Source organism: Flavobacterium lotistagni, from assembly GCF_011392125.1.
Taxonomy (GTDB): Bacteria; Bacteroidota; Bacteroidia; order Flavobacteriales; family Flavobacteriaceae; genus Flavobacterium; species Flavobacterium lotistagni.
In genome coordinates, this window is record NZ_JAAJBU010000007.1 from 1 (window position 1) to 57,671 (window position 57,671).

Annotated in this window: 42 protein-coding genes (1 of these 42 running past the window's edge); 27 read left to right on the forward strand and 15 right to left on the reverse strand. The window is 41.6% G+C overall.

Features of this window, described 5'->3' with window-relative positions; translation table 11 throughout:
• Positions 1-9,148 (reverse strand): beta strand repeat-containing protein (locus G4D82_RS08980; RefSeq protein WP_166336807.1); only part of this gene is annotated, 9,148 nt, incomplete at its 3' end.
• Positions 9,149-9,320: 172 nt separating this feature from the next.
• On the reverse strand, positions 9,321-12,689 hold the full coding sequence (locus G4D82_RS08985; RefSeq protein WP_166336809.1) for a lipoprotein LpqH: 3,369 nt from the start codon (positions 12,687-12,689) through the stop codon (positions 9,321-9,323).
• Between the two features lie 218 nt (positions 12,690-12,907).
• Between G4D82_RS08985 and G4D82_RS08990 the strand changes: the two genes are divergently transcribed.
• The 11 genes from G4D82_RS08990 (at position 12,908) to G4D82_RS09040 (ending at position 24,159) form a co-directional block, all read left to right on the forward strand.
• Positions 12,908-13,555 (forward strand): hypothetical protein, encoded by a 648-nt coding sequence (locus G4D82_RS08990; protein ID WP_166336811.1) that lies wholly within the window; start codon positions 12,908-12,910, stop codon positions 13,553-13,555.
• Between the two features lie 4 nt (positions 13,556-13,559).
• Complete coding sequence (locus G4D82_RS08995) at positions 13,560-14,288, forward strand: SdiA-regulated domain-containing protein (RefSeq protein WP_166336813.1); 729 nt, start codon at positions 13,560-13,562, stop codon at positions 14,286-14,288.
• Between the two features lie 2 nt (positions 14,289-14,290).
• On the forward strand, positions 14,291-15,466 hold the full coding sequence (locus G4D82_RS09000) for a porin (RefSeq protein WP_166336815.1): 1,176 nt from the start codon (positions 14,291-14,293) through the stop codon (positions 15,464-15,466).
• Between the two features lie 114 nt (positions 15,467-15,580).
• A complete protein-coding gene (locus tag G4D82_RS14405) occupies positions 15,581-15,982 on the forward strand; it encodes a hypothetical protein (RefSeq protein ID WP_207788151.1) in 402 nt (133 codons plus the stop codon).
• Positions 15,983-16,051: 69 nt separating this feature from the next.
• Entirely contained in the window at positions 16,052-16,441 is a 390-nt protein-coding gene (locus G4D82_RS09010) for a ribonuclease E inhibitor RraB (RefSeq protein ID WP_166336817.1), read from the forward strand.
• Positions 16,442-16,840: 399 nt separating this feature from the next.
• On the forward strand, positions 16,841-17,701 hold the full coding sequence (locus tag G4D82_RS09015) for a helix-turn-helix domain-containing protein (protein ID WP_166336819.1): 861 nt from the start codon (positions 16,841-16,843) through the stop codon (positions 17,699-17,701).
• Between the two features lie 54 nt (positions 17,702-17,755).
• A complete protein-coding gene (locus G4D82_RS09020) occupies positions 17,756-19,135 on the forward strand; it encodes an alpha/beta fold hydrolase (RefSeq protein ID WP_166336821.1) in 1,380 nt (459 codons plus the stop codon).
• Between the two features lie 12 nt (positions 19,136-19,147).
• The gene (locus G4D82_RS09025; protein ID WP_166336823.1) at positions 19,148-19,405 is read left to right on the forward strand and encodes a hypothetical protein; all 258 of its coding nucleotides are present in this window, start codon (positions 19,148-19,150) and stop codon (positions 19,403-19,405) included.
• A gap of 24 nt (positions 19,406-19,429) precedes the next feature.
• Complete coding sequence (locus tag G4D82_RS09030; protein WP_166336825.1) at positions 19,430-20,764, forward strand: WD40/YVTN/BNR-like repeat-containing protein; 1,335 nt, start codon at positions 19,430-19,432, stop codon at positions 20,762-20,764.
• Between the two features lie 427 nt (positions 20,765-21,191).
• Positions 21,192-21,644 carry a GNAT family N-acetyltransferase gene (locus tag G4D82_RS09035; RefSeq protein WP_166336827.1) on the forward strand — a complete coding sequence of 151 codons (453 nt, stop codon included), beginning with the start codon at positions 21,192-21,194 and terminating at the stop codon, positions 21,642-21,644.
• Between the two features lie 109 nt (positions 21,645-21,753).
• Complete coding sequence (locus tag G4D82_RS09040) at positions 21,754-24,159, forward strand: outer membrane beta-barrel family protein (RefSeq protein ID WP_166336829.1); 2,406 nt, start codon at positions 21,754-21,756, stop codon at positions 24,157-24,159.
• 113 nt (positions 24,160-24,272) lie between these two features.
• Here the strand turns inward: G4D82_RS09040 and G4D82_RS09045 are convergent, their stop codons facing one another.
• Positions 24,273-24,587, reverse strand: a complete 315-nt coding sequence (locus G4D82_RS09045) for a rhodanese-like domain-containing protein (RefSeq protein ID WP_166336831.1) — start codon at positions 24,585-24,587, stop codon at positions 24,273-24,275.
• A 161-nt stretch (positions 24,588-24,748) separates the two neighbouring features.
• Here G4D82_RS09045 and G4D82_RS09050 point away from each other — a divergent pair, with 161 nt between their 5' ends.
• The 5 genes from G4D82_RS09050 (at position 24,749) to G4D82_RS09070 (ending at position 27,646) form a co-directional block, all read left to right on the forward strand.
• Positions 24,749-25,210: a MarR family winged helix-turn-helix transcriptional regulator gene (locus G4D82_RS09050; protein WP_166336833.1), complete on the forward strand. Its 462-nt coding sequence runs from the start codon at positions 24,749-24,751 to the stop codon at positions 25,208-25,210.
• 21 nt (positions 25,211-25,231) lie between these two features.
• Positions 25,232-25,819 carry a YceI family protein gene (locus G4D82_RS09055; protein WP_166336835.1) on the forward strand — a complete coding sequence of 196 codons (588 nt, stop codon included), beginning with the start codon at positions 25,232-25,234 and terminating at the stop codon, positions 25,817-25,819.
• A gap of 129 nt (positions 25,820-25,948) precedes the next feature.
• Complete coding sequence (locus tag G4D82_RS09060) at positions 25,949-26,506, forward strand: YceI family protein (protein WP_166336837.1); 558 nt, start codon at positions 25,949-25,951, stop codon at positions 26,504-26,506.
• A gap of 78 nt (positions 26,507-26,584) precedes the next feature.
• Positions 26,585-27,163, forward strand: coding sequence for an anthranilate synthase component II (locus G4D82_RS09065; RefSeq protein WP_166336839.1), 579 nt, complete (start codon positions 26,585-26,587; stop codon positions 27,161-27,163).
• A gap of 141 nt (positions 27,164-27,304) precedes the next feature.
• Entirely contained in the window at positions 27,305-27,646 is a 342-nt protein-coding gene (locus G4D82_RS09070) for a hypothetical protein (protein WP_166336841.1), read from the forward strand.
• An 82-nt stretch (positions 27,647-27,728) separates the two neighbouring features.
• Here the strand turns inward: G4D82_RS09070 and G4D82_RS09075 are convergent, their stop codons facing one another.
• The 3 genes from G4D82_RS09075 to G4D82_RS09085 form a co-directional block, all read right to left on the reverse strand.
• Positions 27,729-28,904 carry a C1 family peptidase gene (locus G4D82_RS09075; RefSeq protein ID WP_166336843.1) on the reverse strand — a complete coding sequence of 392 codons (1,176 nt, stop codon included), beginning with the start codon at positions 28,902-28,904 and terminating at the stop codon, positions 27,729-27,731.
• A 66-nt stretch (positions 28,905-28,970) separates the two neighbouring features.
• Entirely contained in the window at positions 28,971-29,729 is a 759-nt protein-coding gene (yaaA, locus tag G4D82_RS09080; protein ID WP_166336845.1) for a peroxide stress protein YaaA, read from the reverse strand.
• A 203-nt stretch (positions 29,730-29,932) separates the two neighbouring features.
• The gene (locus tag G4D82_RS09085) at positions 29,933-31,468 is read right to left on the reverse strand and encodes a YifB family Mg chelatase-like AAA ATPase (protein WP_166336847.1); all 1,536 of its coding nucleotides are present in this window, start codon (positions 31,466-31,468) and stop codon (positions 29,933-29,935) included.
• Between the two features lie 93 nt (positions 31,469-31,561).
• On the opposite strand from G4D82_RS09085, the gene G4D82_RS09090 reads away from it, so the two are divergent.
• A complete protein-coding gene (locus G4D82_RS09090; RefSeq protein ID WP_166336849.1) occupies positions 31,562-31,939 on the forward strand; it encodes a PH domain-containing protein in 378 nt (125 codons plus the stop codon).
• Positions 31,940-31,967: 28 nt separating this feature from the next.
• Here G4D82_RS09090 and G4D82_RS09095 read toward each other — a convergent pair whose 3' ends face one another.
• From G4D82_RS09095 to G4D82_RS09125, 7 genes are all read right to left on the reverse strand, one after another.
• On the reverse strand, positions 31,968-34,259 hold the full coding sequence (locus tag G4D82_RS09095) for a TonB-dependent receptor plug domain-containing protein (protein WP_166336851.1): 2,292 nt from the start codon (positions 34,257-34,259) through the stop codon (positions 31,968-31,970).
• Positions 34,256-35,173: a FecR family protein gene (locus G4D82_RS09100; protein ID WP_166336853.1), complete on the reverse strand. Its 918-nt coding sequence runs from the start codon at positions 35,171-35,173 to the stop codon at positions 34,256-34,258. Before G4D82_RS09100 ends, G4D82_RS09095 begins: the two co-directional genes overlap by 4 nt.
• Before the next feature lie 8 nt (positions 35,174-35,181).
• A complete protein-coding gene (locus tag G4D82_RS09105) occupies positions 35,182-35,709 on the reverse strand; it encodes a sigma-70 family RNA polymerase sigma factor (protein WP_166336855.1) in 528 nt (175 codons plus the stop codon).
• A 93-nt stretch (positions 35,710-35,802) separates the two neighbouring features.
• Entirely contained in the window at positions 35,803-37,254 is a 1,452-nt protein-coding gene (locus tag G4D82_RS09110; RefSeq protein ID WP_166336857.1) for a hypothetical protein, read from the reverse strand.
• A 124-nt stretch (positions 37,255-37,378) separates the two neighbouring features.
• On the reverse strand, positions 37,379-39,388 hold the full coding sequence (locus G4D82_RS09115; RefSeq protein WP_166336859.1) for a protein-disulfide reductase DsbD family protein: 2,010 nt from the start codon (positions 39,386-39,388) through the stop codon (positions 37,379-37,381).
• A complete protein-coding gene (gene tilS, locus G4D82_RS09120; RefSeq protein WP_394352290.1) occupies positions 39,385-40,767 on the reverse strand; it encodes a tRNA lysidine(34) synthetase TilS in 1,383 nt (460 codons plus the stop codon). The genes G4D82_RS09115 and tilS overlap by 4 nt, the downstream gene beginning before the upstream one ends.
• Complete coding sequence (locus tag G4D82_RS09125) at positions 40,725-42,014, reverse strand: anthranilate synthase component I family protein (RefSeq protein ID WP_166336861.1); 1,290 nt, start codon at positions 42,012-42,014, stop codon at positions 40,725-40,727. Before G4D82_RS09125 ends, tilS begins: the two co-directional genes overlap by 43 nt.
• Positions 42,015-42,205: 191 nt before the next feature.
• On the opposite strand from G4D82_RS09125, the gene G4D82_RS09130 reads away from it, so the two are divergent.
• Entirely contained in the window at positions 42,206-43,102 is an 897-nt protein-coding gene (locus tag G4D82_RS09130) for a DUF4349 domain-containing protein (protein ID WP_166336863.1), read from the forward strand.
• 96 nt (positions 43,103-43,198) lie between these two features.
• Here the strand turns inward: G4D82_RS09130 and lpdA are convergent, their stop codons facing one another.
• Positions 43,199-44,602, reverse strand: a complete 1,404-nt coding sequence (gene lpdA, locus G4D82_RS09135; RefSeq protein ID WP_166336865.1) for a dihydrolipoyl dehydrogenase — start codon at positions 44,600-44,602, stop codon at positions 43,199-43,201.
• A gap of 614 nt (positions 44,603-45,216) precedes the next feature.
• On the opposite strand from lpdA, the gene mnmE reads away from it, so the two are divergent.
• The gene (mnmE, locus tag G4D82_RS09140; RefSeq protein ID WP_166336867.1) at positions 45,217-46,650 is read left to right on the forward strand and encodes a tRNA uridine-5-carboxymethylaminomethyl(34) synthesis GTPase MnmE; all 1,434 of its coding nucleotides are present in this window, start codon (positions 45,217-45,219) and stop codon (positions 46,648-46,650) included.
• Between the two features lie 207 nt (positions 46,651-46,857).
• Here the strand turns inward: mnmE and G4D82_RS09145 are convergent, their stop codons facing one another.
• On the reverse strand, positions 46,858-48,819 hold the full coding sequence (locus G4D82_RS09145) for an endonuclease (protein ID WP_166336869.1): 1,962 nt from the start codon (positions 48,817-48,819) through the stop codon (positions 46,858-46,860).
• 165 nt (positions 48,820-48,984) lie between these two features.
• On the opposite strand from G4D82_RS09145, the gene G4D82_RS09150 reads away from it, so the two are divergent.
• From G4D82_RS09150 to G4D82_RS09185, 8 genes are all read left to right on the forward strand, one after another.
• On the forward strand, positions 48,985-49,425 hold the full coding sequence (locus tag G4D82_RS09150; RefSeq protein WP_166336871.1) for a KTSC domain-containing protein: 441 nt from the start codon (positions 48,985-48,987) through the stop codon (positions 49,423-49,425).
• Positions 49,426-49,942: 517 nt separating this feature from the next.
• Entirely contained in the window at positions 49,943-51,997 is a 2,055-nt protein-coding gene (locus G4D82_RS09155; protein WP_166336873.1) for an LruC domain-containing protein, read from the forward strand.
• A gap of 434 nt (positions 51,998-52,431) precedes the next feature.
• The gene (locus tag G4D82_RS09160; protein ID WP_166336875.1) at positions 52,432-53,217 is read left to right on the forward strand and encodes a sulfite exporter TauE/SafE family protein; all 786 of its coding nucleotides are present in this window, start codon (positions 52,432-52,434) and stop codon (positions 53,215-53,217) included.
• A gap of 77 nt (positions 53,218-53,294) precedes the next feature.
• Positions 53,295-54,710, forward strand: coding sequence for an MBL fold metallo-hydrolase (locus G4D82_RS09165; RefSeq protein ID WP_166336877.1), 1,416 nt, complete (start codon positions 53,295-53,297; stop codon positions 54,708-54,710).
• Between the two features lie 219 nt (positions 54,711-54,929).
• Complete coding sequence (locus G4D82_RS09170) at positions 54,930-55,142, forward strand: YgaP family membrane protein (RefSeq protein WP_166336879.1); 213 nt, start codon at positions 54,930-54,932, stop codon at positions 55,140-55,142.
• Between the two features lie 82 nt (positions 55,143-55,224).
• Entirely contained in the window at positions 55,225-55,407 is a 183-nt protein-coding gene (locus tag G4D82_RS09175) for a hypothetical protein (RefSeq protein ID WP_166336881.1), read from the forward strand.
• 89 nt (positions 55,408-55,496) lie between these two features.
• On the forward strand, positions 55,497-56,906 hold the full coding sequence (locus G4D82_RS09180; RefSeq protein ID WP_166336883.1) for an MBL fold metallo-hydrolase: 1,410 nt from the start codon (positions 55,497-55,499) through the stop codon (positions 56,904-56,906).
• A 93-nt stretch (positions 56,907-56,999) separates the two neighbouring features.
• On the forward strand, positions 57,000-57,671 hold the 5' portion of the coding sequence (locus G4D82_RS09185) for a TlpA disulfide reductase family protein (protein ID WP_166336885.1). The gene runs 471 nt beyond the window's last position; only the first 672 of its 1,143 coding nucleotides appear in the window; it begins with the start codon at positions 57,000-57,002; its stop codon lies off the right edge, out of view.

Genomic DNA, 57,671 nt, shown 5'->3' on the forward strand with positions numbered 1-57,671 from the left:
CATCACAGTCATCGTTTGTAGTTGAATAACCTGCCGGTGTAGTCAAACCTGAACAAACTGAAGCAGTAGCTGTACTTCCGTAAGTATCACCATCTGCATCTACATAGAACGTAGCGAATTGGTAAATAGCTGCGTTGGTATCGTCGCAATCAGTATTATCGGCCACAAAGCCTAATGGTTGAACACAAGCCGATTGTGTGATATTTAAGTTACCAAAATTATCTCCGTCACCGTCTGCATACCAAGTTGTTGGCATACTTACATTCACTATAGCTTCGCCGGAATTACCTGTTCCCACAAGCGCATTGGCATCGGTTACAGAGACTAAAGTATAGGTAGTAGTTGCAACCGGAGTTACAGCGATGTTGCTACCACTTACATAGTTAGTCACAGTGAAATTCGTAGTTCCGTCAGTATAAACTACGGTAAAAGGTGAAGTTCCACCAGTAACTGTAACAGTCAAATTAGCAGTCTCACCATTACAAATGGTTGTGGTGCCAGCCAAAACTGAAGCAGTTGGTGCTGTAGCTAAAGTAAAGCTAGTGGTATTTAAAGTTAAAGTTCCTGCGCCCGAAGCTGTCGTCCAGTTCGCCGGATTAGTCACTAGAGCCTTATAAGCATCGAAAGTAGTTTGATTATTTCTTGAACCAGTATACTGACCTCTAGAAGATAAACTTCCAAAAGCGATATTACCATTAGCTACGTTGAGCTGCGAAGGAAGATAAGAATTGTTAGAAGTAGCAATACCTGCTGTAATCCATGAAGCGGTAGCCGAAGTTCCTTGCGCATATAAACCAAAAAGAACGGTACCGTTGAAAGTGGTTGGGTTACTGTTGGTCGCCCAATCTGGGTTGTTGCCTGAAGTAGCCGCACCTTGATAAGCAAATATGTTATCACCTGATCCAGACAAGCCACTCAAGTTTCCAGATACAATCGTTCCGTTGTTGGTGATGGCTGCTGTTGTGTTGTCTTGGATGGTAATCACAGAACCGGCAGGAATCACGCCGCCATTGTTTCTCCAGATCACGTAGTTCTCTCCGCCTCTACCGTTGTTGATTGCGTTAGCCGAACCAGCACTCAAGAAAGCATTATCGGTAAACTTGATATAAGTGTTCGGATTGATATCCACCCAAGTAGCAAAAGCAAACGAATCGGGGGCGTTCAATTGGAATCCGATGATTGAAATATCACCCACAGTCAAAACCGTTGGAGCCAAAGTAATGTTCGCCGTTAAACCTGTAGGTTGTGTTAGCGTATAATTCGCAGCATCAGCACCAGCCAATGTTGAAGTAGAAGTTACTTCAATACCAGTTCCTACCGCCGAAGTAGCGAAAGTTCCGGTTCCGTTGAAAGTCACTACATCAGGAGCAATGATTCCGGTTAAAGTTCCGGTAATAGTAGCTGCAGTCGTGCCATCAAACGTTTTGTTGGCCGCAGCAGCACCGGTAAGCGTCAAAGCTTTCGGAGTGATGTTCGCCATCAAACCAATGGGTTGTGTTAAAGTATAATTCGCAACGTTCGCACCAGAAATTGTTGATGCAGAAGTCACAGCAATTCCAGTTCCGGCATTAGCTGTAGCGAAAGTTCCAAGACCGTTGAAAGTCACCACATCAGCACCTACGATACCATTCAAAGTACCAGAAATAGTGGCAGCAGTAGTACGATCGTATACTTTATCATCAGCAGTAGCCGTCACGGTAAGCGCTTTTGGAAGCACCGTCAAAGTTTGGTTCACAAGCGGAGCTGCATCGTATACTGAATCACCCGCTTGAGAAGCCGTAATCGTAGTAGTTCCCACTCCGACAATGGTTACCACATTTCCGGAAACAGTTGCTACAGCCGAATTTGAACTCACGTAGCTCACTGTCAATGAAGAACTGGCAGTAGCGGTCAAGTTGAAATCAGTATCACCATAAACCACATCGGTCAACGGATCAAATGTAATGGTTTGTGGAAGCAGTGGCGCAGCTGTAATATTAGCTGTCAAACCTGTTGGTTGTACTAAAGTGTAGTTCGCAGCGTCAGCACCAGTCAAAGTGGATGTTGAAGTCACTTCGATATTGGTTCCTACGGCAGCAGAAGCGAAAACTCCGGTTCCGTTGAAACTTACAACATCCGGAGCAATTACACCAGTTAAAATACCAGTAATGATTGCGTCGGTGTTACCGTCAAATACTTTATTGGCAGCAGCAGCACTAGAAATTGTAAGCACTTTTGGAGTGATATCAGCGGTTAAACCTGTAGGCTGAATCAAGGTATAACTTGATGCATTGGTTCCGTTCAAGGTTAAGACTGCCGTTACTTCAATAGCAGTACCTACATTAGCAGAAGCGAATGTTCCGCCACCAGAAATGGTAATCACATCGCCATTGACCAAACCAACAGCAGTAGCTCCTGAAATAGTAGCGGCAGTAGTTCTGTCGTAAACTTTATTGTTCGCTACAGCACCAGAAGTTGTGATAGCAAGCGGGCTTACTGTGCTTGAAACCGTAGCCACATTTACAGTAACTGCTGGAGCAGACACTAAAGTAATGTCACCTGAATAAGTTCCGGCCACGGTAGTAGCAGCCAAACGTACGTAAACTGTAGTAGCTGCAACAGTTCCTGAAGCAGGAATCAAAGTTTGTGAAACGCCATAAGCGATACCATCAGTCGATACTTCAAAACCAGTTGGCGCAGTAATCACCAAGTTGTTTTCTAGATCGTGAGCCGATACAGAGAAAGTAGTTGGAGTTGCAGAAGCGGTTCCGTAAGTAGTATCCACAGCAGCAAGTGGTGTACCTGTTACTTCAATAGCCGCTGGCGACATCAAGGTAAACACGGTAGTATCTAGCGTCAAAGTACCAGCACCTGAAGCCGAACTCCAGTTGCTTGGATTGGTGACTTGTGCTTTGTATGCGTTGAAAGTCAGTTGGTTATTTCTTGGTCCGATATATTGACCTCTAGAGGCATTACCTGCAATAGCGATGTTGCTCTCAGTATTGGCCAACAATTCAGCAGGCAAATAAGAGCTGGTTGTAGCTCCGGCTCCGGTGGTTTGCCAAGTAGTCAAGGTGTTATTGCCTTGGGCATACAAACCAAACAATACAGTTCCGTTGAACGTAGTGGTAGCAGTAACTCCGGCGAAATCAGGATTGGTTCCAGAAGTAGCTGGCCCTTGGTAGGCAAAGATATTGTCTCCTGATGAAGACAAACCGCTCAAGTTTCCAGAAACAATAGTTCCTAAGCTGGTGATTCCGGCTGAAGTATTGTCTGAAATGGTAATTACCGTTCCCGCAGGAATAGTACCTCCAGTATTGTTTTTCCAGATGATGAAGTTCTCGCTTCCTCTGGCATTGTTTGCCGCATTGGCTGAAGCGTTAGACAAGAAAGCGTTATCAGTGAATTTGATCAAAGTCCCTTCAGTGATGTCCAACCAAGTCACGAATGAGAAACTATCAGGAGTATTCAATTGGAAACCAATGATTGACAAATCGCCCACACCAAAAACGGTAGCCGCTTCAGTAATATTAGCTGTTAAACCGGTCGGTTGTGTTAAGATATAGTTGCTGGCCGCAGCTCCACTCAAAGTCGAAGTCGAAGTCACAGCGATGTTGTTTCCGATTTCCGCACTGGCGAAATTTCCAGTACCTATCAAGGTCACGACATCAGGAGAAATAATTCCTGAAAGCAAACCGTTGATGACCGCCGCAGTGGTTCCGTCATAAGGCTTGTTCAAAGCAGAAACTGAAGTAATAGTCAAAGTCGCCGGAGTAATATCGGCAGTAACATCAGCAGGTTGCGTCAAGGTATAATTTGCTGCATCTGCTCCAGAAATGGAATAACCTGAAATGGTCAATGGCTTGGCAGTTCCCACATTTTTGTCTGCAAAAACCACCGTTGGTGTTCCGTCAAGGCTCACTGCGTCTGCACCTTCAACACCTACCAAAGTAGCGGTTCCTGATAAAGTAGCCATTGTTGTACCGTCGTATACTTTGGCAGCGCCAGTCAAACCAGAAATGGTCAATACTTTCGGAGTAATATTAGCAGTCAAACCTGTTGGCTGTGTAGCAATGAAATAGTTTCCAGCCTGGGTTCCGCTTAAGGTTAAAGCAGCCGTCACCTCGATATTAGTTCCTACATTTTTAGAAGCGAATACGCCAGTTCCGATAACTGATACATCATCAGTTCCTACAATTCCAATCAAAGTAGCACCATTGATGGTAGCTGCAGTAGTTCCGTCGTATACTTTGTTGTTGGCCGAAGCTCCGATAACAGTCAACTCTTTTGGAGTAATATTGGCTGTCAAACCAGTTGGTTGAGTCAAATAATAGTTAGATGCATTGGCTCCTCCCAAAGTTGAAATCGAGAATACGTTGATTCCGTTGGCGACATCCAAAGTTTCAAAACCTCCGATACCGTTGAAAGTTACTACGTCTGCACCAACAATTCCGTTCAAGGTTCCGGTGATGGTAGCGTCGTAAGTTCCGTCGTACACTTTATTGTTGGCAGTAGCCGTAACAGTAAGTTCTTTTGGTGTTACGTTTAAGTTTTGATCTACCGGTGTAGCCGCATCGTAAACTTCATTTCCAGATTGAATTGCTGTAATGGTAGTTGATCCTACACCAACCACAGTGACTACATTTCCTGAAACCGTGGCCACGGCCGGATTAGAACTTAAGTAAGCAACGGTCAAGCCCGAATCCGAAGTAGCGTTTAAGGTGAAAGTTCCGCTTCCGTAAACTACATCAGACAAAGCGTCGAAAGTAATGGTCTGTGGCAAAAGTTCAGCCGCAGAAATATTAGCTGTTAAACCTGTAGGTTGCAATAAAGTATAGTTGGCAATATCACCAACAATAGTTGAAGTTGAAGTAACAGGAATATTTACACCCACCGCAGCCGAAGCGAAAGTTCCGGTTCCGATTAGGGTAACATCATCAGGAGCAATCACACCTACTAAAGTTCCGGTGATGATGGCATCGGTATTTCCGTCAAACACTTTGTTAAGTGCCGTAGCCGAAGCTATCGTTAATTGTTTTGGAGTAATATCAGCAGTTAATCCTGTTGATTCTACTAAGTTGTAATTCGCTGCATCCGCACCCGAAAGTGTTGAAGTCGAAGTCACCGCGATGGCAGTTCCTACTGAAGCACTATCAAAGAAAGCACTCGCGTTCAAACTTACATCGTCTGGTGAAATTACGCCAGTCAACGTTCCAGTTAAAGTAGCATTGGTGTTTCCGTCGTATACTTTATTGCTGACCGCTGCATCAGGAAGCGTCAAGTCTTTGGCAGTAATATCAGCAGTCAAACCAGTTGGTTGTGTTAAAGTATAGCTCGATGCATTGGTTCCGCTTAGCGTTAAAGCAGCAATTACATTTTTAGCGACACCTACATTGAAATCCTCAAATGAACCACCACCTGAAATAGTAATTACATCGCCATTAACTGTTCCTACAGCAGTAGCTCCGCTGATAATGGCTGCAGTAGTTCTGTCGTAGATTTTGTTTTCAGCCACAGCTCCAGTTACGGTAAGTTCTTTTGGTGCCACAAGACTGCTAGCAAGAGCTACATTCACAGTAGTAGCTGGCGAAGAAACGCAAGTGATGTTTCCTGAATAAGTTCCGGCTAAAGTAGTTTCTGCCAAACGTACATAAATTGTAGTGGCAGCCACAGCACCTGAAACTTGAGTTAAAGTTTGTGTTGATGCATATCCGCTAGCACCTCCGGCAGTTTGCGAAATTTCGAAACCAGCTGGTGCAGTCAGTACAATATCGTTGCTCAGGTTGTTTCCTGAAACCGTGAAAGTAGTGGTTGCTGAAGCCGTTCCGTAAGTAGTATTCAAAACCGCTGGCGAACCTGAAGCCACAATCAAAGGTGCCGTAGCAGAGATTGGCGCAAAAGCAATTCCTCTGAAAGCTGTATTGGCTGGTGCAGTTACAATCGTTGAAGTCGTTCCTGAAATGGTCGCATTGAACGCAGTAGCATCTGTTAATTTGATAATCGCAGAGGTACCTGAAACCGTAGTGGTTGCATACAAATCTATCGATGAACCGTTGTTGGCTGCTGCCAAACCATAAGCGTTGGCTGTAATTACACTTCCACGAGCAGTCCAAGTAGCACCATCATCAGTCGAAGACCATTTGTAAATTCCCGGTGAAGTGGCATAAACGCCGTAGCAGTTCCAGTTGCTTCCTCCGCGATTCACGATTTGGTAAGCATAAATATCCGCTGCTGGAACGTTGATAACGCTAGTTTGACCCGTTGTAGTTGGAAGACCAGTTCCTACTTTGTAGATTCCGGTAGTTCCTGAACCAGTACTAGCGTACAATTGATTATTGAAGATCGAAACCGTTCTGAGGTTGGTAATGTTCGAAGCAATCGTTGTTGGAGTAGTTGGAGTTGTACTGCCTTGGTGTAACAATGAGGTAACTCCTACTCCATTTCCGGCTGTCCAGTAGCGCGAACCATCATTGGTCACTACCGATCTGAAACCAGAACTGTGGATAGAATTCGGCATTACGGTTGTGGAAACACTTCCTAAACTATTTACGCGCGCAATCACACGAGCAATTCCCGCAGTACTGTTTACAGAAGCTTGCCCTAGCACGGCATCATAACCACCTAAAGTTAAGTATTGTCCGTCGGCAGATAAATTCAATTGGCCTTCAGAAGTAGCCGTTCCGCTAGAAAGAAAACGGTTGATGCTACCACTAGTTGTGGTTGGTAAAGCCACACTGATTCCTGCTGTACCTGTAGTGGTATATTCATTCAAGAAAGTAGCCGTAGCCGCATTGGTCAAAGCCGCAGCACCGGTTCCAATTTTAGTTACTACTAAATTTCCGTAGGTAAATGTTGGTACCGCAGTAATATCTGCTGTTAAACCTGTTGGCTGTGTCAAAGTATAATTACCTGCATCAGCACCGCTCAAAGTAGCCGTAGAAGTTACTGCAATTCCAGTTCCTACTGCTGAACTAGCGAAAGTTCCGGTTCCGTTGAAAGTCACTACATCTGGTGCAATCACTCCGGTTAAAGTTCCGGTGATGGAAGCCGCATTGGTCGTATCGTAAGCTTTGTTCTGAGCCGCAGCGCTTTCAATAGTCAAAGCTTTTGCTGTAATGTCAGCCGTTAAACCTGATGGTAAAGTTACTGTGTATTTATCCGCATCAGCTCCGCTCAAAGTTTGTGTAGAAGTAACCGCAACAGCAGCTCCTACCGCAATAGAAGCAAATGTTCCCGTATTTGAAATCGTAACATCGTCAGCACCCACTACGCCTACTAAAGTAGCACCAGAAATGGTGGCCGCGTCGGTTCTGTCGTATACTTTATTATCCGCTATAGCACCCGTAACAGTAAGTCCTTTTGGAGCCACAGTATAAGACAAACTAGCGCTTCCTGAACCGTTAGCATTGGTCGCTGAAATCGTAACATTGAAAGTTCCCACGACTGTAGGAGTTCCGGTAATTTCACCTGTTAAAGTATTGATGTTCAATCCGACAGGTAAGCCAGTGGCATTATAAGAAAGGATTGGTCCTTCGGTTGCTGTGATGGTATAAAGGTCAGCTGCTACGCCATAAATAGCATTAGCAGTCAAAGCACTAGTAATAGAAGGTAATGAAGCCGCTGTAATCGAAGCCGTCAGACCAGTAGGTTGCTGTAAAATATAATTACCCGAGGCCGAACCTGAAATGGTATAACCCGTAACAGTTACCGGCCAAGTGCCTACCTCAGCGCTTGAAAAATTCGCCACTGGAGTACCGCCTAAAACAACGTTCAATTCGTCGCCAGGAACAATTCCAGACAAAACCGGTGTTCCGCTGAGTGTGGCTGTAGTAGTTCCATCGTATACTTTATTGTTAGCAGTGAGGCTAGTAACCGGAAGATTTACTGCAGAGACAGTGCTGGAAGCAGTTGCGATATTGACCGAAGTCGCGCCGCTAGACAAAACGATGTTGCCTGAATAAGTTCCTACCGGAGTGGTGGCAGCTAAACGTACATATATAGGAGTTGATGCAATAGTTCCTGTTCCGCTTACAGTAACGGTGTTAGCATAACCTGAACCTGAAGCCAAAGAAACCTGAAAACCGCTCGGTGGCGTTACTAGAATACCACTAACGATATTGGTTCCAGAAACATTAAATGACGTTGGTGTTGGCGAAGCTGTGCCATAGGTAGTATCAACAGCAGCTAAAGTTCCGCTGGTTGTAATTGAAGGAACCGGAGCTGTAGCCGAAAACGTCAAATCGTCAACAGCCAAGTTATCATCGTTACCCGCATCATTAGTATCGGTCCAACGAATGTATAAAGTTTGTCCGGCAGCCCAAGAAATTCCAGTAACTGTATAATTAATAGCAGTTCTTCTATTGGCCGCATTTCCGTCAGTAGCTACATCGGCAGTATTGTTATTGACCAAAGCCGTAAAATCAAGATTGGTCACATTGACATAAGTTCCACTGGTTAAAGAAGTGGGATTAATAGCATAAGCGAAAGTGAGTTTGTTCAAAACTGAAGACCCGCTTCCTCCATCTTTCCATTGCTCACCAGTGTAAGAAAGAGTGAACTGGGTTAAAGTTGTACCTGTATTATTGGTAAATACAGCTCCGAATTGAGACGTCAAACTTCCTGAAGCAAAAGCCCCTAAAGCCCGTTCATTGGAACTGGTAGCGCCGTCGAAAAAAGTATCTCCTGTACTTGAAGAACCATTATCGACTCTCAGTGTAGTATTGGCGTTGGCACCGGCTTCAACGAAACTCCAACCGGTAGGCAGATTGCTTGCCGCGATAGTCGTGTTGTTTGCAGGTACTGTGCCGAGCAAATTGTTGAAATCCTGAGTGTAATTCGATCCGGCAGTCGCATAAGAAATTTGAGCTGAAGCTGATAGGTTTGCTCCGAAGAACAACACTAGGGTTAGCAAGCCCATGGCATTTAACCTATACAAAGATTTGCTGCTGAGCCGTTCCAATCCGAATAGGGACGCGCATTTTTTTTGGATAAATCCAAATAAGGAGTACGTAAAAGTGGCTAGATAGGCTTGCAGGAAGCCGACACCTTTGACTTTTACCAATGAACCCGGAACAGAAAATCCCGGACCATTTTCAGTAACGGTCTTCGTTTCTTTTTTGAGAAACATATCAGACAGTTTACTGACCAATTGGTGTAAAACTGATTTCATAGTTAATAATTAATTTTTAGGGTTTTGTAGGGTAAAAGTATCGCCTCGATTGCCGAAAGCATTAAACTAAAAGTTATGAATTGGTTAATAAAAAACGACCAATCGCTTGGCCGTTTATTTGTAGTATTTCGTCGATATTTTCGCGAATACCACCAATAGTAATCCCTCAATTTTAATTACTATATTTCTTACTAATTATTTGATTGTCATTTAGTTCTATAAAAAATAAAAACAATTCGTTTACATTTTTACTCCAAACAAAATAATTAGAATTAATATTTTTTTCATCGAGTAAAAGCCTGCCGAGGGTGTCGAAAATTTTGATATTTTTCATTTTCTTAACACCGGAATTCAAAACGACTTGCTTAGCCAAATTTTTGTAAATAATTACTTCATTTTCCAGCTTAATAGCTTCGGAATTTCCTAACAATGAATTCGAGAACCGCAGCACAAAACGTGAATCAAAAACGCCGGATTCAGTGACGAAACTGTATGCACTTTCCTTTAAGTTGTGAACAACACCCAAAAGTCGGTCTTCCAAATAAACGTCTTGGGTTTCAAAAAATCCGTCAAAATCAGAAAGGTCGATTTCAAAATCTCCGGCGATTGAGGTCTTGAAGCCCAATGGAATTTGATCCTGCTCACTAAACTCAAGCGATCTTCCTTGAATCGCCAATTTCTTATTGTCTAAAATCGAATAGAAACTCGCGGAATTTCCGGCTTCTAAAGTTTCGCCATCAAAAGCGTTGTCTAAACCATCGGTTGCATTTTCAATATAACCGACCAAGATTTGTTTGTATGCGCCTTGACTGTTTTTCAATTCCAACCAGATGCGGTTGCGTTGCAAGTCGTTCTGCGTCCTGAAAAATTGCGAATTGTTGCCTACTTCGCGCATCGCATTGGTAAATGTGGCAGTAGTAGTTCCCTCGATGACGCCTTTGATCATGAAGGCTTGGCCCGCTGCAATCATTCCGTTGGGAACGGCATTGTTCAACCCTGCCGCTGAAGCACCGGTGCCCGCACCGCCAGTAAAATTGTAGGTAGCATAATCATCAAAAGTGTATAGATTATTGGTAATCGCTGTATTGTGTGTCCAGAAATATAAGGTCGTCCCCGGATTGACTAGACCAAATGCAGCCGTATTGCCTTCAATAAATTTTTTTGCGCTAATCGCTGACGGATAAGGATTTCCGATACAATTCAAATCGTTGCTTCCGCTTTTGACAATGCTAACCGAATAATCTCCGTTGTTGGGCTGACCGACGAAAGTACCATTAAAAACAGCGGTGGTCACTGGATCAAAATTCTGCGGCGCTCTGATGATATACCCTTTGCCAATATCCATCGGCGTTAATGCCGGAGCGGTGACTGCTTCCCAATTATAGAAAGTAGTGTTGAACCAAAAATACTTGTCTGATAATGTAAACGGTGACAAATTCGCGAGAATCTGATAATCAACCGGAGAGGACCAGTAAGTATAATCATATTTCCGCATCGGTGTTGTATCCCTTTTATAGGTGATGTTTCCTGTGTTAGTGCCGTTATTAATTTGCACCAAACTGGCATTGTTTTCAAAAGTGACCGATCCGCCCAAAATATCCAATTGGTTCTCGATACGCAATGTGTGTCCGGAATTGATTGTGATGTTTCCAGAATTCACCTTGACCGAGCAAGCATCGACATCGCTGGCAGAACTATAGTCGCCATTGAAGACTACAGCCGTACTGCTGCTTGGAACTCCGTTAGACCAAGCCGACCCGTTCCAAGTTGTAGCGTTATAGGAAACTGTGACAACATTGCTGTAGGCGTTACAACTTCCGTTGGCTACGACTGCCCGGTAATAGCGGGTCGAGGTTAAAGTACCCATCTGAGCCGAAGTTAAGGTCGCTGAATTACTCGAAGGAATATCTACCGGAGTTGAAAAAGCGAAGTCGGACGCATATTGCCATTTGGTAACGCTATTGGTGAAACCACTCAAATTTAAATCTGTAGGAGCGCCATTACATATCGACTGATTGGGCGAAGCGGTTCCGCCCACTGCTGCCGGAGTAACCACGTATGGACCTACAGCAGTAATTCCAGCAGTTCCACTTTTCACGGTAGAGCAAGTATTGGCGACAGTGACATAATAGTAGTAGGTTCCTACTGTGTTTGAAAGCGGAGTAAAGGTTGCGGTTTTCGAACCGTTAGCCACCTCAGCCGCAAAAGCAGCTCCTGTCAGCGCTGTTCCTCCGGTAGTAGAATTGGTGGTGTTTCGGTACCATTGGTAGACCAAAGAAGTTCCTGTAGCAGTAACAGTTACCAGACTAAAAGGCGTATTCTGACATACAGTTTCCGACCCAGACGGTTGCGGGGAAATCACTGGCGCCACATTGCGGGTAAAAGTAAAAGTAGCACTAGATTTCGGACACCCGCTGGCATCGGTATAAGAATAGGTAAAAGTGGTTGTTCCGCCCGAATAGGGGCTTCCGATACTGTAAGTTCCGCCAACCGGTGAGCCGCCTGACATGGTAAAAGCTCCTGTGGCACAAGTCGATAAATTGGTAGCGGTAACTGTAGCCGTATTATTTTTTACAGTCACTACGGCAGCACCACTATTTCCGGTTCCTGCTACTCCATTAGCATTGGTTACCGAAACTATAGTATAAGTTCGTGTAACCGTTGGTGTAATCGAAATGTTTGCACCACTGGTATAATTATTCACAGTAAAATTGCTGACTCCATTAGTATATACAACCGTGAATGGTCCTGTTCCCCCAGTTATCGTAACGACAAGATTGGTGGACAATCCGTTGCAAATTGCCGTGGTTCCTGAAATGACCGAAGCCGTTGGTCCGGGCAAAAGCGTTCCGTTGAAGGAAACGTTGTCGAAACGCCATGTTCCCAAAGGATTGGCGACAGCCGCCGGAGTTGAAACCTGGCGAAACTGCCCCGTAGATTGATAATGCGCCGCCAAAAGCCTGATACCAAAATTGGGATTGTTATTTGCCGTTGGGATTGCACTAAAATTTACAATCGTTCTTCGGTACTCGTCACCAGTAGAGTTGGCTTCAAAACACCCATTCCCATTGATACTTCCGTTGCAGAAAGTCGTGTTTCCGGCCGTCATGTTGAATGAATTCCAAGTGGAGCCATTTGTAGTATATTGCAATCGAACGGTATTGGCTGCCGTATTAGACCAACGCTGGTCCCAAGTAAAAGTGATATTCTGGTAACCGACTGTGGAGGCATTGAATTGAACGCCATTGGACTCATTAGTACTTCCTGCATCGAATGGGTTCAGAGCCCAAGCCGTAACTCCACTTTGTGGGCCACAACCGGTTCCGGCCATTCCGGTAGCAGTTCCGGTAGTAATTGTTCCTCCTCCTAGATTAATCAAGGCAGAAGTTCCTGTCCCGACATTCGCCGTCGGATTGTCTAAAGTACCTTGTAAGGGTTCGTATGTCCAAGACGCGATTTGGGCATTTGCTGCCACACCAACGAGCCAACAAACAAATAAATACAGTGCTTTTTTCGAAGAAAAGTATAGAAATTTTTTCACAGAAAATCTTTTATGATGGAATTATCTATTTATCGGAACAAAGTTAAAACCACCCTTATCCTCAGCAGGTTACCTCAGCGTAAAATATAGATTCACGCATTTTAAATTATCATTATTTAAAAGTTAAGCAGTGCTTCGAGAATTCACAATTTTATAATACGACACTAACGTTTCCAAAACAGTCTGTAGGCTATTTTTGGAGTTCAATCATTCCTGTTATGAGAAACGCTTTACTGGCAAGTTTGCTGCTTTTTGCTTTCATTTCTTGCACCGAAGATCGTGACATTCCCGCTGCCGAAATCATCAAGGTAAACCCAGAAAGTCAATTGATCTATTATTGGAATTTCAATAATTTATCGGGAACTACCACACGGATTATTCCTGACTATTCTTTAGTAGCCACAACTGCCTCCATCACCTACGACGGAACCGGGCCCGGCTACATGGACGGCGATACCGGCGGATATCTCCTCAATGCCAGAAACAATGACTTAGGCGAGAATCTACTGAAAGTACGCAATCCGTCACATACTAGAAGTCTGCTACTGAGCTTGCCGACCAACGGCTTTCAGAAAGTAATTCTTCAATTCGCTTTGTCAAGAAGTAACAACGGCGCTACTACTCAAAATTATACCTATACCATTGACGGTTTACATTATACAAATGTTGGATTGAACAAAATCGCGCACAATCCTGCTGCCGACCCTACTGTAGATTTGGTAGCCATTGATTTTTCGAATATTCCAGAGGTGAGCAATAACCCCGATTTCAAATTCAAAATCGATTTCAGTGGCGACGCGGCGGCGGGCGCTTCAGGTAACAACCGTTTTGATAACATCACTCTCGAAGGGCTCGCTTCGCAATAATAATATGAAATACAAATTACTTTTTCTTGGTGTCTGTTTCAGCATTTCGCTCAGCGGACAAACTCAAAAAACGGTTAGAATCAAACCGTTCAAGTCAATCGCTACCGCAATTCCAGAACCTTCTGACAGTTGTTTTGACAAGAAAACCAATCATTTCTTTGTGGTTAGTGACAACGGTGTTTTATTCGAAACCGACCACGATGGGATAATCTTGCGACAAAAAGCCGAAACCAACTGCGACTATGAGGCCGTTTACGTTAACGATGATTTTGTTTATGCAGTTGACGAAACACACCGCAACATCCATATTTATGACCGAAACACGTTAGAATGTTCTAAAATCATCAATGTGCCCTATTCCGGTGGACGCAATTCAGGCTATGAAGCCCTTACCTTCAATCCGGTCAAACAAAGTTGGTTGCTTTTCACCGAGAAAAATCCGGTTACGCTTTTTGAACTCGATGCGCAATTTGTTATTACCAATCAAATAGCACTTTCTGCTTTAGCGCGCGATATTTCAGCCGCTACGTTCAATGAGGGTTTTCTTTGGTTGTTGAGCGATGAAGACCGAACTGTTTTTAAACTCGACCCAAAGACGTATCAATGTATCGCCCGATGGGAATTGCCTTTGATTAATCCGGAAGGGTTAGCGTTCGATGCCGAAGGAAAATTACTGATCAGTTGCGATGATATGCAGCGGATGTACTATTTCAATAATCCCGAGAAACCCTAAAAATGAAACACTTTTTACTCAGCAGTGCGGCGCTTTTCTTGTTTAAAACGATGGGCGCTCAAGTGACTCTCTCCAACGGCAAACACGTTTTGGAAATTTCCGGTAGTATTTCCACTTATTATAACGACCGACAACTTAAAGCAGGCGAAGAAGACCAATCTAAAAACCGGTTCAAACTGCGCGATGCCGAACTCAATCTCGAAGGGCGCGTCGGTAGCGATTATGAATACGAACTCAAAGCAGATTTTGCCGATATGGCCGCCAATAACTCCGGACAAGAAATTGATCCCGAAAACCCAGGACTGATGCAAGCTACCGTAAAATATAAAGGCTTTCGATTTTTGGAAGTGGAAATGGGTTACGGCAAGGTGTATTATTCGAGAAGTTCAATGCACCCGTTTAGTTTCTCGCCTTATTGGCAAAGGGCAGAACTCGTGCGTGGTTCGATTTTCTCCAGAAGGGATGTCGGGGTAACTTTGATGAAAAATTTCTGGAAACAACGCGCCAATATTTACTTGGGAGCATACACCGGTTTGGGCGAACTTTCTCTTGCCGGAGACAACGATCCGAGCGGTCAGTTAGAATACATCGGACGATTCGATATGGCATATCCTTCTCGTTACCGTTATCGCGATATTGACGACCGCATCACACCTATTCCTATGTTTGCTATTGGTTTGAACGCACGCTATATGAATAAACAATTGCCCGCGGGTGAATTTTTTCCCGACAATGCGGCTGGTGAATATGGTTTGAAGGTCATCGATGGCAAAAGATATGTGTACGGAATGGATGCTTCGTTTCAATACATGGGATTTTCCGGACAGTTCGAAATCCATCAAATGAAAATCGAACCGCAAAACGACAACGACCCTTTGTTCGTAAACCTGACACCCAAACAGACAAAAGGATATGTACTATCTGGCGGTTACATCGCCCAAGCCAATTATTTTATCAAAAACTGGAAAACGATCGTCTCTGCACGCTACGAAGAACTTGATTTGAATGATTTGGTGCCCGGAAACTCGCAACGTTTCTCTTCGGCACTGGCCTATCAGCTTAGCGGTTACAATGCGATGATCAAATTCCAATACTTCAATATCTTGAAAGAAGAAAGCCTCGATCCGCTCAAGTGGGACGAGCAATTCCGGATCGGGATGCAGTTTCTTTTCAAATAATTTGACAACTTCCAATGTTAAGTTTTCATCCCAAAGCAAAACTTAACATTGCAGAGCGTTCGTGTTGCTTTACATTTGCTTAACAATAAAATGCAACATTTTAAATTGAACGAAATGGAAGAAAACAAACCCACTGAAGATTTGAACCCTGAAATATCGTCGTCGGATGCTCAACCTATCGAGGAAATGGCGGAGAAGAAACCTATAGCGCGAAAATCTAATGTAAAATCCGTCGAGGATGTGAGAGCCGATGCTTCAGCCGCAGCAGAAAATGATGCCGCCAGCGAGGAATCTGTCTCAAACGAAGAAGGCATGGATTTGAACGAGCCTACTCTGGAAAAAAATCCTAAAAAGGAAAAGCAGAAAAAGGAGAAAAAAGACAAAGACAAAAAGAAAGAAAAGGAGAAAAAGGCAAAGAAGAAGAAAAAAGAAAAAGCCAAAAAAGAGAAAGCGAAGAAAAAACTCAAAGAAAAAAAGTCTAAAAAGAAAGCTTCTAAAAAGAAGTCGAAAAAATAAAGGCTAAAGTCGAAATTCAACCAATCTCTCTATTCCAACCCATTTTGTTGACTGATCAATTTGATTCCCATGCGAATATTAAATTTCTTAAAACCCAAACAAAATAAACGATTTGTCTCTGAAATCGATTTCATTAAAAACCGCGACCAACAATCTCATTTGGCAGTAGAAACATTGGTTGGTTTGCGCGAATTGAATGTAGAAGAAGGCGATGCCTACAGCATTGAATTTTGGTTTAGCGTTGGTTCGACTGACCGAAAATTTGAACTCACTAAACGCTTAGAAAAGCTAGGTTATTCGGTCAACGCCGAGAACAATAGTAAAAATCAATGGGTAGTTTCGGGTCGGACATCGCCCATGAAAATGATGCATGAAGTGTTAAAGAAATGGGCAACTGATATGTGTGTATTGGGCTATGAACACGATTGTAATTTTGAAAGATGGCGAGTTAGCATCTGATTTCGTAGACTAAAATAAGCTTTTTTAATTAAAACACTCAATCGAATCACTTAGGGATTTCAAGAACTTTTGATAATACAGAGCGTATTTCCTCGGTTAATTAACGTCAAACAAATCCATATCCTCGACACGAAAGTTTAAGAACTATATCAAACTCCGAACCAGGCGCAATGCTAAGTAAAAAGTCCATCACTTTGATTTGATGGATTTTTTTATTTCTAGCTTTGAATTTACAAAAGCATTATTTAGCGAAGCAACTTCCCTTACTTCAATTAAGTGTTGTTTCCTGATTTGAAAAATAAGTAAATTTACCTTTTTTGTAACAGCAGCAGGGTTTTGATACTTATTGCGTGAGATTTTTTGGATAAAAAGTAGCATTACCTTACTCTTAACTAGAAAATGAACAAAACGATTTTAACCGATTCTAAAGGAAGCGAAATTCGATTCTCTAAAGTGCATCACTTTAATGGAGAAGTTTGCTTCAAAGACTTTTCTATAAAGTATGTTGTTGCGGGTGCTGAAGCCTACAAAATGGGCAAAAAGGAATATACCCTCAAACCGAACGAATATTTAGTAGGTTCAAAAACTTTTTCAAACGTTAAAATAGATAACCCAACTCCGGTTTACGGCATTTGTATCGATCTTTCGGAAGAAATCATTCATGAGGTTATAACCTACAACTACCGTGACTTTCCTACTTTTAAAAATTACTTGTTTGATCAGGATACTATCAAAACCAGATTCAAGCTATCGAACAATTTACTCGGTGGTGCTTTAAAAAATATTGGAAATGAGTTTGAATCTATCATAAAAAACAATGATTTATTGAATAGTGAAATCTTTTATTTGTTGTCGGAAAGCTTGTTGGCCGAGCAATACCATTTATTCGGTCAGTACAAAAATCTCGACGCTTTAAAGACAACCACCAACAAAAGAACCTTCAACTTATTGCTGGATTCGCGAGAATATATCGACCAGCATTACCTCGAAAAAATAGACCTTCAAAACATTGCCGAAAACAACAACGTATCGGAATATCACTTTCTCAGATTGTTTAAAAAGGCTTTTTCGGTAACACCGCACCAATACATTATTCAAAAACGATTGGAATTTTCGAAAACACTTCTTTCAGAAAATTATGATTTAAACGATGTCGCTTTTTTGAGCGGATTTGCAGACCAGCCGTCGTTCACGAAATGCTTCAAGAAAAAATACGCGATTACGCCAAACAACTTCAAGAAGAATATTAGCAATTTTTGACAATACAATTGATATAGGCAGAATTATTTTTGTTTAAAAATCAAACAAACAATAATGAGAAACCTAATCATTTTTTTATTTAATCTACTGCTAATATGTGCGTTACAGAAAATATTTGCACAACAATTACCCCGAAAAGGTTGGCTTGGCGCAAAACTAGAAACCGTCAGTACTGAAAACTATCAAGCACTGGCCTTGAAAGAGCCAAAAGGAATTAAAATCGTTCAGGTTGTGGGCGGAACTTCCAAAAAACTTGAAATGCTTCCCGATGATGTCATTCTTTCTGTAGATCAGAACTACTTTGCTAAACCTCTTTTACTAAGTAAATATATCAATTCCAAAACTGAAGGAACTTCTATTGAAATCGAAATCGCTAGAAAAGGAAAAACAATAAAAATCAAAGGAAAAGTCACTGGCCGTGATCGAGAAACGGATAAAAATGCCGCGATTATATACGAAAGCGTGCCTTACAAAGAAGGCTTATTGAGTGTCATCATCAACAAACCCAAAAAAGAAAGCAAATCTCCGGCGGTACTTTTTATTCCGGGTTATACTTGTTCCTCTGTAGATAATTTATCAGAAAATCATCCTTATGGAAGAATCGTTAGGGCCTTTAGCGATGCCGGATACGTGGTTCTTCGCGTTGAAAAAAGCGGATTGGGCGACAGTCAAAATACACCTGATTGTGAGTCAACCAATCTTTACGACGAGATTGAAAGCTTTACTGCCGGCTTAAACAAACTAAAATCGCTGCCTTATGTTGACACAGACAACGTCTTTCTATTTGGGCATTCCATGGGCGGTATCGTGGCTCCGGCTATTGGTGCAAAAAACGCTGTAAAAGGTACTATCGTTTACGGAACAACCACCAAAAGTTTCTTCGAATACCAGCTCGAAATGAACCGCTTACAACTCATGCTGGCCAAACCAGATCCGATGGAATTTGAAAGAACCTGCCGATTACAAACTCAAATTGCTTACGAGTACTACATCGAAAAAAAGGACTTGAAAGCAATTGCTTCCTCTGCCGAACGCCTTGAAGCGCTTAAGAAAGACTGGCAATACGATGGAGAAAATAGAATTTTTGATCGCAATCAAGAATATTGGCGGCAAATTATGGAGATTCCGTTACTCGACTATTGGAAAGATACCACAGCAAGAGTTTTAGTGCTTTACGGTGGTGCCGATTATCAAGCATTTTCAAAACCCGATCACGAGCAGATTGTCTACACCGTAAATTACTATCATCCGAACCATGCTGAGTTACTAGTTTTCCCTGAAACAGATCATTATTTAGCGAAAACCTTGACTAGAGAAAATGCTTATGAGCTTTTTAATACAGGAAAAATTCAGAAGCTGTTCGACCTTTTCGATTTTGATGTCACTCAGAAAAGTGTTGAATGGGCCAATAAACAATTGTTGATTAAAAACTAAACCTTTCCCTATATGGAAACAAAAACCACCAACTACTTCACTAGATTTCTTTATGTCGGATTTGTGTTGTTTGGCTTTTACGAAATTATAGCGAGACAATCCTACTTGAGTGCTTGTTCTTCCCTCGGAATTGCATTGGCCTTTGATCCGTTTGATCAGCTTCAACCTTGGAAAGAAAGACCACTTTGGCAAAAAACATGGCTCATAGTTCATTTGGGCTTGGTAGGCTCACTTTTCGGATATGTTATTGGTGTCAACGACAAAAATTAATTCCATTAACAATACTATACAAACATGAAAAAAGCTTTACTTACTGTTGTTCTACTGAGTATTTTCGCTTTAACTCAGGCACAACCTTACAATTGGTCAAATCTTCCCAATGCGCCTTACAATACTAGCAAACAAGATGGCATATTTTTCTTAAATCAAAATCTCGGATGGGCTGTCAACGGCTCAGGTAAAATTTTTAAAACCCAAGACGGAGGAAACACATGGATACAACAAAAAAATGCGCCGGGCACTTACTTCCGAAGTATTGCTTTTGTTAACGATCAAATAGGCTTTGCAGGCAACATCGGAACCAATTATTTTCCTGGGGTTACTGATACCAATCCGCTCTATAAAACCATAGATGGCGGCAATAGTTGGGCACCCGTCACCGCATCGATTACCGGCGTTGTTCCGGCAGGAATTTGTGCCATCGAAGTAGTAAACGAAAACGTAATCTATGCCGCAGGTCGGGTCGGAACACCACAAGTAATTCTCAAAAGCACCGATGGCGGGAATACTTGGGTGGGAAGCGATGTCTCAAACCAATGCAAAATGATTCTAGATTTGCACTTTCAGACACCTGAAATCGGTTATGCTTTTACCGGTACCAATGCCAACATTGCCTCGTCTAAGGCGCGCGTGATCAGAACCACTGATGGCGGCGCGACTTGGTCGGTTGTGTATACCTCAACAAGAAACTACGAAATTATGTGGAAAGCTTCATTCCCAACTGAAAATGTAGGTTATGCCAGCATTCAAAGTTATAATACTGCCACAACACAACGCTACATTATTAAAACTACTGATGGCGGACTAACATGGAGCGAATTGCCTTTGACCAATTCTGGCGCGAGGGAATTCGGCATCGGGTTCATCAACGAGTCCGTGGGTTGGGTTGGCGCAGAAAACACCGGATATGAAACGCTAGATGGAGGCTTAACTTGGACAGAGAAAAATATTGGTCAATACGCTAATAAATTCAGCATTACTGAAAATCTTGACGGAAGTAAAACTGTGTATGCTATTGGTTTGAATGTATTTAAAATGACCGATAACGGCACTTTAGGGATTTCCTCGTACCAACCATCGAAAAATGATTTGTTGGTTTCGCCTAATCCGGCTTTTTCAGGTCAGTATATTGCTATTAGTTTGGATAAAATCAAAACCAAGATTGTCAAATCTGAACTGGTAAGCACAGACGGAAAAGTAACAACCGTTTTATTTGACACGTTTTATACCGGAACAAAAGAAGCTCCTTTTATGTTCAAGCTACCTAATGTGGCCACGGGAAATTACCTCTTAAAATTTACCGATGAAAAGGGCAAAATATTCAAAGAAAAAATAGCTATAACCAATTAAATCTAGTTTATACAAAATCAACGATTTCACCGAGATAATAAAATAAACATTTAAGAGATAAATAAATTGAAACCATTGTCTAAAAAACGTTGGGTAATGACTGTAAGTAACCTGAAAGACGTGCAAGAAAAAGAAACAACAGCTTGAGCATCAAAACCAAAGTGCTCTTTTGGCTTAAATTAACTGAAATTCCTGCCTTTTAAAAAAACTTCTTCGTTGCCATTTTGCTTCTCACAACTCCAATTCAAGTTTTCGTAAATTATCTAGCTGGGCAACGGTCTTAGCTCTTTCAGCAAAGCGACCTCCACGAAGAGTATCTAAAAACATCCTGACTTACCTTCAAAAAATCAATGAGTCATTTTTTTATAGGGTACATACAAATAAAAAATAGTTTTATTTACATTTGACCCATTAAAAAACACCCTTAATGATTAAAATAACACACACAAATTCCGAAAACAGTGATTTTAAAGAATTGGTAACCGCTCTTGATGCTGACCTAGCCATTCGCGACGGTGAAGAACACGGTTTTTACGCGCAGTTCAATTCAATCGCCCATTTGCAATATGTCGTTGTGGCGTATGACGAAAATCAGGCTGTAGGCTGCGGTGCCATCAAACCTTATGATGCAAAAACGATGGAAGTCAAACGCATGTTCGTCGTGCCGGAACTTCGTGGAAAAGGAATTGCATCGCTGGTTTTAAAAGCGCTGGAAGATTGGGCTATAACCTTAGGCTACAAAAACTGTATTCTAGAAACCGGCCTCAAACAACCAGAGGCTATTGCTTTGTATCACAAAAACCAGTACCATGTGATTCCGAATTACGGCCAATATGCCGGTGTGGAGAACAGTGTTTGCTTCGAAAAAAAACTCGGTTAAATTCTCTTTCTACTGTAACAAGCGGTTCAATGTATTGACCAAGTAACAACTTGCGTAAAAATTAGCTAGTTTTGCCGCACTAAACTTCATCAATCATCAATCGCTTTTCATGAAAAAAATCATTACCCTGTTTTTATTAGTTTCTATTTCTATTGTATCGGCACAACAAAGCATTTCTGGAACGGTGAAAGCCAATGAAACTACCACCAATTCAGGAATTACTGTACTACTGCACCAAACCGGAAAAACCTCATTTTATAAATCTACCGTAGCTGATGCTCAGGGTACATTTCGTTTTTTGAATATTCCCGACGGCAGTTATTTCGTGCAAATTTCTGCCTTAGGTTACAAAGATTTTCGCTCAGAAGTGTTCACCTTAAGCGGAACGCCTGTAGTGCTTCCGCAGATGACACTCAAGGAAAAAGTCAACGAACTTTCTGAGGTGAGCATTAAAGGAAAAAAACCTATGATTCAGGTTTTGGCCGATAAAACTGTGTTCAATGTGCAAAATACCATCAACTCCACGGGAAGTTCTGGTTTTGAATTGCTTCGAAAAGCACCCGGTGTGATGATCGACAACAACGACAATTTAATTGTGGAAGGAAAAACCGGCGTACTGATTTACATCGACGGAAAACAATCGTACTTAACTGGCGCCGACTTGACCAATTTTCTGAAAACCATCCAAGCCAACGATATCGACAGTATTGAAATCATCACACAACCTTCTTCTAAATACGATGCCGCCGGAAATGCCGGAATTGTCAACATCAAACTCAAGAAAAACAAGAATTTCGGCACCAACGGAACCGCGACTTCGGGCACCAATATGGGAAAGTATGCCACTGCTATCAATTCGCTTTCGCTGAACAACCGCAACAAGAAAAACAATATTTACGGAAATTACAGCAACCGTTTTGGCAACAATTACGACTTCATTAATATTTTTCGCGAGCAAGGCAACACGCTTTTTGATTCGAAATCGAAAACCAAAAACACCGTTAATGCCAACAATCTCAAGCTGGGTTACGACTATTACGCCAATGCTAAAAATACTTTCGGAGTGATTCTAACAGGAAACTTCAACAATAGTTTCTCGAATTTGAGTACCCGAACTCCAATTCGTCAAATAGGTGCGCCGGTCAATGACAGTATTCTTTCGGCCCGCAGCGATTCGCACACGCGCACTTACAATTTATATTCGAATGTGAATTACAAATATGCCGACACTTTGGGTACTTCGCTCAACATTGATATTGATTACGGAAAATACGTTCGCAAAAAAGACAATTACCAACCCAATACCTATTTGGCTGCCGATGAATCGACTGTTTTAAACCGCAACAACACATTTCAAAATACACCGGTAACCATTGACATCGGAACATTCAAAACCGACTACGAAAGAAATTTGTTCAAAGGAAAATTGGGCATTGGTGTAAAAACCTCGTTAGTAAAAACTGACAATACGCTGGATTTTTTCAATGAAAACGGAAATATTTTGGTGCTGAATCCGAACCGAAGTAACCAGTTTATTTACAAGGAAAATGTCAATGCGGGTTATTTGAATTACAACTATACCTATAAGAAAATCAATTTCCAATTTGGACTTCGCGTGGAAAATACCAATTCAGATGGAAAACTCAATGCTTTGGTGCAAAGCAATAATGAGCGTGTCAAACGCAATTACACCGATTTGTTTCCCAGCGGCGGAATTACTTATCAGTTGACACAAAAGCATTCCTTAGCCATGACCTACAGCCGCCGAATTGAGAGACCGGATTACGAATCATTGAATCCGTTCGAGTATCAGTTGGATGAATTGTCGTTCATGCGCGGCAACCCGTTCTTGAAACCTCAATACACTGATAACGTTAAGCTCTCGCACACCTATAATTATACTTTAAATACCAGTATCAGCTATTCGCGTGTAACAGATTTCTTTGCTCAAGTAATCGAAGCCGACGGACCGAGCAGAAGTTTTTTATCGTCGAGAAACGTGGCCAATCAACAAATTATTGATCTGGGTATTTCTTATCCGTTTGAAGTGAACAAATGGTGGAATGTTTACTTAAGTATGAATGCATTCCAAAGTAAATTCACAGCCACCAACGATTCGTTTATATCGATTGAGCAAGAAACTTTAAGCCTTTACGGACAAAACAATTTTAGCTTACCTCAAGGAATCAATCTGGAAATTTCAGGTTGGTACAGTTCGCCATCAATTTGGGGCGGAACTTTCAGAACCAGCAGCATTGGCTCGTTGGATATGGCAGTACAGAAACAATTCTGGAATAAGAAATTTACTGCTAGAGTTGCAGTTTCAGATATCTTTTACACTTCTCCTTGGCAAGGAAGAACCGAATATGCTTTTGTAAAAATCAACGGAAACGGCGGACAAGACAGCCGTCAATTGCGATTTAGCTTGAGCTACAAATTCGGTAACGATGCTGTGAAAAAATCCAGACAGCGCGAAACCGGACTTGAAGATGAAAAGAACAGAATCGGGAAATAATTTGTTTATCTGTAAGATTTTGAGACTATAGGATTTTAAGATTATAGGACTATAGGATTATATCCAATTTTAAAATCTTACAGTCTTACAGTCTTACAGTCGTAAAGTCCATTTCACTCAAGCGCAACTACTTCCCCATTCCACTGCATCATACCGCCAATGAGGTTGTATGTTTTCTCAAAACCGAGTTGGTTCATGATACTACAAGCTTGTGCACTTCGGCCACCGGCTTTACAATACACATAATAATTCTTGGTTTTGTCTAGTTCATCCAGTTTGTAAATGAAGCCTTGACCTTCGTATATATTCATTGTGATTGCTTTGGGAATAATGCCTTCTGCCCATTCTTCTGGCGTTCTGACATCGAGTATAGCGGCGTTAGTATCGTTTTTTAATTGTTCAGCCCAATCGGTTTGGTTTAAATCCATGATATTCTTTTCGGCAAAAGTAAAAAACTGTTTGGGTTTGAAACCTTTTCAAAAGTCGAACTTTTTAAAATCATCTTTTTTTTAACAGAAAAATAACAACACATTTGTATATACAAATATTAAACTGCTTACATTTGCCTCGTTCAATTCACAAAAAGAAAATGAAAATCGAAGAAATCATCAAATCGAATGTAATCTTAGACGACGCCAAGAAAGCCTTGCTGAGTTTGATGTACACGCAAAATGTACTCTCGGACAAATTCAACGAGATGATCAAACCTTACGATTTATCGTCAGAGCAATACAACGTACTTCGAATTCTTCGCGGTCAAAAAGGCACACCTGCCAACATGAGCGTAATTCAGGAACGCATGATTGCCAAAAACAGCAACACCACACGGCTCATCGACAAACTATTACTAAAAGAGCTTGTTACTCGAAAAGTTTGTCCAGAGAATCGTCGGAAAATGGAAATTCTTATCACTGCTAAAGGTCTAGATTTGCTCACAGAACTCGACCCAAAAGTCACTGCCTTAGAACAATCATTCGCTGCCAACCTGACCAATGATGAACTGCGTGAATTGAATTTATTACTTGAAAAATATCGAACCTTTAAACTTTAATAACCTTAAAAAACACTAACAATGAAAAACTTAAAAACCCTTGCAATCATTGCTTTTGCAGCATTATCAACTACAGTAGTTTCTGCTCAGGCCAAAGCTAAAAACGATGGAAAAAAGATCGACGTCTCTAAAAGTAACATCCACTGGGTTGGTAAAAAAGTAACCGGACAACACGAAGGCGACATCAACTTCAAAGAAGGAACACTTTTATTCCAAGACGGAAAATTGACCAAAGGAAAATTCACTGTAGATATGACTTCAATTGTTGTTACTGATTTGAAAGCCGGCGAAGGAAAAGAAAAATTGGAAGGCCACTTGAAAGCAGATGATTTCTTCGGAACTGATAAATATACTACTGCTACTTTGAATTTTACTAAAGTAACTCCAAAAGCTAACGGCGTTTATGCAGTAACCGGAAACATGAAAATCAAAGAAAAAACGAATCCTGTAACTTTTGATTTGACTGTAAAAGGCAATACAGCAACTGCCAAAGTAACTATTGACAGAACTAAATATGACATCAAATATGGTTCTGGAAGCTTCTTCGATAACTTAGGTGATAAAGCCATCAACGATAATTTCGATTTAACTGTTTCCCTACAGTTCTAAAAATTGGGAAAAATTGCTAGAGAAAAACCTTGATCATTGCGGTCAAGGTTTTTTTTGTGCGCAGGTTTTCGGTAAAGATGTTTTCGTAACTTTGAAAGCAACACAGTATCAACTCTTTAAATTCAAAATATGAAAAAGACAATCCTTATTTTACTCACCATCTGTTTTGCTAATTTATTAGAGGCTCAGGTGCGCAGGATCAATCTAAAAACGAGTTCCATTACTTGGATTGGAAAAAAAATCACCGGCGAACACCAAGGCACTTTGGCTTTCAAACAAGGTTTTCTCAAATTTAAAAACAAGACTTTGGTGGCTGGAAATTTCACTGTAGACATGACCACGCTCAATAACACTGACCAAACCGGGCAAGGCAAAGCCAAACTCGAAGGACATTTGAAATCTGCCGACTTTTTTGCCACTGACGAATTCAAAACCGCGACCATGGTTTTCAAAACAATCAAAGGGAAAAGCAAAGGAGTTTATAGCATTCTGGCCGATTTGACCATTAAAGGCAAAACCAATCCAGTTAGTTTTGATTTGATCATTAAAGGTAAAACAGCCAATGCAGATTTAGTGATTGACCGCACCAAATTCGGCATCCAATATGGCTCGGGTAGTTTCTTCGACGATTTGGGAGACAGAACCATTTATGATGAATTCGAACTGCATGTCAAACTCAGCTATTAATTATTACATTTGCAGCAAAACCATAACTGAAGGTTTGTCCGAAGCGGCAGGCCTTTGTTTTTTTTTAAGATTACCGGAATGAAAAAAATCGCCATTATTGACAATTATGACAGCTTCACCTACAATCTGGTCCATTATTTTGAAGATTTAGATGGTGAAGTAACTGTTTTTCGTAATGACGAATTTGAACTGGAAGAATTGATCCCGTTTGACAAAATAGTACTTTCTCCCGGCCCGGGAATTCCTGAAAATGCAGGTTTGCTAAAAAAAGTGATTGAAACTTTCTCGCCCACTAAAAGCATCTTGGGCGTTTGCTTAGGACAGCAAGCTATTGGCGAAGTTTTCGGCGCAAATTTGGTCAATCTTGAGCAAGTATATCACGGCGTATCGACTCAAATTCAAATTACAGTAGCAGATGAACCTCTGTTTAATGGTTTAGGTGACCAACTCGAAGTCGGACGTTATCATTCTTGGGTGATTGATCCAATGAATTTTCCAGAAACACTCGAAATTACTTCTGTGGGCAAAAACGGAGAGATCATGTCTTTGCGCCATAGAACCTTTGATGTTAAAGGCGTTCAGTTTCATCCGGAAAGTGTATTGACCCCACAAGGCAAAACCATTTTAAGCAATTGGCTGAAAAACCAAGGTCAGTAAAAAATTTGTACAAAAATTACCACTCAACGAAAGAGTTCAACAACTTGTCGATTTTATCAACAAAGTGAATTGGGGTTTAGAATTTATTTTTATATTAGATTGAAAATAAAGCAATTAACACTCAACCTAAATCGACAAACCATGGGATTTTTCGGAAACAATACCAAGAAAATGCTAGAGGAAATCAAAGCCAAAAGCGAGTATTACTCTAATGATTTGAGCAAAGATATCTCCGAATCGTTTGAAGAACTCAAATCAGAGTTTGACGCACATGAAGAAGTGTACAGCGATTTTTTAAAATTCGTTTCTGAAATCAAAACCAAACTTACGGCTCTCGAAGCGAAGAAACTTGAAGAATTGTCTAACGGTTTGAAGCATATCAACCATTGTGCGAAAAATGGCGTAGAATCGATGCGCTATTTGTCGTTATACCAAAGAAAACAAACCCACGACACTTTACGCATTTACGAAGAGTTTGAATAGTCTGACAATACAGCCCTAAACCTAAAAAAAAGAAATCCCGACTTTAACAGGCCGGGATTTTATTTTGTACGATGTGTGTCGTTTAAACTTTGATTTTACTTCGAGTGGCTTTTGGAACTCCCGCTTTGTTGAGCAAAATCCCGGTCGACTTTAATTGCACAAACGCCTTAGTGACATATAAGTAACCTTTATAATCATTGGTTTCGCCCCAAGAGTTCTTCACTTTATAGTATTCTTTTCCGTTCTGGTCTTTCGCTAAACCGACAATCTGCATCGCGTGGTCATCGGTAGTGTTCAGCGAATACAACCCTTCTAGACGCAAATCTTCTGTGATTTCTTTTTCTTTAATTGGGCCGTCGAACATGGTCTTTCTTTGCTCGGGCGTGATGTTGTAAATGTCGGTATCAGGAACTTCCGCCACTCCGTTTTTCCAACTGAAATAAGGTTCAGAAACATCTGACGACCAAGCTACGCTGTATCCTTTAGTGAGCGCAAAGTCAATAATATCGGTGAGTTCTTTCATAGGCACATTATACACTTGGTCATAGCTCCAGTTGTCCGGCACCGGCAAAACCATTTTCTGGTAGTAAGGGTTGTCTTTGTAGGAAGAGAATTCCACGTAATCATCAGGGTTGATGCCCACCACTTCTTTGGCAAAAGCTTTTGGTGTGTAAGTTTTACCTGCGTAAGTGAACGTTTCAGGCAATTTGCCCAACTTTTCATCCATGAATTTGTTGATATTATCTACCCAAGCTGTGCCTTTGTTAGGGTTTTCGTCTTTTAGATAAGCATCGAGGATTTTCTTGAACTCCGCCTGAAATTCATCAGATTTGACTACACCTTTACCATAATCTTCCATAGTGTATGCTTGCTGTGGCATTGCTCCATATTTACGCAACATATTCATCACATCATGTGTTTCTGCACCATCGCCGAGTCCGAGGTTTCCGTTGAACAGAATATAGTTTCTAGCTTTGCCTAAATACACATGGCGGGCCGCGTAAATTTCGGCCAAATCAACCGGCTTTTTACCGTTTTTGATCATTTCTGATTCAAGGAATGAATTGCCTGAATAACTCCAGCAAGTTCCCGCAGAGCCTTGGCTTTTGACCGAAGTGTTTTCGATATTGATGACTTCATGGAACTCGAATTTCGAATTCAAAGAAGCGTTGTTGATTACTTTTTTGATTAGTTCGTCCTGAGCGAACAAACTCATCGAACACAATATTCCTGAGAATACCAAACTCTTTTTAATCATAATATTTTTTTTAGTCGGTCGTAAATGTAATAAAATTCACGCTAACGACAATCGAATTAACATTGCCTAGCGTGTAAAAACCAATTGGTTCGGCTTAGAAAGATTACTATCAAAACGGTAACCTTCGTAGTTAAATCCTTTTAGATCTTCAATAGTTTTGGCATTGGTGTCGATAATATAGCGCACCATCATACCGCGGGCTTTCTTGGCGAAAAAGCTGATCATCTTGAGCTTTCCGTCTTTCATATCGAGGAAATCGGCAGTAACTACCGGAACTTTAAGTGCTTTAAAATCTATCGCCGAGGCGTATTCATTACTAGCCAGATTCAGAAAAAGTTCTCCTTTTTTGAGTTCTTTATTGAGGGCTGCCGTGAGTTTCTTTTTCCAAAATCCGTAGAGGTTTTTCTCTTCGCCAATGGGCAAATCAGTCCCCATTTCTAAGCGGTAAGGCTGAATCAGATCGAGCGGTTTGAGTAAACCATACAAACCAGAAAGTATCCGAAGTTGGTCTTGCAAGACATCTAGTTTTTCTTCTGCAATGGTGTAACTGTCAAGGCCAACATAAACATCACCGGCAAAAGCGTAAAGGGCCGGGCGGGCGTTCTCTAGCGTAAATGGTGTTTTCCAAGCTTTGTTGCGCTGCCAATTCAAGTCGGCGAGTTTGTCTGAAATCGACATGAGCTCCATGAGTTCTTTCGGCTTTTTTTTCTTTAAAACTTTGTGCACGGCTCGACTGTCTTTAAGAAACTTCGGCATTGAATGTTGCTGTGTAGGCAACGGCGTTTCGTAATCAAGCGATTTGGCAGGCGAAATAATGATTTTCATAGGCTAAAATTTGTATCCAAAAATACAAATTGAAATCGAAAACGGTTCATCAATTTTTGGATAGAATGCGTTAGCGATGGCAGCGGCATCCTTTATTGGAGCGCAGCGGAGATAAAGATATAGCGGACAGCGCGGCGCGCAGCGCAACGCCCAATCAATAATTATTCACTATTAATTATTAATTATTCATTATTAATTATTAATTAACCTAGCCATCCTTCCCGATCCAAGCTCCGGTATTGAATGGCTTCGGCTACATGAGCTGCTTCCACACTCTTCGAGCCTTCTAAATCGGCAATCGTTCTAGATACTTTTAATATTCTATCGTAAGCGCGGGCGGACAAATTCAAACGTTCCATAGCCATTTTGAGTAGTTGCAACGCCGTGTGGTCTAAAACGCAATGTTCGCGAATCAGTTGGGTGCTCATTTGGGCATTGTAATTCACGCCATTAACGCCTTCAAAACGTTCGGACTGAATCAATCTTGCTCGGGTAACGCGTTCGCGGATGCTATGACTGCTCTCGGCCTTGCGATTGTCGGACAATTTTTCGAACGGCACTGGAGTTACTTCAATATGAATGTCGATACGGTCTAAAAGTGGGCCCGAAATCTTGTTGAGATAGCGTTGCATTTCATTGGCAGACACGGTAGATGACGAATCCGGATCGATAAAAAAACCGCCCGGACTTGGGTTCATGCTCGCCACCAACATAAACGACGACGGATAAGTGACCGTAAATTTAGCACGCGATATGGTGACTTCACGATCCTCAAGTGGTTGTCGCATAACTTCCAAAACTTCGCGTTTGAACTCGGGCAATTCATCCAGAAAAAGAACGCCATTATGCGCCATCGAAATCTCGCCCGGTTGCGGATAGCTTCCGCCGCCCACCAAAGCCACATTCGAAATCGTATGGTGCGGACTGCGAAACGGCCTTTGCGTCATTAGCCCTACTTCTTTGAGTTTTCCTGCAACGCTGTGAATCTTAGTGGTTTCGAGCGATTCGGGCAAAGTCATCGGAGGTAAAATACTCGGCAACCGTTTGGCCAACATCGTTTTTCCGGCTCCGGGCGGACCAATCAGAATAATGTTATGACCACCGGCCGCGGCAATTTCCATACAGCGTTTGATGCTTTCTTGGCCTTTGACATCGCTGAAATCATGTTCGGGAAACTCCAGACTGTGCGTGAATTCTTTCGCAGTATCAATTCTTGTTGGCGACAAGCTGGCGTTGCCGTCAAAAAAATCAATCACTTCTTTTAGATTTTCCACTCCGTATACCTCAAGACCGGAAACGATAGCGGCTTCCTTGACGTTCTGTTTCGGCAAAAAGAAACCTTTAAATCCTTCCGCTTCGGCTTTAATGGCAATAGGTAACGCTCCTTTTATGGGTTGCAGGCTGCCATCTAAAGAGAGTTCACCCATGATGAGATAATTTGCAACATCATCGGCGGCAATCTGTCCGGAGGCAGCGAGAATTCCGATGGCCAAAGTTAGGTCATAGGCAGAACCTTCTTTGCGCAAATCGGCCGGAGCCATATTGATGGTGATTTTTTTTCCGGGCAAAGTGTACCCGTTGTTCTTCAGTGCAGCGGCTATGCGGTAACTACTTTCTTTAATGGCATTATCGGGCAAACCTACCAAGTGGTAACCGATGCCTTTGTCGATGTTGACTTCGATGGTAATGGTCGTAGCTTCGACCCCAAAAACGGCGCTTCCAAATACTTTTGTTAACATGGCGTATAAATTAGATGAAGTTAAATTTAATCAAATTTTCTTCTCGAGCAACCAAATTCAAGTAATTTTGGGCATCAATTTAAAAACACTGTTATGGGAATTTTCAACGCCATTATGGGCAATGCTTCTGAAGTAGATTTATCGCAAGTTGCCAAAGAATTCGAACCGATTTTGATTGACGGCGAGAACATCGAGAAAGCATTTAAGATGGTCAAAGACATGTTTATCTTCACCAACAAACGATTGATTTTAGTCGAAAAACAACTCGTCGGCAGCAAAGTAGATTACCTTTCTATTCCATATTCGAACGTCATTAAATTCTCTAAAGAAAGTGCCGGAATTCTTGACCTAGACGCCGAACTTAAAATCTGGATCAAAGACGAAGCGGCTCCAATTGTCAAACAATTTGGCAAAGGCGGTAACAACATCAACGACGTTTACCGTATTCTAAGCACGCATATTTTAAAGTAAATCGAATTTCATTGCGGTCTGGGCCATTCTATAAGCTGATACGAACAAAAATATTAGGCATGACTCCCAGTGAATAATAATCTTGGGTTTTGTAACTTGTATTGACCACACTGCCGATGGAGGAATATTGTCTTTCATACTCACGACTGATTAAAGAACGACGGTTATAGAGGTTATAAATGGAAAAACCAACTTTTCCAGACCATGATTTCTGCGTTCTGAACTGATAGATTGCCGATACATCCAACCGGTGATAACTCGATAGTCGCTCGGTATTGAAAGCCGCCACTTGATTGCTTTGATTAAGCAAACTATACGGTTTTCCGCTGTGCCAAAACCAACCCGAAGTAACCGAAAAATGATTCCATTTTTTATAAAACGAAAGGTTCAGTGCGTGGCGAATGTCTGCATTGATTGGAAAATAATCTCCGTTATTTACGGCATCGAAACGGTTTTTGGAATCTTGGAAAGTGTAGGTCAGCCAACTGCGCCAATTAGGGGCGTTCTTCTGAATTAAAATATCAATGCCTTTGGTAAAACCTTTTCCTTGATGGATTTGTGAATCGAATTGGTTCAAAAATCCAAAAGTGAGCGAAGTAATTCCGTGAGCGATTTTATAATAGGTTTCCAAATCAAAAACCCACGAATTTTTCTTGTAAATCAGTCCGGTCGTGAATTGATGCGCTCGCTGGATTGGATAATTTTCCTTATCGGCAAGCACCCAAAGGTAATTCTCCAAACTCAAATCGTTGGCCACACTTTCGCGCACTTGGCTCATGATTTGGCTCTTGCGTTCGTAGGAAGTTTGCCAAAATAAGCCATTGGTTATGGTTCTTTGCACAAAAACTCTAGGCTCAAAACTATCGGCTTTCAAAGCACTAAAATAATTGTAACGCGTGCCGGCTTGAAAGCTCCATTTCTGAGGTTGATACTGCCAAAAAACATAACCAGAATGCGTCACATTGAAGAAATGTTTCAAGTCGAGGGTAATACTCAAATCTTGGCTTTGGCTCACAAAGGAATGCGAAACATCATTACCTGAAAGCACGTAACCCAATTCAAAATTCATTTGGTCATTGTACTTAAATTTTAAACGGGTTTCCATACCTGAATCGGTCACGCGATTGAGTTTCTGGAACAATTCAAAAGTGTCAGCTGTTTTGTCGGTTCGGTCTTTATATTCAAAAGTATAACCCGAATAATGCAAAAGTGTTTCTTGTTTTAAACGTTTACCATATTGTTGTTTCCAATGAAAAGCGAAGCCCTGATTATCAATGCGCATTTTCTGGTTTTGTGTCTGATTGTTAGGAATCGACGTCGAAAAATCAAGGTTATTATCGATCCAAATACTAGTGAAAGAGAACTCGGTTTTCTCGGCCGCTTTCCATAACAATCTCGCCGAATAATCGGTAAAGCGAAATTTGTTCTGATCATCAAAATCATCAAAGTCGGTATGCTGGAAAACTTTGTCTGCCAAAGCATCGAAAGTAGCGGTCTGAAGCCATTCAGTAAACGACTTCCTGCCTGAAAGTTCTAGGCTCAACTTACTTTTAATTACTGGCGCTTTGAGATAAATATCGGCGTTGAGTGCATTGATTCCTGCATCAACTTTCCACTGGCCATCTGCTTTTCCATAGGGCTGAATATCGATGACACTCGAAATTCTTTCGCCAAATTTGGGATGTGTGCCTTGGTTCTGATAATTCACTATTTGCGGTACATTAGGATTGAAACCGGAAATCATCCCAAACAAATGCCCCGGATGATACATGCGAATTCCATCCCACAAAATCAAGTTTTGATCAGATGTTCCTCCACGAATATACAAGCCACTTGCGGTTTCGTTCGGACTTTTCACACCGGGTAATTGTTGCAAGGAAAGCAGTAAATCGGTATCAGTAACGCCTGGAAGAGCTTCAATTTTCTGCGGCATTAAAGTGATTTGTTGGTCATTTTTATTAATGCCTTTAGAGAGTAAAACTTCAATTAAGATTTCCTTGAGTGGTTCGCCTGTAACTGGAGGTTCATCCGGTAGCGAAACCGAAAAATAACGCGAATTGATTGGAGTAATTTTTAGCAATGCTTGATTTTCTATAGCATTATTAACAGCTTCTAAAGTATAATTACCTTCCGCCAACGCAATGGTCTTGGGAGCTACTATGCTGTCAATATACGAATACTTCACCTCAAATTTAGTTTCAATAACTGCCAAAACTTGGCTTAATGGCGTATTGTTGAAAGTAAAAAACGACCGATGGCTTTTCTGTGACCAGCCCATCGTAGCGTAGAAAAATAAAATCAACAATACTACAGATCTCATTCTGAAATGTGGATGGTTTCGGAATTGGTTTGTTCAAATTTTAATTGCAGCGGTAAACAAATTGATTGCAATGCCACTTGCCAATTGTCATTGGTGAAACTTCCGGTAAATCGGACATTGGCTAAAGATTTCGGAAAGCCTACTTTGTAATGATATTGGCTTTCGAATTGGGCAATAACAGCTTGCATTGGTGCATTTTTAAAAGAAGTTTCGCCGTCAATCCAACTGGATTTAGTGTGGGTTAGGTCTTGCCAAGTTTCGGCTGTTTGATTGAAAAATCGAAGTGATTCTCCATGGGTTAAAACCTTTGTTGCGGTAGAAGTAGTGACGCTCACTTTGCCTTCAAAACAGTGCACTTCGAGGAAATCTTTTTGCACTAAAACGTCGAATTGCGTGCCGAGTACTTGTACTTTTCCTTGAGCGGTTTCTACCGTAAATGTACTGCCTTTAGCCACCTTAAAATAAGCTTGCCCACAGAGTTTTAGATTGCGGTTATAACTAAAAAAAGTAGGATAACTGACGCTTGAATTTGCGTTTAAAACCACTTCAGAGCCATCGGTCAAAACTAAAGTTTGCTGTTTTCCGTAACTGGTTTGAACAGTATTTGAGAAGGCCAACAAATGATACAAGCCGAAAAGCACAAGTAGTGCAGCCGCTAGAGAAGTATACACATAAAGTCTGCGAACTTTCGATTGCTGCTGCGTCTTTAAAGCGATTTTATCTTGAATAGCATTGAAATTTCGGTCCAAATCGGGTGGGCCCAAATCGATGGATTGCAATGAAAACCGAAGTTTCCGATAAGCATTAAAATCACTTTCAGTCACGAATTGAAGCAACTCTTCATCGGTGATTTTACCCGAAAGCCAATCAGACAAATAGGTTTCTTGGTGGTTATCTGGTGTCTTTTTCATCATAAATCTCATTAAACATTTTTGACCACTTTTCTTAGTGAAAGCAAGGCCAGATGCATTCTTTTCTCTACAGCTTTAACAGACAAATCAAGCAAAGTAGCAATCTCGGCGTAAGTATGGTTCTCGAATCGGTTCATTAAAAATACGGTGCGTTGTTTCTCGGGTAATTCGTTGATGGCCTTTTCAAGTTCTTTTTTAAGTTCGGCCTCAACCAGCAAAAATTCGGGCGATTCTTCATGCGTTGCTTTGGGTTTGGATTGCTGCTCGAAATTCAGTACTACTTTATCGTGTTTGATGTGATTGAGTGAAAGTCGAATAGCTGTTGTGAAAAGAAAACTTTTGGCTTGTTCAGGTTGGAGCATACCGCAATTTTCCCATAAAATAACGAAAGCGTTCTGAGCCACATCTTCTGCCCTATCGATGTCTTTGAATTTATACGCTAGAAAATTCCGAAGCAATTTGAAATGTGCATCGAATACCGATCGAAAGACGGTTTCAGAACACAAACAAGGCACAGATTTGCTATCGTTTTGACTCATACTCTTTTAAAAATTGTTACCACATACCCTTGCTTAAAGAATATGTGGCAACAAAAAACTAACTAGCTTCTTTTTCAATAATTATTTAACCCTTTATGGACAAGAAAGTTCAATTTGACTTTGAAAAGCGGCCTGATTGGCAAACGTGTATACCGAATTTCCAAACGTTGCCGTAATCGGATATGACATCGCTGGCATAATGGGTTGATTCACCGGATTCCAATATTGAAGCAATTCACCGTTATTGTTCACCGTAACCAAAGCACCTTGATATTGCACATTCACTGGATAAACGATATTGAAGCAATTACCCAACAGCTCACCAAAATTGGGTGCCGGACAAGTCACAAAATCATTTTGGGTAAATCCTTCGCATTGGGCCCAGCAAGCATTGTCGAATTGTCTGATACCAACCGGAGTTTGCACACATACTGGGTTATAATCTGTCGGACAAGTACAAATACCGTTGCAATTCGGTTTGATCCAATTGGCGATGGCTGAGCAATTCGCACCGATTCTGATTTGGCAGTTGTCATTCGGAATTGTTGTAAGCGAATACGGGAAATTCGGGATAGTTACCGGCAGCGAAGCAATTGAGTATGTACCCAAGAGTTCATTCCCGCTAGTAAATACTTGGAAGTTTGGAGCGGTTGGGTTTACTGAATCAAAGTCAATAGTCAATTCGTAAGTACCATTAGCACTACAAGCGCCTGGAGTAGCCACGACATTGGTAATACTACAATCGCCACTTCCGTTGCAAGAAATGAAATCATTCTGAGTGAAACCGGCACACATCGCATAACATGTATTAGCGAATTCCACAATTCCTGTAGGCGTTTGTACGCAAACCGGAACGTACTCTTGAGTACAGATGCAATTATTGTCATTACAGTCATTTACAGCATTGTAAAAATCATATATGCTATTGAGCACTATGGTTTGATTTTGATTGACAATAGTAATTGGGAACACAATATTGGCTTCGGTAGTGGCCGGATTGTTCAAATAAGCATTGAGTTCTTCCTGAGAATTAATAGTAACAGATTGCCCGTTAGCTACTGCTGTTATTGGAAAAACAATATCAAAACAATAGGTGTGTTGCAAATCATCATCAAAAGTAGGTAGTCCGCATTGGATAATGAGTGCAATCAAATCGGCCTCATCGTTAATGGTTTGCACCGCACCACCGTATTGCACCTGAAAAGGAAAAACCACAGCCGTTAAATGCAAAGCCGGAGATTCGTTGTTAAGAATTTCAAGCAAACCCTCTAAACTCGACGCTGTAATAAGTGTGCCGTTGTTGTAAGCGAAAGTAATCGGAAACACAAACTCGAAACACAGCATCGGATTCGCTGAATCAGCATTGACTTGCGCACTTCTGTTCGGCCCAACAGTATTTTCTAATTTTAATTTGTTCAGTACGGTGCGCATGGCTGTACTTTCCACAGCAGCATCTGAACTTACAATCGATTTCTCATCGGAACACGAATAAAAAGTAACCGCAGAGAAAACAACGAGTAAAAGCAAGGTTTTAATGGTTTTCATATCAATTTGATTTTTAAGTTTCATAGTTTAGACAACCCAACTTGAGGCCACCCTACTTTTTTGAAAAACTTTTTCACTAAGATATTGAAAAACAAAAATCCCAACCTTTCGATTGGGATCAAATTTACTTTTTGAAATTCGCTAGTCCGGCCCTGAGCCAACTTTCGTATTCTTGAAAGCTAGTATAACTCATAGTTGGCGTTTGCGGATTCAGATTATTGCCCTGCAAATCGGTGAGTACATAAAGCGGTTGTGTATTGGTTTTGTAATTCGTAATCATAAAATCAGTCCATTTATCGCCGACGGTTTCGATTTCAGCACCAGTGGCCTTTGAAACAGTTTGCTCATGCTCAGGCAAGGTTCTTTTGTCATCAACATACAAAGAAATCAAAACGACTTCATTTTTAAGAATAGATAAAATCGGTGCTTCTACCCATACGTTGTTTTCCATTTTGCGGCAATTCACGCAAGCATAACCTGTAAAATCGAGCATGATGGGTTTGTTCACAGATTTCGCGTAGGCCAAACCTTTATCATAATCGTTGAAGACAGTAATTCCGTGCGGGCCGGATACAGCGCCTTCAGGCAAAGCAGCTTCAGACTTGGCAGCGCTAGAACCACCCACACCAAAAGGGCTTTCGCTATATTCCATCGGCGGTGGGAAAGCGTTGATTAATCGCAATGGTGCACCCCAAAGCCCCGGAATCATATAAACCGTAAATGATAAAACTAGTAAACCAGTCAGTAATCTTCCTACCGAAATGTGCGTCAACGGACTATCGTGCGGTGTAGAGATTTTCCCGAAAAGGTATAACGCCAAGGCTCCAAAAATCGCAATCCATATCGCAAGGAAAACTTCGCGCTCCAATAAATGTAACTGTAAAACTAAGTCTGCATTAGACAAGAATTTAAACGCCAAAGCCAACTCTAAAAATCCTAGAAACACTTTAACGGTATTGAGCCAACCGCCTGATTTTGGCAACGATTGCAACCAACCCGGGAACATAGCAAAAAGCATGAACGGTAAAGCCAAAGCCGTTGAAAAACCTAACATCCCGACAATTGGGCCTATTCCTCCGCGAGAAGCCGCTTCAAACAAAAGCGTTCCTACAATCGGGCCGGTGCACGAAAACGAAACAATCGCCAGGGCCAAAGCCATAAACAAAATTCCGATGATTCCGCCGCGGTCTGCTTGACGATCGACCTTATTGGCCCAAGAATTTGGCAACATAATTTCGAAAGCACCTAAGAACGAAGCAGCAAAAAACACCAAAAGAAGGAAGAAAATCACATTGAACCAAACGTTGGTAGCTAAGGCATTCAAGGCATCGGCACCAAAAATCGCAGTGACCAATGAACCTAAAACCACATAAATCACAATAATCGAAATACCGTAAATAATCGCGTTACGAATTCCGGCAGCCTTGGTTTTACTTTGTTTGGTAAAGAAACTCACGGTCATCGGAATTAGCGGAAACACACAAGGGGTGAGCAATGCTGCAAAACCCGAGAGAAAAGCAATGAAGAAAATTGACCAAAGCCCGAGAGGCGTTTTCTCTGCGGTGGCGGCGATTTCTGTTTTTGGCGCCGGTGTTTCTTTGACTTCGGCTGCAGTTGCGACTACTTTTGCAGTGTCAATAGTTGTGGTGTCGACTGCTGTTGGGATTATCGCAGTTTCTTCTGTGGTCATTTCCGGAAGCGTGAACTTGAATTTCTCGACCAAATTCACACACGAAGCCTTACAAGCTTGATAATCGACAGCCACTTCGATTTTTTTGAGTTTCGGGTTAGTGACTTTGATTTCCTGCTCGAAATGGATTTTGCCCTCGAAGTAGGTTTCGTTCACGCCAAAGACTTCATTGAAACCGGTTTTAGTATTTCTTTCCTTGGTTTTTCCGACCAAGCTGTAATTGCCTTGTTGGTCTTTGAAAGTAAGTTCCATTGGGAGCGAACCGCCTTCATCGGTAAATTGTGAATACACGTGCCATTCTTTTTCAATGGTCGCGTCGAAAATTAAAACAACATTGGTAGCCGATTTTTTCTGGGTTTTGCTGCTCCATTTGACAGGTTGCAGAATTTGAGCTTGCACAGTTAAGGCGATGAAAACTAAAACAACGGAAAAGATTTTTCTCATGGGGTAACTTCTATTTTTAATATTTTTTGGGTTTTGGATGTCACTTTAAACCGCTCATCTTGTCGAAACCCTACTATCCATAGGATTTTGCTCGCCGAGCATAGCAACCAAGCTTTCTCCTTGTCTATTAATGATAATTTTTCGTCTTTGAAAAACTTACTTACCTTTTTTGACTGGCCTTGCATTCCGAGCGGTTGAAAAATATCGCCGGTTTGCCATTTTCTGAGCACCAGCGGATATTCTAACTGTTCTGCATCGACAAATATAACCGAATTGGATGCTGCAGAAATGTCGGCTACCAGACTAAACGAAAGATTTAAGGGAAAATTAACGTCTGCTTGTTGGCTGTCAATATAAAATTCCGTGACCGATGCAGCGTTATCAATCGGTGCCACAATCAGTACTTTTCGGTCTTTAAGCAAACGGTAATGCGTTGAAAATACTTGCTTGCCCGATTGGCCTTTCGATAAAGCATAAATATCATCCCAAGCAGAAAAACCAAATTCCTTGAGCCATTGGTACAGATAGGAAGTATAATTCGGAAGCTGCAGCAATTTCTTCAAATTAAAATGAATTTCATTGCCTTTGGCTACGGCGACTTGCTGGTAAACCATTACGGAGGCGTCGTCAGCCATTGCTTTGGATTGTTGTAAATATGACTGGGTTTTCTCAAACGAATCTAAAAAACTCGGATTCAACGCTTTAAAAACCGGTATCAAATCGTGGCGGATTTTATTGCGCAAGTATTTGTCTGAAGCGTTGCTGCTATCTTCGCTCCATTGCAGTTTGCTTTCGTTGGCATGCAAAACCAAATCGATCCTGCTGAAACCCAACAACGGGCGAATAATTTTGTGGTTGAGCACCGGAATTCCGGTTAAACCGTCCAAGCCTGTGCCGCGAATGAGGTTGATCAGGAAGGTTTCCAGATTATCGTCGGCGTGGTGGGCAGTGAGTAAATAATCGTAGTTTCCGGTTTCAAGCAATTCGTAAAACCAATTGTAACGCAACTCACGAGCAGCCACTTGAACCGACAATTTATAATCTTCGGCAAAAGTCAAAGTATCAAAACGAGTTGTAAAAACAGGAATTTTGTGCTGTTCCGCGAAAGATTTGACAAAAATTTCATCCTGATCGCTTTCTTCACCTCGCAACTGAAAATTACAGTGCGCCACCGCAATATCGTAGGGCAACTGGCGCATCAAATCGAGCATTACCATACTGTCCATGCCGCCGCTGACCGCCAAAAGCAACTTACGGCCTTTGAGAAAAGGGAAATTTTCGTCTAGATGTTCCTGAAGCATTCCAAGCATAGCCAAATGTAGCGAATTGCGCTGAATTATTGTAAAACTTCGTGCATCGCCTTGGCTTTGAGTAAACATTCTTCGTATTCATTTGCTGCAACAGCCAATGAAGTAATCGCACTGCCCACTGAAAACGAAACGTATTGCTTTTCCTGATTATAAAGAATACTGCGGATGACCACATTGAAATCAAAATCATTATCCGGTGTAAAATAACCAACTGCTCCGCTGTAAAGCCCGCGTTTGGTTTCTTCTAGATTTTCAATAAGCTGCATGGCGGAAATCTTCGGTGCGCCGGTCATGCTGCCCATTGGGAAAGTAGTTTTGATGGCATCGACTGCTGAATATTCGGGATTTAATCTCGAACTGATGGTTGAAATCATTTGATGCACTTGCAAAAACGAATAAATGCCGCACAATTCCTCCACTTTGACGCTTCCCTTCTGCGCGGTTCTAGACAAATCATTGCGCACTAAATCAGTAATCATGATGTTCTCGGAACGCTCTTTCGGGTCGGCGGCCAATTGATTTTTGGAAAGCAAATCTTCTTGCGAATCGGAAAATCGTTTGGCGGTGCCTTTGATGGGTTGCGAAATAAGGGTTTCACCTTGTTTTTTGAGATAACGTTCTGGTGAGGCTGACAATAGAAAATGCTGATGGTTCTTCAAGAAAACAGAAAACGGTGCTTGCGAGATTTCGTTGAGTTTGAAAAATTTCTCCAGCGGATCAATCGTGGCTTGCTCGGCAAAAAATTCCATACAGAAATTGGCTTCGTAAATATCGCCAAGATGGATGTGCTCAAGCATTCGGTTGACTTTGCCAATGTATTCGTCTTTGGAAATCCTTTGTCTTATTTGGAGCGCGTTGTGAGTTGTCGATTGCGAATTGCGGGTGGTGAGTTGAATGATCGAAAAATCGTCATCAAACTCGTCGTCACACATCCTTAAATACTGTACTTCAAGTTGATTTCCTTTCAATAAAAATAGCTTCTTAGGCTGAAAGAAATACAAATCCGGGAATTGTAAGCCGTCGTAGTTATCAGACGAAAGTGCTTCCAAATCATTTTTTAAATCGTAAGTCAAATAGCCGAAAAGCCAATCTTGGGTCGTTTGCTGGTATTGCTTCAAATCTTCAAAGGCGTTCTGCACGTCGGTTCTGATTGAAGTGAAAGCAGCTACCGCTAAAACACAATCGTAACTAGAATATGCAGCTGCGTGCGAATTACTGTCTAGAAAAACAATTTCACAAAACTGCTGTGCCCAAGCCAGAAGCTGTTGTTTGAATACGTCCGGCTGTGCTATCTGCCGGTGGAAATAAGTTCTCAAGAATTCATTTTTTGAGCTTCAAAATTACAACAAAAATGAGTAGAAAATTTGTGGCACGTTTTTTATTGCGAGCGGAAAACTTCCACATAAAATTGACGCTTATCGATTAAAAAATTACTAGAACTCTTTGCCAGACAAGCCCCAAGAATCTAAGCACAGTAATTTATTAATCACCTTAAATAAGCAATTTTATGAAGACCAAACCCCGCATTAGTTTGATTGTAGCCGGACTTTTAATTCTGGCTGTAGCCTGTAAACAAAGAGAAGCCGCCGCTGAAGAAGCTGCTATTTCTAATGAAAAAATGGGCATTTCTGCCGACAGTACTGCATCGCCCAATGCCAACGCTATTCAAATGCCTGAACGGAAATTCATCCGCACCGCAGAGCTGAAATTCAAAACCAAAAACGTGTCGCAATCCACCGATGCTATAGAAGAAACTGTTCGAATTGCCGGTGGCTTTGTTCAGGATTCTGAATTGGAAAGCACCATCAACCAACAATTCTCGACTAAAATCAGTCAAGACAGCACTTTGGAAACCACCAAATACACGGTTGAAAACAATATTGTCTTAAGAGTTCCGAACCGGCAATTTGATTTCGTCCTGAAATCGATCGCGAAAGAAATCACCTTCCTAGACAGCCGCCACCTTAAAGCCGATGATGTAGCCCTGCAACTTTTAGCCAACGAAATGGCATCGCGCCGAAGCAACCAACACCAAAAACGCCTCGAAAAAGCCATCGATACCAAAGGCCAAAAACTCAACCAAATCACCGAGGCAGAAAATGCCGTAAACCAAACAGGAACAGCCCAAGACGAAAAGAAAATCGAAAATTTGGCGCTACAGGACCAAGTCAATTTTAGCACGATTACGTTGCATCTTTACCAAAAAGAAACCATCAAACAAGAAGTCGTAGCGCGTGAAAAAGACGCAAGCGATTACCAGCCGCAACTCGGAATACAACTAGTAGACGCGCTAAAATCCGGCTGGTATGTGCTCGAAAGTGTATTCGTTTTCCTTGTCAGAATCTGGAGTTTGATTTTAATCGTACTTGTTCTATTTCTTGCTATCAGGAAATACAAAAAATAAAATATTCAATATTTGAAATCTGTGAAAATCTGTGCCATCTGTGTTTAAAAAAAGCCGTTCAATCGAACGGCTTCCTTATTTATCAAAAACTAAATTTTAAACATGCAACGCCCGGTTATCGGTAGCCGCCAAGGCTGCTTCTTTCACAGCTTCGGCAAAGGTTGGGTGCGCGTGACTCATTCTTGAAATATCTTCTGCAGATGCTTTATATTCCATAGCAGTGACAGCTTCAGCGATTAAATCTGCGGTTCTCGCGCCAATCATGTGAACGCCCAACACTTCGTCTGTTTTGGCATCAGCTAGGATTTTCACAAAACCATCAGTATCGCTGCTGGCTCTGGCTCTTCCTAAAGCTTTGAAAGGAAAACTTCCAGATTTATAAGCTACTCCGGCAGCTATCAACTGCTCTTCGGTTTGGCCAACAGCTGCAACTTCCGGCCAAGTATAAACTACACCAGGAATCAAATTGTAATCAATATGCGGTTTTTGTCCGGCGAGAATTTCTGCTACCATGGTGCCTTCTTCCTCGGCTTTGTGGGCTAACATGGCGCCACGAACTACATCGCCAATTGCGTAGATATTCGGAACATTGGTTTGTAAATGGTCGTTGACCTCTACCATGCCTCTTTCGGTCAGTTTCACGCCTGCTTTATCGGCATTCAAACCGTCAGTGTATGGACGACGGCCCACCGCTACCAAAGCGTAATCGCCTTCGAGTGAAATGGTTTCTCCTTTTGGTGTTTCGGCTTTTACGGTTACGGCTTTTCCTTTTCTTTCCACAGCTTGTACCTTGTGCGAAACGTAGAACTTCATACCTTGTTTTTTCAAGACTTTAGTAAGTTCTTTCGAAAGCGAGCTGTCCATGCCCGGAATGATTCGGTCCATAAATTCAACCACGGAAACCTCAGCGCCGAGACGAAGGTAGACTTGGCCCAACTCAATTCCGATCACGCCGCCACCGATGATGATTAAATGTTTAGGCACTTCTTTGAGTTTCAAAGCTTCGGTGGATGTGATGGTTCTTTCTTTGTCTAACTTGATAAACGGCAAATTCGACGGTTTAGAACCCGTTGCGATAATCGTGTATTTGGCTTCAATGGTTTCGGTTTTGCCATCGGCTTTGGCAATGTTGATATGCGTGGCGTCTTTGAACGAACCTACACCTTCGAAAACGGTAATTTTGTTTTTGTCCATCAGGAATTTCACCCCGCCCGAAGTTTGATCCACTACGGCTTGTTTGCGCGCGATCATTTTTTCAAGGTTGACTTTCACTTTTCCCGAAACTTCGATTCCGTGCTCTTCAAAATGCTGCAACTCTTCGTAATGGTGTGAAGAAGCTAGCAATGCTTTCGATGGAATGCAACCCACATTAAGGCAAGTGCCCCCTAAAGTGCTGTATTTTTCAATAATAGCGGTTTTAAAACCCAACTGCGCGCAACGAATCGCTGATACATATCCGCCCGGCCCTGAACCTATAATGACTACGTCGAATGAACTCATAATTTGCTTTGTTGTTTTTGATTTTGGTGCAGCAAATTTAGTTCTTTTTATGCTAGGTTGTATGCGGAATTAGTTGATGGTTGTTGGTTGATGGTTTGACTTCAAGGAATTTTGGGCGTGACCACAAGGGTCGGGTTTTCCGCACTCGCTTTTTTGCGTTGAAGGTTAAGCTGCCCAAGACATCACAGTGCCGCAAAAAGAGCTCAGACAATGCTGCAACCCCTCACGCGGAATCAAAACGTTGTACCAGAAGAAAAACGAAAACCGAGCACTACTGCCCTAGCCCCGATAGCAGTGAAAAGCCCGCAGCGCAGTGAGGACTTGCAACGGATAGCGGGAAACAGCTCCCGAAAAGTTTACAGTTGACAGTTGACAGTTCGTTTACGGAAAGTTGGCTTTTCTAGAGGCACTTCGTGTAGACCGCTGCGCTGCAATATAGTTTACGGAAAGTTGAACTGTAGTTTCTCAATACCATTTTTTTAGACTGAAGCACTTGCTGGCCATCAATTCCACAAATGAGCTAAAAGCTAATAGCTGACAGCTTTCGGCTAATTCCACGGGACAAATCCAACCAACAATCAAAAACCACTATCTTTGCCGCTCAAACCAAGACCATGATTCCACAAGATACGATTGTTGCCCTTGCGACGCCTTCGGGTGCCGGTGCCATTGCCATTGTCCGGCTTTCGGGCAGTGAGGCGATTGCGTTGGCGGCCGGGGTTTTTAAATCGGTGCGTGGGAAAGACTTGCTCAAACAGAAATCGCACACACTGCATTTGGGCCATATTGTGGACGGCGAGAAAACGCTCGATGAAGTTTTGGTGTCGGTTTTTAAAGGTCCGAATTCGTATACCGGCGAAAACACGGTCGAGATTTCGTGCCACGGTTCTACTTACATTCAACAGCAGATTATCCAGCTTTTGTTGCGTAAAGGTGCGCGTATGGCCAACGCTGGCGAATTTACTTTACGCGCTTTTCTGAACGGGAAACTAGATTTGTCACAAGCCGAAGCGGTAGCCGATTTGATTTCGTCTGACAATGAGGCTTCGCACCAGATTGCGATGCAGCAAATGCGCGGCGGTTTCTCAAACGAAATTGCGAACCTGCGTACCGAACTGCTCAATTTCGCCTCGCTAATCGAACTTGAACTCGATTTTGCCGAAGAAGATGTAGAATTTGCCGACCGTTCTCAATTCCGTGAATTGATTGAGCGTATCGAACTGGTTTTGAAAAGATTGATTGATTCTTTCGCCGTTGGAAATGTAATCAAAAACGGCATTCCCGCAGCCATCGTCGGCGAACCGAACGTAGGAAAATCAACTTTGCTCAATGCGCTTTTGAATGAAGAACGCGCCATCGTTTCTGAAATCGCCGGAACCACGCGCGACACGATTGAAGACGAACTCGTGATTGATGGCATTGGTTTCAGATTCATCGATACGGCCGGAATTCGCCAGACGAAAGACGTCGTGGAAAATATTGGTATTCAACGTACTTTCGAGAAAATGGAACAAGCGCAAGTCGTTATGTTTTTGGTTGACAGTTCCAGATTAGTTGACAGCTCACTGTTGACAGTTGACAGTTTGAAAGTCGAAATCGAGAAAATCAAAAACCAGTTTCCGCTGAAACAATTGATTGTCGTATTGAACAAAATCGACGCGCTGGCTGCAGAACAATTAGAGAATATCGTTGCCCAACTCAATCCTAACAACCATCAACCAACAAGCAACAACCACCAACTAATCCCGATTTCCGCCAAAAACAAAACCGGCATCGACACGCTCAAAAACCAACTGCTTTCATTGGTAAATACCGGCGCACTCCGAAACAACGAAACCATCGTCACCAATACACGGCATTACGATTCTTTGCTCAAAGCGCTCGAGGAAATCCAGAAAGTAAAGCATGGTTTGCAAACGAATTTGTCGTCAGACTTGATGGCAATTGACATTCGTGAGGCGTTGTATCAGTTTGGTTTGATTACCGGTCAAGTGACTAATGACGAGCTTTTGGGGAATATTTTTGCGAATTTTTGTATCGGGAAATAGTTGACAGTTCGTTTACGGAAAGTTGACTTTTTTAGAGGCACTTTGTGCAGACCGCTTCGCTTTAAGAGCCAAGACCGCTTCGCTGCTAGATAGTTTTCGGAAAGTTGAGCTGTAGCTTTCTGAATTCAATTTTTTTAGAGTTTTTTTTTCTAATACACAAAAAACCTCCCATTGCTGAGAGGCTTCATTTTAAAATATCATTGTCGGTTATTGAATCACCAATTTCTTGATTACCGTAGTTTTTTCAGAAGTGATTTTCATCATGTAAACACCACTAGTCAAGTGCAACGGGATTTTAGTTTCGCTGTTGAAATCAGCATGATACAATTTTGCGCCTGAAATAGAATAAATCTCGACTTGGCCCATATCAACACCCGAAATCCAAAGATAATCTTTTGCTGGATTTGGGTATAGTGTTATTTTATTTTCGGTAAATGAATTGTTGCCCAAAGCGGCAAACCACTGTTGTCCTGCATTCGGACCCCAAATGTAATCGGCCAATAACGGATAATCTATGAAAGGGTTGCGGTTCTGCTGCCAAGTGTAAATATAGTTGTTGCGGTTCATTTCAAAATCGTCGCTGCGGTCTTGATGATTCCAAGTGAGCAAAGTAGCCAAATCGCCAATTTGTCCAAAAGTGCCGTCGACCGGATTGCCATTCACCACATTCAAACCGTTATAGCGAATGGCCATGTAGAATAACGCCCGCGCTACATCGCCTTTCCAAGTACTGGTCGGATTGCTTGATGGTCCGTTGTAATCTACTCCGTAATTGCGGTTGCCACGAGAAGAATTTTCTTGCCCATCCACAGCCCGCAAATGGTGGGCATCAGACAAACCGGCACCAATATCATCCGGCCCACTGGCTGCCCATACATTGATTCCGTCCGGATTGGTGTTATACAAATCGCCATAGTTTCCGCGCGATTGTGAATAAATATGTTCCCGATTCCATTTCCCTACAATGCTGCTTCCGATTTGATAATCAAATTTTGACCGCGGTTGTTCGGTATAAATGAGCCAAACCTGATTGCCGTTTTCCGGATTCTGATCGGCCGTTTTCAAGATATTGATCACATCGCCATAACTGTGCGCGCGTACTGCCGACGGATTGGCAATAATATCTTGAATGCCCTGTTTTAAAGCAGCTCCCGATAGCCCTTCAAGCGAACTATAATAGCCCGCCGGTGCCGTACTAGATACCAAACCATAAGTCGGGTTGGCCGGCGTTCCGAAAGGTAAAGTGACGAAATTCATATCTACCACACGAACAATCACATTGTTGTTTTGCAAGCTATAACCAGTAGGCAAATTACTCGCGGTAATTTTCATTTCCTCATCGCCTTCAATATTGCCATCGTTTAGGGTTTGAATCGTTCGCACCGCAATGGTTTGTCCAGACGGAATGCTTACAGTAGTCGAACCGGTAAAATCATTAGAATTAAAGCTGCCGTTGTTCAAACTGTAAGTAAAGTTCAAATTGGTAGTTGCTGGCGAAGTCAGCGTAAAAGTAATATCAATCGCATCGCCTTCATTGATTTGCGTAGTGTGCGCATCGATTTGCAGATAAGTCAAAATTACACCTGAGCCATCATTGTTCATGCCCGGCGTAGGTGCTTTGAGCTCGAAAGTACCATCGGTTTTTCTTTGAATGGATTCTGATGCCGCTGCACCATTGGCCTGTTCATTAATACATGTTGACAATCCGAAAACCGCCATCAATGCAGTAGGCTGAACTGTGGCATTGTTCGAATAGGCCAAAGCATCAATTAAGCCAATATTGGTCGCGGGTGTATTGGTCGGAAAATCCGTCGCATTACCTTGATATAAAGCCACAGCATCTGGGCCATTCTGAATGGTATTGTTTAAAATAATCGAAGCTGGTGTGGGCGAAACCAGCGCATTTCCGAAATGAATAATCCCATTAACATCCGTTAAATAGCCATCGAGATCGAGTGCCAAATAGCTGGCATTTCCTGTTCCGGCAGTAGTGGCATTAAAAAAAACAATCACATAACCATCGAGCGAAAAATTAGGTGCCGCCGATTTAAGCTCAATAAACTCTGCAGCATCAGTACCCGGTGTGTCAGTGTCTAATTCATTAATAACTACTTGACTTCTAGAGAGCAAGCTGGTTAAAAATAGGAGTAGGAAGTAGATTTTTTTCATTATTTCACATGGAATTAACCGGGCAAATATAGGCAATAATTGACGCTAAAGCAGCAGGCTTACGTTAAAGTCTGCCGCAATAACCTAATTTCGAAAACGGAGTACACCGAACTACAACATAAAACTGTACTTTTGCGCGAAATTTTAAAAGCACCCGCGCACCTTATGAAAAAAATTGTCGAGTACAGAAAACTGCTCAATGTAGAGAAAACGGTAACCTTAAAAGAACTCAAAACCATTTACCGCAATGCCATGAAAGAAAGCCATCCCGACAAATTTCAGGGTGATGAAGCCGGGCTAAAACAAGCCGAAGAAAACAGCAAAGACATCATCGAAGCTTATCATTTCTTGGTGAGTATCAACGCCGAAACCATCGCACAAGGTTTGCCTGAATACCGCGAAACCACCGCCAATGCGACAATCGTAGATTATGTTTATGAAAATATCCGCTTGAAAGTTACCTTTTCCAACGGCAGTGTTTACGAGTACATCAGTGTTCCCAAAGCCACTTACATTAAAATGGTCAATGCCGATTCTCCCGGGCGATTTGCCAAACGCCATATTTTTAATGAATTTCCTTATCGCAAAGTGAGTAATCAGGAGTAAGCGTTGTCGGTTGTCGGTTCGTGTAGACCGCTGCGCTTTGAGAGTCGAGACCGCTTCGCTGCAAGATTGTTTACGGAAAGTTGACTTTTCAGATGCACTTCGGGTAGACCGCTGCGTTTTGAGAGTCGAGACCGCTTCGCTGCAAGCTGGCAGGCAAAACTATATTTTACATTTTTTTATTTCAACTTTCATTTTTTGATCTGTTAAAAGTCAAATTGAGAATTTTTAGTCTTCAATCGAAAATCTCGTTATGACATTGTCCTTGCTTTAGCTTTGCATTATCTTGAACGCACGTATGCTGAACCACACTAGGTTTTATAGTTTAAGTTTAAAAAATCCAAACAAAATTATTGCACGGAAACGCTGCATCAAGTGAAATATCATTTACTAAAAACCATTCGACTGTATAAAAGCTATATTCTGTCGACCGTAATAGGACACTCATCTAAATCTTTATTTTCAATCACGCTAAAAAAATAATTTCGCCCCTTATTACGATAACAATTAATTCTTAACAATGAAAAGAATAAGTAACAAAACTAGTCTCATTTTATTTTCAATTTTCAGCACTTTGTTATTTTCTTGTGCCAGCGAGGAAGAAAATAGCAGGGATTCAAACTATGTTAATTTCGATTTTAAAACGACTAGGGAAATCAAGGTTTCAGTTTCGACCTTAAATTCAGAAAACCAACCTATGGCTGGTGTACCGGTGAAAATTTATTCCCAAAACCCGTTAACGCCCGAAGGTTTACTTAAGGAAAACAGCAGTGATTTTCTGGTATTCACGGGAATTAGCTCAAATGCAGGGAGAATAGACTGCTCGATTGCGCCTCGAACTTCGGTTGATAGCCTAAGTATTTTAGTGAATCATATTGGTTTCCGTTTGTTAAAGCAGGTAAAAATAGATTCCGAGGAAATGAATGTGGTTGTTGGAGGAACATTTTCTCAAAAAAATAATATGGCTAATGGTCCACTAAATAGAACAGCCAGTTTACCTAATCCTATACAAAAGAGCGGTTACTATGTGCTTGGCTCATGGGATAGTCAGGGAAAACCAGGTTATATGTTTAGTCCAAATGACGTAATTTCTGATGCATTTTTAGCAGATGTAAATGCTTCTTTACCTGAATTCGTGAAGCTTCCGGACTCTCACCCGGAATATCTAAGTGCTGCTGATGAAGGAAATATTGAACTTATAGAAGATGCAGAAGTTTGGGTTACTTTTGTTCACGAAGGTGCCGGATACAGAAATGCCCTTGGCTACTATACCCATCCAAATGGCAATCCTCCTGCAAGCCCGAGTGCTATTACGGACCCCACCATTATTTTTCCAAATGCTTCTTATAATGGCTCAGGCGGGTCGTTAAGTTCAGGAAATAAGGTGCAATTATTATACTTAGATCCAGCGACCAATCAGTACACCACAGTTTTTCCGGCGGGCACCTCAGTAGCGTGGTTTTTTATTGCTAACAGCTTTAATTCTACTACAAATTCAGTTGGCTCAGGAAACGGAAAATATTATTCAGACAAACGTTTTAATCCTGAAACTAATATCGATAAGAAAAAACACAACGTAGTTTTAAAAGACACCCAACGTGAACTTTTATTAATTGGTTTTGAAGATATTAACCGTGAAAGTGGTTCTGACGAAGATTTTAATGATGGTATTTTTTATTCCACTGTTACACCTTTTACTGCTGTCAAAACGGATAACTTGAGACCAATAGATACTCCAACCGACGTTGATGGCGATGGTGTAGGCGATTCGCTAGATGAGTATCCTACTGATCCTACCAAAGCATTTAATAATTATTATCCGTCTAAAAATAGTGTCGGAACCGTTGCTTATGAAGATTTATGGCCCTACAAAGCTGATTACGATTTCAACGATTTGGTAGTTGATTATAATTTCAATCAAGTAACCAATGCAGACAATAAAGTAGTAGAAGTAAATGCAGCGTTAACCGTTAGAGCCAGTTCCGCTTCTTTGAAGAATGCATTTTCGTTACAATTCAACACCACTTCAGGTAATGTAAAATCGGTTACCGGACAGAATTTAAACAACAACGTGTTTGCTTTAAATCCGAATGGAACAGAAGTGAATCAATCAAAGGCAGTTGTCCCTATTTTCGATGATCCTCATAGAATCCTTAGTTTGAGTGGTTCGAACGGCAATTCTAGAACAATGAACGTGAAAATAGAGTTTGTAACACCAGTGTCGGCAAGCAATTTTGGAATTGCACCTTACAATCCATTTATTGTGATAGGTGGTAATCGCGGAAAGGAAGTACATTTAGCAGGAAGCCCACCAACTGATTTAGTTGACACAAGTATATTTGGCACTGGAGACGACAACTCGAATTTGGGCATTCAAAAATATTATATGTCTGATAAAAATTTACCCTGGGCAATCCATATTCCGGTAAAATTTGCTTATCCATTAGAAAGACAAGATATTACAAAAGCTTATTTTAAGTTCAATCAATGGGCTGAAAGTCGGGGAGCTGTCTATAAAGATTGGTATATGGACAATAGCGGATACCGAGATAACACCAAATTATCTACTGAGTAATAAATTTAAATCCTAATAGGCTTCAAAACCTGTTAGGATTTAATTTTTAAATAACTCTGATTCAGAGTAAATATAATTGATTACTTCACTCCTTTTACTTACTGCTCGAAGCCATCGGAGACAACATATAGCTTAAAGCCATTGTCACCGTTAATTCCAGAATTCGAAACCAACAACCATCAACTCTACTAGCCATTACTCCACCATTCACGCTTACAGCTTATAGCATATAGCCATTATCACCGTTAATTCCAGAATTCGAAACCAAAAACCAACAACCATCAACTCTACTAGCCATTACTCCACCATTCACGCTTACAGCTTATAGCATATAGCTTACAGCCATTATCACCGTTAATTCCAGAATTCGAAACCCACAACATACAACCGTTTGTTCCGAAAAAACCAATACCTTTACGCTCCAATTCAACTTCATGGAAATTCTAGGGTATTTAGCTTCTGTTCTTATCGGCATCACATTGGGCTTGATTGGCGGTGGCGGCAGTATTCTGACCGTTCCGATTTTGGTGTATTTGTTTGCTATAGATGCTGAAAATGCCACAAGTTATTCGCTTTTCATTGTGGGCATTACCGCGATGATTGGGGCTTACCGCCATTACGTTTTGGGAAATCTGAAAATCAAGACGGCGTTTTATTTTGCTTTGCCTTCGATTGCTTCTTTACTCATTGTAAGGAAAATACTGTTGCCCAGAATTCCTGATTTATTATTCAACATTAATGGTTTTGCAGTAACGAAAAACCTTTTGATCATGATTGTTTTTGCGTTGCTGATGATGGCCGCTTCAGTATCGATGATTCGAAAAACAACTGAAGTTAAAACCGCTTCAGAGCATTTTCCGCAACTGGCCTTGATTGGTTTTTTGGTCGGTTTCATCACCGGTTTTCTGGGTGCTGGCGGCGGTTTTCTGATTATTCCTGCCTTACTGTTTTTTGCTAATTTACCAATGAAACAAGCTGTAGGCACTTCACTTTTTATCATTTTCATCAATTCGCTGATTGGCTTTGGCGGCGATCTGCTCAGCGGAATTCCCATTGATTACTCACTACTACTTACCATTACTGCCATTGCCATTATTGGTATGCTAATCGGCACACAGCTTTCCAAAAAAATAGACGGCGCGAAACTTAAACCCGCTTTCGGTTGGTTCGTATTGTTGATGGGCATATACATCATCGGTAAAGAAATTTTCTTGAAATAATCCGTAGGTGACAAAAGTCATAGTTTAAAAAATCTGGCCCACATAGTTTTGTGACATCAATCTCAAAATTCATTCAGATGAAAGTGGAACAAATTTATACCGGATGCATTGCTCACGCAGCTTATTATATTGAAAGTAATGGCGAAGCAGCGATATTCGATCCTTTACGCGAAGTACAACCTTATATAGATAGGGCCACTGGTGATGGCGCACAGATTAAATATGTTTTTGAGACGCATTTCCACGCGGATTTTGTTTCGGGCCATCTCGATTTGGCAAAAAAAACAGGTGCCACGATAGTCTACGGTCCAACTGCCAAGCCTAATTTTGACGCCTTGATTGCCGAAGACCAACAAGAATTCAAAGTGGGCGATTATACCATCAAAGCACTGCACACGCCCGGTCACACTATGGAAAGTACTTGCTATTTACTGAGCGACGAAACTGCAAAACCACACGGCATTATCACCGGAGACACTTTATTTATTGGCGATGTGGGCCGACCCGATTTAGCACAACACGTCATTGCCGATTTAACCCAAGACAAACTGGCCCGTTTGTTATACCATTCGCTTCGAAATAAAATCATGCCTTTGCCTGATGATTTAATAGTGTATCCAAACCACGGAGCCGGAAGTGCTTGCGGAAAAATGATGAGCAAGGAAACCACTGATTGGCTCGGCAATCAAAAGAAAACCAATTACGCCTTGAACCTCGATTTGAGTGAAGACCAATTCGTGAAAGCTTTGCTCACCGGACTCACCAATCCGCCCGGTTATTTTCCGAAAAATGTGTTGATGAATATTCAAGGTTATGAAAGTTTAGACACTGTGATGCTTCGCGCCAGGCAACCACTCACGCCTATTGAATTTGAAAGCATTGCCAACGAAGCCGATGTTTTGGTTCTAGACACGCGAGCGGCAGCGGATTTTGCGCAAGGTTTCATTCCGAACAGCATTAACATAGGTCTGGACGGCAATTTTGCGATGTGGGTGGGCGAAATGATTCACGATATAGAGCAACGAATTTTATTGGTTACCGAACCCGGCAAAGAAGAAGAAGCCATGATTCGGTTGTCGCGCGTGGGATATGACCATACGATTGGTTATCTCAAAGGCGGTTTTGAAGCTTGGAAAAGCACCGGACGCGAAACTGATCAGATCAACAGAATTACTGCCGAAGCACTCGAAAAAATCATGACACAAGAAAAAATTACGGTCATTGATGTGCGCAAAAAATCAGAATTTGAATCAGAACATTTGCTCGATGCAGTGAATATTCCAATGAACGAAATCAATAGCCGTTTGGCAGAATTCCCGAAAGACAAACCTTTTGTACTGCATTGCGCGGGCGGTTACCGGAGTATCATTGCTGGTTCTATATTGAAACAACGCGGCTGGGACAATTTTACCGATGTGATTGGCGGCTACAACGAAATCAAGAAAACCGAACTCGAAAAAACAGCATTTGTTTGCCCAACCACACTTTTGTAAAAAACCGTTGGCTAAAGCTGGTTTGTGGAAGCTAGATTTGATGCGGAATCCTCGACCCTAGCCCCGATTGAAGCGGCATCCTTTTGCGTTTGGCAGTATGTGACAGGAAGCCTATTTTGAAACGCGAGCATTTATCAACGGTCATTTTAAAAAGCAAAAGATATAGCGAAAAGCGGGAAACAGCTACTAAAAAAACTGTAAACCAAAAACTAAAAACGTATGAAAAAAAACATGGGAAAAGCCGACAAAATGCTGCGAATGGTTGTGGCGCTGGTCATCGGAATGTTGTATATCAATAAAACCATTTCCGGATTTCTGGGCGATATCTTGGTTTTGTTGGCGATTGTCTTTGTGATTACGAGCCTAATTGGGTTTTGTCCGCTGTATATCCCCTTTGGGATGAATACTACTGAAAATCAAGACCAAATTTAAAAATCAAAAATCGTGTTAAAAACAATTTGCCTTTGAAAATAATGGCTACTTTTGGGAGGCAATTAATCAAAAACAACTCAAAATGAAAAAATTAGTTTCTGTAATGGCATTGGCGGCTTTCTTACTTTCATTGAACGTAACGGCTCAAGAAAAACAAAAAGAAAAGGAAACCGCAAAAAAAGAATGCTCGATGAAAGAAAAACAATCGTGCAGCAAAGAGAAAAAAGCCGGTTGTTGTGCTAAAAAAGCAGACAAAAAAGCCTAAGTTTTCAAACGAATTTAAAGAGTGCTTGAGTTTTCAGGCACTTTTTTTTTACCTTGCCCCTACTAAATTTTACGCTAAATTTTATATTGATGAAAATCGAACAAATCTATACCGGATGCATTGCCCAAGCGGCATATTACCTAGAGAGTAATGGCGAGGCAGCTATTTTTGACCCACTTCGTGAAGTGCAGCCTTATCTGGATCGAGCGGCGAAAGATCAGGCTAAAATCAAATATATTTTCGAGACACATTTCCATGCTGATTTTGTATCGGGTCATCTCGATTTGGCCAAAAAATCTGGAGGAAAAATCGTTTACGGCCCAACGGCAAAACCTGAATTTGATGCCCTCATTGCCGAAGACAACCAAGAATTCAAAGTCGGGAATTACACCATCAAAGCCATCCACACGCCGGGGCACACGCTGGAAAGTACGTGCTATTTGCTAAGTGACGAAAATGGAAAACCGCACGGCATTATCACCGGAGATACTTTGTTTATAGGCGATGTCGGACGACCCGATTTAGCACAAGCCTTAGTAGACGATTTAACTCAGGATAAACTCGCTTCTTATTTATTCGATTCGTTGCGCAACAAAATCATGACCTTGCCCGATGAGCTGATTGTTTACCCAAGCCACGGAGCCGGAAGCGCTTGCGGAAAAAACATGAGCAAAGAAACCACTGACACGCTCGGCAACCAGAAAAAAACCAATTATGCGTTGCGCGCCGATATGACCCAAGAAGAATTTACCAAAGAACTGCTTGATGGCTTGGGCGCTCCGCCGGCGTATTTCCCACAAAATGTGTTATTGAATATTCAAGGTTATGAAAGCTTAGACCATATTCTAGAAAAATCAAATAAGGCTTTCTCGCCAGAGCAATTTGAAGCAATTGCCAACCAATCTGAAGCCGTTATTCTCGACGTTCGCCACGAAGATGATTTCGTAAAAAGTCATATTCCGGGTTCGATTTTTATCGGTATTCAAGGGAATTTTGCGCCTTGGGTTGGAGCTTTGTTGGGTAACGTAAATCAAGAATTGCTATTGGTGACGCCCGCTGGCAAAGAAGAAGAAACCATTACCCGTTTGTCGCGCGTAGGTTTTGATCGTGTTTTGGGTTATTTACAAGGAGGTATTGACACGTGGAAAACAGCCGGTTATCCAACGGATTCGATTGTATCGATTTCACCGGAACAATTTGCTCAGGAAATGACTGCCGATAGCCTTGTAGTCGATGCCCGAAAACCGGGTGAATTTGAAGCAGAACACATTGAGAAAGCTATTAATATTCCGTTAGATTCGGTGAACGCTAATTTTTCAATGGTGCCTAAAAACGATTTCTACCTGCACTGCGCCGGAGGATATCGTTCGGTGATTATGGCTTCAATTTTAAAAGCTAGAGGTTATCACAACTTGATTAACGTGGAGAAAGGCATTAGTGGGATTCGAAAAACCAATGTAAAACTGACCCATTTTGTTTGTCCTTCAACGCTGAAATAGCCGGATTTATAAGAAAAAAATAAGATTTGAAAATAGTTCAGGTCTTTAATTTTGAATACTTTTGCCCACTCAATTTAAAACTCTTACATCAGAATGAAAAAATTTCTCTTAGGAATGGCTGCACTTGCTGCAATGGCTTCTTGTAACAAGGCTGCTGAAAATGAATACATCGTCACAGGAAACATCAAAGGAATTGCAGACGGAAAATCAGTGATTTTGGAAGTTCAAGACGACAACGGTGGCTTAAAACCAGTAGATACCGTGAAAATGAAAGACGGCAAATTCACCTTTACCGGATCGGCCAAAGAACCCGAAATCTATTTGGTGAGCATTGAGTCAGTCAATGGCAAGGTACCTTTCATCCTTGAAAATGGTGAAATCGAAATGACTATCGACAAAGACAGCCTCAGTCTAGCAAAAGTTACTGGAACCTATAATAACGAGGAACTAGACAATTACAAGCAGAAAGGTATTGCGGTGCAGAAAAAGATGATCAAATTCCAGAAAGACAATAACACCAAAATGATGCAAGCCAATAAAACCAATGATACGGTTTTAATGAATAGTTTAAAGAAAGAATACAGCAAGTTTCAAGAAGAATTTGTAAAGCAGTCTGATGCCTATGTTGCTTCACACCCAAAAGCGTATATTTCAATTTTGATTATCGAAGGCATGTTCAACCAAATGGCTCCTGATTTCAATAAGATCACCAAAATGTACAACGGTTTGGATGAATCAATCAAAAAAACAAAGCATGGCAAGAAA

What these genes read in the sequence shown, in the direction of transcription:
- G4D82_RS09090 (WP_166336849.1), top strand. Translation starts at nt 31,562, where the DNA reads ATGGGAATTTTCAACGCCATTATGGGCAATGCTTCTGAAGTAGATTTA.
- G4D82_RS09025 (WP_166336823.1), top strand. Translation starts at nt 19,148, where the DNA reads ATGGAAACAAAAACCACCAACTACTTCACTAGATTTCTTTATGTCGGA.
- G4D82_RS09030 (WP_166336825.1), top strand. Translation starts at nt 19,430, where the DNA reads ATGAAAAAAGCTTTACTTACTGTTGTTCTACTGAGTATTTTCGCTTTA.
- G4D82_RS09050 (WP_166336833.1), top strand. Translation starts at nt 24,749, where the DNA reads ATGAAAATCGAAGAAATCATCAAATCGAATGTAATCTTAGACGACGCC.
- G4D82_RS09100 (WP_166336853.1), bottom strand. Translation starts at nt 35,173, where the DNA reads ATGATGAAAAAGACACCAGATAACCACCAAGAAACCTATTTGTCTGAT.
- G4D82_RS09150 (WP_166336871.1), top strand. Translation starts at nt 48,985, where the DNA reads ATGAAAAAAATTGTCGAGTACAGAAAACTGCTCAATGTAGAGAAAACG.
- G4D82_RS09130 (WP_166336863.1), top strand. Translation starts at nt 42,206, where the DNA reads ATGAAGACCAAACCCCGCATTAGTTTGATTGTAGCCGGACTTTTAATT.
- G4D82_RS09170 (WP_166336879.1), top strand. Translation starts at nt 54,930, where the DNA reads ATGAAAAAAAACATGGGAAAAGCCGACAAAATGCTGCGAATGGTTGTG.
- G4D82_RS09040 (WP_166336829.1), top strand. Translation starts at nt 21,754, where the DNA reads ATGAAAAAAATCATTACCCTGTTTTTATTAGTTTCTATTTCTATTGTA.
- G4D82_RS09060 (WP_166336837.1), top strand. Translation starts at nt 25,949, where the DNA reads ATGAAAAAGACAATCCTTATTTTACTCACCATCTGTTTTGCTAATTTA.
- G4D82_RS09165 (WP_166336877.1), top strand. Translation starts at nt 53,295, where the DNA reads ATGAAAGTGGAACAAATTTATACCGGATGCATTGCTCACGCAGCTTAT.
- G4D82_RS09085 (WP_166336847.1), bottom strand. Translation starts at nt 31,468, where the DNA reads ATGTTAACAAAAGTATTTGGAAGCGCCGTTTTTGGGGTCGAAGCTACG.
- G4D82_RS08990 (WP_166336811.1), top strand. Translation starts at nt 12,908, where the DNA reads ATGAGAAACGCTTTACTGGCAAGTTTGCTGCTTTTTGCTTTCATTTCT.
- G4D82_RS09045 (WP_166336831.1), bottom strand. Translation starts at nt 24,587, where the DNA reads ATGGATTTAAACCAAACCGATTGGGCTGAACAATTAAAAAACGATACT.
- G4D82_RS09010 (WP_166336817.1), top strand. Translation starts at nt 16,052, where the DNA reads ATGCGAATATTAAATTTCTTAAAACCCAAACAAAATAAACGATTTGTC.
- lpdA (WP_166336865.1), bottom strand. Translation starts at nt 44,602, where the DNA reads ATGAGTTCATTCGACGTAGTCATTATAGGTTCAGGGCCGGGCGGATAT.
- G4D82_RS09020 (WP_166336821.1), top strand. Translation starts at nt 17,756, where the DNA reads ATGAGAAACCTAATCATTTTTTTATTTAATCTACTGCTAATATGTGCG.
- G4D82_RS08995 (WP_166336813.1), top strand. Translation starts at nt 13,560, where the DNA reads ATGAAATACAAATTACTTTTTCTTGGTGTCTGTTTCAGCATTTCGCTC.
- G4D82_RS09070 (WP_166336841.1), top strand. Translation starts at nt 27,305, where the DNA reads ATGGGATTTTTCGGAAACAATACCAAGAAAATGCTAGAGGAAATCAAA.
- yaaA (WP_166336845.1), bottom strand. Translation starts at nt 29,729, where the DNA reads ATGAAAATCATTATTTCGCCTGCCAAATCGCTTGATTACGAAACGCCG.
- G4D82_RS09035 (WP_166336827.1), top strand. Translation starts at nt 21,192, where the DNA reads ATGATTAAAATAACACACACAAATTCCGAAAACAGTGATTTTAAAGAA.
- G4D82_RS09095 (WP_166336851.1), bottom strand. Translation starts at nt 34,259, where the DNA reads ATGAGATCTGTAGTATTGTTGATTTTATTTTTCTACGCTACGATGGGC.
- G4D82_RS09075 (WP_166336843.1), bottom strand. Translation starts at nt 28,904, where the DNA reads ATGATTAAAAAGAGTTTGGTATTCTCAGGAATATTGTGTTCGATGAGT.
- tilS (WP_394352290.1), bottom strand. Translation starts at nt 40,767, where the DNA reads ATGTTTACTCAAAGCCAAGGCGATGCACGAAGTTTTACAATAATTCAG.
- G4D82_RS09115 (WP_166336859.1), bottom strand. Translation starts at nt 39,388, where the DNA reads ATGAGAAAAATCTTTTCCGTTGTTTTAGTTTTCATCGCCTTAACTGTG.
- G4D82_RS09180 (WP_166336883.1), top strand. Translation starts at nt 55,497, where the DNA reads ATGAAAATCGAACAAATCTATACCGGATGCATTGCCCAAGCGGCATAT.
- G4D82_RS09065 (WP_166336839.1), top strand. Translation starts at nt 26,585, where the DNA reads ATGAAAAAAATCGCCATTATTGACAATTATGACAGCTTCACCTACAAT.
- mnmE (WP_166336867.1), top strand. Translation starts at nt 45,217, where the DNA reads ATGATTCCACAAGATACGATTGTTGCCCTTGCGACGCCTTCGGGTGCC.
- G4D82_RS09055 (WP_166336835.1), top strand. Translation starts at nt 25,232, where the DNA reads ATGAAAAACTTAAAAACCCTTGCAATCATTGCTTTTGCAGCATTATCA.
- G4D82_RS09160 (WP_166336875.1), top strand. Translation starts at nt 52,432, where the DNA reads ATGGAAATTCTAGGGTATTTAGCTTCTGTTCTTATCGGCATCACATTG.
- G4D82_RS09105 (WP_166336855.1), bottom strand. Translation starts at nt 35,709, where the DNA reads ATGAGTCAAAACGATAGCAAATCTGTGCCTTGTTTGTGTTCTGAAACC.
- G4D82_RS09110 (WP_166336857.1), bottom strand. Translation starts at nt 37,254, where the DNA reads ATGAAAACCATTAAAACCTTGCTTTTACTCGTTGTTTTCTCTGCGGTT.
- G4D82_RS14405 (WP_207788151.1), top strand. Translation starts at nt 15,581, where the DNA reads ATGGAAGAAAACAAACCCACTGAAGATTTGAACCCTGAAATATCGTCG.
- G4D82_RS09015 (WP_166336819.1), top strand. Translation starts at nt 16,841, where the DNA reads ATGAACAAAACGATTTTAACCGATTCTAAAGGAAGCGAAATTCGATTC.
- G4D82_RS09145 (WP_166336869.1), bottom strand. Translation starts at nt 48,819, where the DNA reads ATGAAAAAAATCTACTTCCTACTCCTATTTTTAACCAGCTTGCTCTCT.
- G4D82_RS09000 (WP_166336815.1), top strand. Translation starts at nt 14,291, where the DNA reads ATGAAACACTTTTTACTCAGCAGTGCGGCGCTTTTCTTGTTTAAAACG.
- G4D82_RS09175 (WP_166336881.1), top strand. Translation starts at nt 55,225, where the DNA reads ATGAAAAAATTAGTTTCTGTAATGGCATTGGCGGCTTTCTTACTTTCA.
- G4D82_RS09155 (WP_166336873.1), top strand. Translation starts at nt 49,943, where the DNA reads ATGAAAAGAATAAGTAACAAAACTAGTCTCATTTTATTTTCAATTTTC.